The following is a 56,455-nucleotide window of genomic DNA, read 5'->3' on the forward strand; positions in this document are numbered from 1 at the left end:
GAGCATCCCGTTACCGAGCTCATTACGGGCATTGACCTGATCAAGGAAATGATCTCTATTGCGGAGGGCCGCCCGCTCAGCTTCACCCAAGAAGAAGTCCGCTTCGACGGCTGGAGCATCGAGTGCAGGATCAACGCAGAGGACCCGGACCGCAACTTCATGCCTTCTCCGGGCCGCATCGGCTTCTACCTGCCGCCGGGAGGTCCCGGCGTGCGCGTGGACAGCGGAGCCTATCCGGGTTACATGATCTCCCCTCATTACGATTCGATGATCGCGAAGCTGATCGTATGGGGGCCGACCCGCGAGGAAGCGATCGCGCGGGCGAGACGCGCGCTCGGCGAGTTCATGATCGAGGGCGTCAAGACGACGATTCCGTTCCACCTGAAGCTGCTGAATCATCCCTTGTTCAACAAAGGCACGTTCGATATCAAGTTCCTCGAGGAGCATGACGTAAACGCGCCGTACGGCGAAGAAGCATAGGATGCCGGCGGAGGGTCGGCCGCGCCGGAGACGGCATTCGGCGCGACCCTTAGTCGGCCTTCCGGAGGTTTGTCATAATTCTTGGCCTTTGCTATAGTATTAATATTGAAGGCCTGACCGACGACATGACGTGAGGAGGTGTACCAGCGAATGGAAGCATTGGTGGCTGACTACGAGAGAACCGACATGGGGACCATTCAGATCGCTCCGGAAGTCATTGAGATTATCGCGGGGTTGGCAACGGTCGAAGTAGAGGGAGTCGCGGGCATGAGCGGCGGCATCTCATCGGGCATCGCAGAACTGCTGGGGCGCAAGAACCTGTCCAAGGGCGTCAAGGTTGAAGTGGGTCAAAAAGAAGCGGCGATCGACGTGTCGATCATCGTCGAGTACGGCAGGAGGATCACGGAGATCGCTTCCGAGGTTCAACAAGGCGTGAAGCGTTCGATCGAGGTGATGACGGGCCTTAACGTCGTCGAAGTCAACGTTCATGTCCACGACGTGTTGTTCAAGCCGGCGGACAAGATCGAAGAAGAAGATGCGCAACTGCGCGTGAGATGACGCCGGCGCTGCCGGACATGGCAGTCGTCTCTCTTGGAATTGCGGGTGACGGCGCCTTGATGGCCTGACCTTACGAGGGAGGGTCCATCGGGCGCTTTTTCGGCCATCCAGGCCGCTTGACGTTCAGATCGGTCACGACAGGAGGAGTCGGTTACGTGTTCAAAGTATGGGACAGGCTGCTGCTTTTCATTTATGCCCTGGCGATCGTCGTCGCCTCTGCCTTTGCCGTCGCGGTCGCGCTCGGCGCTTTTTCGATGGAATGGCTGACCGAAGTCGTCGACCAGGCGACCGGCGATTACCGGCCGCTGCAGATCGCGGTCATCGCGGTGGCGGCCGTCATCATCCTCATCAGCCTCCGGTTTCTCGTGCTGTCGGTCGGACGTCTGAACAGCGCCGCTCCGACGATCAATCAGCGGACCGAGCACGGAGATATCCAGATTTCCATCGAGACCGTCGAGAACTTGGCGCTCAAGGCCGCGTCCCGTTCGAAGGGCGTAAAGGATCTGCGCGCCCGCGTGCGCGTTGCCGAGGCGGGTCTGCATATCACGATCCGTGCCTTCGTGGACGGCGAGGGCTCGATCCCGACGTTGTCCGAGGATATGCAGCGCACGGTGTCCCAACAGATCGAAGAGACGACGGGCATTCCCGTATCCGACGTGACCGTGTATATCGCGAACGTGACGCAGGCGCCGACGACGTTCAAAAGCCGCGTGGAATAGGAGGCATCGCCATCCATGTGGAGACTATGGTGGGACAATTACGGGGGCCGGACGCTGGGCGTGGCCGCCGGCTTGCTTTTCGGCCTTATTTATCTAATCGTCGGATTCTGGGACATGCTGTTTTTCGCGCTGCTCGTCGGCATCGGCTTTGCCGTGGGCAAGCATCGCGACGAGCGGCGGGGTCCGCTTTTTCATTGGGGAAGAATGACGGAATGGCTCTCCGAGCGTTGGCCCGGAGGACGTAGTTAAGACTTAATTCGCGGAGGATTCATGAAGCGCAGATTGGCGAGAGAGATTGCGGTACAGAGTCTGTACCAGATGGAAATGAACGGCGTGTCGGCACAGGAAGCGGTCGACGCCGTCATGGAGGAAGCAAAGGGCGACAACGAGATGGAAACGGAAGTCGCTGAACTGGCGGCGGTCGACGGCTTCACGCGGGAGCTCGTGCTGGGCGTGAAGGCGAATCAGGATGCGCTGGACGCGCAGCTGGCGGGTTATTTGACCGGCTGGCAGGTGGATCGTCTCTCCAGAGTGGACAGGCAGATTCTGCGCCTGGCCGCATACGAGATGAACCACCGCAAGGACGTGCCTGCCAAGGTCGCGGTGAACGAGGCGATCGAGCTGGCCAAGCACTTCGGCACGGACGAATCCGGCAAATTCGTCAACGGCGTGCTGGGGCGGCTTATTCGCGAGAGCGGCACTACGAAAATCGGCGACGGCGCGGAATCCGAGGCCGGACCGGCATCCGCATCGGAAGGAGAGAAAGACGAATGAGCGCGCAAATCATCGACGGCAAGCGGATCGCGAGCGAGATTCGCGAAGAGATCAAGCGTGACGCGGAGTCGCTCGCGGCGAAGGGCGTTAAGCCCGGCCTCGCCGTCGTGCTGGTCGGAGAAGATCCGGCTTCGCAAGTGTACGTCCGCAACAAGGCGAAGGCGTGCGAGGAGCTCGGATTTTACTCCGAGGTTCATCGCCTGTCCGCCGAGACGACGCAGGATGAGCTGCTGTCGCTGATCGCCAGGCTGAACGCCCAGGCGGACATCAACGGCATTCTCGTGCAGCTGCCGCTGCCGGGGCATATCGCGGAGAAGGCCGTCATCGACGCCATTTCCGTGGAAAAGGACGTGGACGGCTTCCATCCGGTCAGCGTGGGCAACCTGCTCATCGGGGACGACGCTCTACAGCCCTGCACGCCTTCCGGCGTCATCGAGCTGCTGAAGCGCACGGACAACGATCCGGCAGGCAAGCACGCCGTCGTCATCGGCCGCAGCAATATCGTCGGCAAGCCGGTGTCCATCCTGCTTCTGCGGGAGCATGCGACCGTAACGATCTGCCACTCGCGCACGCCGGATCTGCCCTCGGTCGTCCGCGGCGCGGACATCGTCGTCGCGGCCGTCGGCGTGCCGAAGCTCGTCAAGGCCGACTGGGTGAAGCCGGGCGCCGTCGTCATCGACGTCGGCGTCAACCGGCTGCCGGACGGCAAGCTGTGCGGGGACGTCGACTATGAAGACGTAGCGCCGGTGGCCGGTTGGATCACGCCGGTGCCGGGCGGCGTCGGCCCGATGACGATCACGATGCTGATGCTGAACACGCTGAAGTCCGCCAAGCGCGCGCACGGCATCCACTAGGACGGGGGCGAGGCGATGATCGATCAGCCGGCCCGCGTCCTCACGATCAGGGACGTCAACCGTTATATAAAGATGAAGCTAGAAGGCGACCCCAAGCTTCAGGATATTTGGCTGCGGGGGGAGATTTCGAATTTTACCCATCATTCCAGCGGTCATATGTACTTTACCTTGAAGGACGAGAGCGGACGCCTCAAGAGCATCATGTTCGCTTCCCATAATCAACGCCTCCCGTTCCGTCCCAAGGACGGCATGAAGGTGATCGCGCGGGGCGGCGTGTCCGTCTACGAGCGCGACGGGCAATATCAGTTCTACGTGACGGCCATGCAGCCCGACGGCATCGGCAGCCTGTTCCTGGCCTACGAGCAGCTCAAAAAGAAGCTGCACGGGGAAGGCTTGTTCGACGAGTCGGTCAAGCGGCCCATTCCTAAATATCCGAAGTCCATCGGCATCATCACGTCACCGACGGGAGCGGCCGTGCGGGATATCATCATCACGCTGCAGCGCAGGCATCCCGCGGTATCCATCGTGCTGTATCCGGTATCGGTCCAGGGGACGGGGGCCGCACCTTCGATCGTGAAGGCGATCCAGGCGATGAATCGCCTGGCCGAGACGGACGTGCTGATCGTGGGCCGAGGCGGCGGTTCGCTCGAGGAACTATGGGCGTTCAACGAAGAAGCGGTCGCGCGCGCGATCCGCGCGTCCTTGATTCCCGTCATCTCGGCCGTCGGCCACGAGACGGACTTCACGATCGCCGACTTCGCGGCCGACCTGCGAGCGGCCACGCCTACGGCTGCGGCCGAGCTGGCGGTTCCGCATGTCGCAGAGCTCCAGGAGCGGCTCGGACATCTCGAGCAGCGGATGGCCCGCTCGCTCGGAAGCCAGCTCGGCCGCGCGCGGGAGCGTTACCGCCATGCGGCGAGATCGCCTTATTTTACGCAGCCGCGGCGTTCGCTGCTCGCTTCGGCCGAGCGACTGGACAGGCTGCGGGACAGGCTGGGCTACCGCACTTCGGCGCTCGCCGACCGCAGCCGCGAACGGCTGTCCAGATTGAGCGGCAGGCTGGCCGGGGCGAGTCCGACCGAGCAAGCGGTGTACGCGAGAAAGCGCAAGGAAGCCGCCGAAAAGTCGTTGACCGCGGCGATGCGGGGCATCTTGCGGGACGGGCGAGGCGCCTTCGGCTCGGCGATCCGGCAGCTAGACGCGCTGAGCCCGCTCAAGGTCATGGCGCGGGGGTACAGCCTGGCATACGACGAAGACGAGAAAAAGCTGCTGCGCTCCGCAAGCGAGGCACAGGCCGGCGACCATATCGTCGTGAGGCTGGCCGACGGTAAGTTGGATTGCCGCGTGGCGGCAGTGCATGGGGAGGCGAATACGGATGACGAATGAAAGTGAAACGGCGCTGTCCTTCGAGCAGGCGATGGAACGTCTCGAGGGCATCGTATCCAAGCTGGAGAGCGGCGACGTGCCGCTGGAGGCCGCGATCGAGCTGTACCAGGAAGGCATGGCGCTGTCCAGGCTGTGCGGGCAGAAGCTGGAGCAGGTGGAGCGCCGGATCGAGATGCTGATGGAGGACGGCGAGGGCTTGCAGCGCAAGCCGTTCGCGCCGCAGCAGAACGAGTCAGGCGGCAAAGGGGAGTAAACTTAGACGTGCTGACGGAAGACTTATCTGTCTATCTCGATTCCCGGAGGACGCTGGTGGAGCAAGCGCTCATGAACGCGATCCCCGCGGACTGGAACGTGAACGCGAGGCTAAGGGAGTCCGCGATGTATTCGCTGGCTGCCGGCGGCAAGCGGCTTCGTCCGATCTTCGTGTTGACCGCGGCGGAGGCCGTTCGCGGCGAAGAGGAAGACGCCCGGTCGGCGATGCCGTTCGCCGTAGCCGTCGAGATGGTGCATACGTACTCGCTCATCCATGACGATCTGCCGGCGATGGACGACGACGATTACAGGCGCGGCATTCCGACCAATCACAAGGTTTACGGCGAAGCGACGGCCATATTAGCGGGCGACGGCCTGCTGACGCACGCATTTTACGTCGCGTCCCAAGCGCCTTCGCTCGGCGTGTCCGCGGAGCGTACGCTCGCGGTCGTCGGCGATCTGGCACGGCTGGCGGGCTTGCCGGGTATGGTCGGCGGGCAAGCGGACGACATGGAGGGTGAGCAGGGCATCACGTCGATCGGGCAGCTCGAGCATATCCACCTGCACAAGACGAGCGATTTGATCGCGTTTTCCCTGCGTGCCGGCGGGCATGCGGGCGGCGCCTCGGACAGGCAGCTCGACGCGCTCGGCCGGTACGGCACGAACGTCGGCCTGGCTTTTCAGATCCAGGACGACATCCTGGATATTACCGGCGATCAGGACATACTCGGCAAGCCCGTCGGCAGCGACGAGAGGCAGGGCAAGGTGACCTATCCTTACCTGATCGGTCTCGAGGCGAGCCGCAGGCGCGTAGCCGACTTGACCGAGGAAGCGATCGGAGCGATCCGGTCGGCGGATCTCGCAGATTGCAGCCGGTTGGAGCAGATCGCGCGTTACCTGACCTCGCGTGATAAATAAGACAGCGTAAATCCGCAATCGTCCTCGCCATCGCAGCGAGAGGCGCTTGCGGAATTTTTTATTTTCGCTGTTTTGATCGGGTCGATATGGGGTAAGGAATTCCGTTTGCTGTGCGCTCAGCGTTCGCCTTTAATACATAAGTGATCAGTGTTTGCCTGCGCGATGAGACCAAACGGCTTGCCGATTCGTAAGCAAATGGGAGGGATTGGGCGGCACGGAGGAGTTTTTAGGCGGCCATTATGCTATAATACGTTTAGACGAAAATCGACGAATCGTGAAGCGTTGACTACTTTCAACATAGCACCGTTCCGGAAAGCGGGGAATTCCTATTGCTGCTCGACAGCATCCATAGTCCAACCGACCTGAAGCGGCTATCCATGTCCGAGCTTCCTCAGTTGGCCCAAGAGATCAGACAATTCCTAATCGAGAAGCTGTCCGTTACAGGCGGGCATCTGGCGCCTAACCTGGGCGTCGTCGAGCTCACTCTCGCGATGCATTACCTGTACGACAGTCCGACCGACAAATTCATATTCGACGTTGGCCATCAGGCTTATGTGCACAAAGTCCTAACCGGACGCATGAACCGGTTCGACACCCTCAGGCAGAAGGACGGCCTGTGCGGATTCGTCAAGCGCGCGGAGAGCGAGCACGACGTCTGGGAGGCCGGCCACAGCAGCACCTCGCTGTCCGGCGCGATCGGCATGGCGCTCGCCCGGGACCTGCAGGAACGCTCCAACAAGGTCATCGCCGTCATCGGCGACGGCGCGCTCACCGGAGGCATGGCGCTCGAGGCGCTCAACCACATCGGCCACGAGAAGCGCAAGCTTACCGTCGTCCTGAACGATAACGAGATGTCGATCGCCCCCAACGTGGGCGCGCTCCACAATTACCTGGGCAAAGTGCGCAGCGACAAGACTTACCGCAAGGCCAAGGACGAATTCGAGTGGCTGCTGCGCAAAGTGCCGGCCATAGGCGGCAAGCTCGCGCGTACGGCCGAACGGCTGAAGGACAGCCTGAAGTACCTGGTCGTTCCGGGCATGCTGTTCGAGGAGTTCGGGCTTAAGTACCTCGGGCCTGTCGATGGCCACGATACCGAGAAGCTGATCGAGGCTTTCCGTCAAGCCGACAACTGCGAGGGACCTGTCCTCGTGCACATCCTTACCGTTAAGGGCAAAGGCTACTCTCCAGCGGAGGCCGATTCCCACAAGTGGCACGGCATCACCGGTTCCTACAAGATCGAGTCCGGCCAGGTGCTGAAGCCGGTCGGTCCGCCGATGTACACCGAGGTGTTCGGCAACGCGCTGATCGAGCTGGCGGAGAAGGACGAACGTATCGTCGCGATCACGCCGGCGATGCCGGGCGGATCCGGCCTGCTGGGCTTCGCGCAACGATTCCCGGGACGCATGTTCGACGTCGGCATCGCGGAGCAGCACGCCGCCACGATGTCCGCCGCCCTCGCGATGGAAGGCATGAAGCCGGTGTACGCGGTGTACTCTACGTTCCTGCAGCGCGCGTACGACCAGGTCGTGCACGATATTTGCCGCCACAACGCGAACGTGATCTTCGCCATCGACCGCGCCGGCTTCGTGGGCGGCGACGGCGAGACGCATCACGGGGTGTACGATATCGCTTATTTGCGTCATATTCCGAACCTTGTGCTGATGATGCCCAAGGACGAGAACGAGCTGCGCCGCATGATGGCGACGGCGGTCGCCTACGACGACGGCCCGATCGCGATCCGCTATCCGCGCGAGCAGGGCAGAGGCGTGGCGCTCGATGCCGAGCCCGCGCCCATCCCGATCGGATCTTGGGAGGTTGTACGGGAAGGCGATTACGCGGCGATCCTGGCGATCGGTCCGATGGTCCATGTCGCCGAGGAAGCCGCGGAGCTGCTTAAGCGCGAAGGACTGAGCGTGCGCGTCGTCAATGCGCGATTCGTAAAGCCTCTGGACGGCGCAATGCTCGCGCAGCTTGCCAAAGAGCGCATTCCGATGCTGGTGCTTGAAGAGACGGCGGTGAGCGGCGGACTCGGCAGCGCGATTCTGGAGCATTACGCGCTGCACGATATGCGGCCGAACATCCGTCTCTCGGGCATCCCGGACCGATTCATCGAGCATGCGACGATCAAGGAGCAGCGCGCCGAGGTCGGTCTGACCGCCGAGGACGCGGCTCAGCAGCTGCGCTCGTTCGCGCTGCTGAAGCGTCAGCGGCAGACGGCGAACTGAGACGATGACGACCATAATTAAGGAACGTCTCGACGTGCTGCTCGTCGAGCAAGGCTTCTTCGAAAGCCGGGAAAAAGCGAAGGCGGCTATCATGGCGGGGCTCGTCCTGGTGGGCACCGAGCAGGTCGACAAGGCAGGTACCAAGATTCCGCGCGATGCCGCTCTCACGGTCAAGGGAGCCGTCCATCCGTATGTGAGCCGCGGCGGCCTTAAGCTGGAAAAAGCGATCCGCGAATTCGGCATCGACCTGCAGGGCGCGGCGATGCTGGATATCGGGGCGTCTACGGGCGGATTCACGGATTGCGCGCTCCAGCACGGCGCTTCATTCGTATACGCGATCGACGTCGGATACAATCAGCTGGACTGGCGTCTGCGGCAGGAGCCGCGGGTCCGCGTGATGGAGCGATGCAATTTCAGGCACATGACGCCCGATCAATTGACGGGGCCAACCCCCGTTTTCGCTTCGATCGACGTATCCTTTATCTCGCTCAAGCTGATCCTGCCGGCGCTCCGGCCGCTGCTGGCACCGGGCGCCGGTACCGTCGCGCTGATCAAGCCGCAGTTCGAAGCGGGCCGCGAGCAGGTCGGCAAGTCGGGGGTCGTGCGGGATTCCGCCGTCCATCTGAACGTGCTGCGAGAGGTGTTGTCCGCCGCTGCCGAACAAGGCTTCTCGCTTCGGGGGCTGACGTATTCCCCGATCACGGGGGGAGAAGGCAATATCGAGTTTCTCGCTTACTGGGGCGTGTCCGACGAAACGCAGGCCGGCACCGAGGTCCGTACTATCGTCGAAGGCGACGAAGCGCTCTTGCGGCGCGTGGTCGAGGAGGCCGCGGGCAAGTTCAGTTAACGCGCCCGAATCGCCCGCAGCTCCCGCAGATTCTATAAAGTGCGGACGCGACCCGCGCAGGCACAACCGACGACCCGTTACGATACCCGCATCCGCCGAAGCACGGCCGGCCGGGAGGCGCGCGCGTGCCTTCCGCACCGGTTTTTTTGCATGTTTCGATAGAGGAAACCGCGCCCCGCGCCGCGAATCAATCAGGATGCGGGGAGGCGGGGGAAATGGATCGTTTCGGAGACGGGCTTATATTTGCGGCCGCAGTCGCGGCCATCTTATGGTGGCTGTGGCGCAGGTTCAGGCATTGGTTGCACGAGCCGCCCAGCTCCCGTCTGCGGAGGCTGGCCAGAGACGGGATTCCCGATGCCGACGACGAGGCAGCCGCGCTCTTGCGAGAGCAAGGCTACGAAGTATTGTCCGGCAAACACCGGATCCCGCTCGGCGTATCGGTCGACGACGGCCCCTTCCAGGCGACCCGGCTTTATTTCGACTATGTCGCGTCCAAGGAAGAGCGATATTATCTGGTCAAGCTGGAACGGCCGAGACAGCCGACCGATTGGACGGCCAGCGGGCTTCGGGAGCGATTGCTGGTGTACGCGCTATTGTATCCCGAATGCGACGGCGTCGTGATGGCGGATATGCGGGACCGTACGCTCAAGACGGTTCGATTCAGAATAGAGGGGGGCAAAGAATGAAGGGCCAGCGGCAAAGAAAAATTCGCGAGCTGATCGGCGCTAGCGAGATCGAAACGCAGGAAGAGCTCGTGGAAGCCCTCCGCTACCAAAGCTTCAACGTGACGCAAGCGACGGTGTCGAGGGATATCAAGGAGCTGCAGCTTATCAAGGTCCCGCTGGGCGACGGCAGATACAAATACGCGATGCCGCAGGACCAGCGATTCAATCCGTCCATGAAGCTGAAGCGGGCGATGCTGGACCACTTTATTCACGCGGAGGCTGCGGAGAATCTGGTGGTGGTCAAGTGTCTGCCGGGCACGGCGGGTACGATCGCCGCCCTGCTCGACGGGATGGACTGGCCGGAGATCGTCGGCACGATCGGCGGAGACGACACGACGCTGCTGATCTGCCGCACCAAAGCGCAGGGGCAAGAGATCGTTTCCCGCATTTTGGACATTATTCGTTAAGCGCGGGCCATGGGCCCTGCCGGGAAGGATGAGCGCCATATGCTGCAAGAGCTGTCCATACGCCACTTGGCGGTAATCGAACATATTCGGGTATCGTTTCGGCGAGGCTTCGAAGTATTGACGGGCGAGACGGGCGCGGGCAAGTCGATTATCATCGACGCGCTCGGTCTGATCGCGGGGAACCGCGGCTCCGCCGAGATGATCCGGCACGGCTGCGACAAGGCCGAGATCGAAGCGGTCTTTGACCTCGACCCGGTCCACCCCGTATGGGAAGTGCTGGAACGGCACGGCGTTCATGCGGATTCGCACGAAGCGCTGCTCGTCCGCCGGGAGCTGCAGGCCCATGGCAAGTCGTCTGCCCGCGTCAACGGACAGCACGTGACGCTCACGATGCTCCGCGAGATCGGCGAATGCCTGGTTAATATACACGGACAGCATGAGCCTCAGTCGCTGCTGAGAACCGAACGGCACCTGGAATGGCTGGATTCGTTCGCAGGCGATGCGATCGCTCCGCTCAAGGCCGAGTATCAGAACCTTTATCGCGAGTTTGCCACCGTAAGCCGCGAGCGCAGGGAGCTGGACGAGCTGACGCGGCAGCAGATGCAGATGCTCGACCTGTACCGCTACCAGCTCGAGGAGATTGCCGAGGCTCAGTTGAAGCCCGGGGAGGACGAGTCGCTCGCCGAAGAGCGCCGCAAACTCGCCCATGCGGAGAAGCTGGCCGAATCGGCCACCGAGGCTTATGATCTCTTGTACGGCAACAAGGGCCTCAGCGTATTGTCCAAGGCGATCGCCAAGCTGGAAGACATCGTCAAGGTCGATCCGGCTACGCTCGGGCCGCTCGTAGAGCAGCTGCAGTCGGCTTATTATGCGGCCGAGGACGTGGCTTACCAGCTGCGCGACTACAAAGAGGGCATCGAATTCAACCCGGAGCGGCTGTCCGAGATCGAATCGCGGATGGACCTGCTGTTCGGACTCAGGCGCAAGTACGGCGAGAGCGTCGAGGATATCCTCCAGTATTATGCCCGAATCCAGGAAGATACCCAGCGTCTCGAGAACCGGGACGAGCTGCTTAAGGAATTGAACGAGCGGGAAGTTCGGCTGGAGGCGGAGCTGCGAGCGGTCGCCGGCCGTCTCGGCGCGATCCGCCGGAACACGGCGGCGCTCCTCGCTGCCGAGATCGAACAGGAGCTGAAGGGTCTGCAGATGGAACGGGCGGTTTTCGAGGTGCGTCTGATCGGCACGGACGCTTTAAGTCCCACCGGCATGGATACCGCCGAGTTTATGCTGTCCACCAATCCGGGGGAACCGCCCAAGCCGCTCGCTCGTATCGCATCCGGCGGCGAGATGTCGCGCGTGATGCTGGCGCTTAAGGCCATCTTCGCCCGGATCGACCAGATTCCCGTACTCGTTTTCGACGAGGTCGATACCGGCGTCAGCGGCCGCGCCGCACAGTCCGTCGCCGACAAGCTGTCCCGGCTCGCCGCGCATTGCCAAGTGTTCTGCATCACGCACTTGCCGCAGGTGGCTTGCATGGCCGACGATCAATACGAGATCCGCAAACGCGTCACGGACGACGGCCGGACGTCCACCGGCGTTAAGATGCTGAATGCGGAGGAACGCGTCGAAGAACTCGCCAGAATGCTGGGCGGCGTGGAAGTGACCGATCGCACGCGCCATCACGCGCAAGAAATGTTAACGCTGGCCGAAGCCCAAAAAGCGCGGCAGGACGCGTAATTTCGTGATTCAAGGAAGGTTTTCGGCAACATAAAAGAAGGGGGCCGCGGTTACCTTATAGTTACGTCGCCGGGCGGGATGGCAGTTCGGCCGGTGTAGTCTGTAGGGGAGTGGTGAGAACTTGAACGGGAAGTCCTCTTGGCGTCGCGTCCTTGGTCTATTCCTAGCGCTCATTCTAGGCTTTGCCGTCTGTTCCGCACCTATGCGCCATTATGCCGCATTCCCGAATCAGCTTCGGTTGTTCGAGGGACAAGACAAGCACCTTCACTTCGCTATGCCCGTGCATGCGCAGGGTTCGCTCGACTCGAAGGTAGCCGAAGTCAATGGCTCGACCAGCTCGAACGTACGGATCAATCTTAATCAACCGGTGTCCATTCATTCCAAGCGAAGCGGCCAGACGGAACTCAAGCTTCGGCTGTTCGGCCGCATTCCCTTCAAGACCGTCAGACTCCAGGTCGTACCGGACCTGAAGGTCATTCCCGGCGGTCAGACGATCGGCGTCAAGGTCAAATCGGCGGGGATCATGGTGGTCGGCCATCATCTGATTCAGAACGGCTCTGAATCGCGCGTATCGCCCGGAGAGCAGGCCAAGCTGAAGCTAGGCGATCTCATCGTCTCGATCAACGGCGAACCGGTGAACGACGTGAAGCGAGTAGCGCCGCTCGCCAAGCAGGCGGGAACCTCCGGCGAGCCGCTCAAGCTCGTCGTGCAGCGAGGAAAGACGCAGTTCAGAACGGTGCTGGCGCCGGTATACGACAAAGAGGACAAAGCCTGGCGCATCGGCCTCTATATTCGGGATTCCGCGGCCGGCGTCGGCACGCTGACGTTTTACGCGCCTAATCAAGGCGTATACGGCGCGCTTGGCCATGTCATCACGGACATGGATACGCAGACCCCGATTACCGTGGGCAGCGGACAGATCCTTCAATCGAATGTGACCTCCATCTCCAAGAGCGAAAACGGCGACCCCGGCGAGAAGCGCGCCGAATTCGTGCCTGGGAGCAAGATGCTGGGTAACGTAGAACGCAATACGGCGTTCGGCATCTTCGGTCAGATGAGCGAACTGCCCGGCCACGCGTACCATCCGGAGCCGGTGCCGGTCGCCTTTGCAGAGGAAGTAAAGGAAGGCCCGGCGGAGATCTGGACGGTCGTGGGCGGACAAAAGGTCGAGCGCTTCAAGATCGAGATCGTGCACGTGTCGCGGCAATCCTCACCGGCAACCAAAGGGATGGTCATCCGTGTCACCGACCCCGACCTGATTAAGCGCACGGGCGGAATCGTGCAGGGCATGAGCGGGAGTCCGATATTGCAAAACGGCAAGCTCGTCGGCGCAGTGACTCATGTTTTCGTCAACGATCCGACTTCCGGTTACGGTTGTTACATCGAGTGGATGCTGCAGGATGCCGGAATCATGCTGAAGCCGGTGCAAGCGAGGTCCAAGGCGGTTTAATGCCTTGGGCTTTTTATTTGCGACATCGATTTGTCGAAAAACACCGAAATTAATCGTCAAATGACGTAAATTCTTTATTATATGTCAAACACATAAAAAAATAAAGAAAAACTTTACGACAAGAAGGAATTGCAAACGCTTTGTCGAATTCGGATAAACAGGGAAACGGTGAGCGTTTCTAATCTTATCTTAAGCTTGTGAGGGAGGATACAACATTGCCGCGGATTGAAGTATTTCTTGCAGACGATAACCGAGAATTCACGAACCTGCTGTCCGAGTACATCGAAGAGCAGGAGGACATGACCGTCATCGGCGTGGCGTACAACGGAGAAGAGGTCATCCGCCAACTGGAAGAAACCCGGAATATTCCGGATGTGATGATTTTGGATATTATCATGCCGCATCTGGACGGCCTGGGCGTACTGGAGAAATTGCGGGACTTGAATTTATCCCCGATGCCCAAGATCATTATGCTCACCGCGTTCGGCCAAGAGAACATCACCCAACGCGCGGTACAGCTCGGCGCCTCCTATTATATCCTGAAGCCGTTCGACATGGACGTGCTCGCGAACCGGATTCGGCAGCTGGCGGGCACGCCGTCCCAGAGTCCGGTGTCCATATCCTCGTCCGCTTCGTCCAACTTCAGCGGCATGCGGTCGAATATCGTGCCGATCGGCAAGCCGAAAAACCTGGACGCGAATATCACCAGCATCATTCACGAGATCGGCGTTCCGGCGCACATTAAAGGTTACCAGTACCTGCGCGAAGCGATCACGATGGTGTACAACAATATCGAGATTCTGGGCGCGATTACGAAAACGCTCTATCCGGCTATCGCGGAGAAGTTCAAGACGACGCCAAGCCGCGTAGAACGCGCCATCCGCCACGCGATCGAGGTCGCCTGGACGCGCGGCAACATCGACAGCATCAGCCATCTGTTCGGCTACACGATCAACATCGCCAAGTCGAAGCCGACGAACAGCGAATTCATCGCGATGGTAGCGGACAAGCTGCGCATCGAGCACAAAGTCAGCTAGGAACGGGGCGAAATAGCGCAACTCACGGTAGGCCGCTTCACAAAAACGCCGCTTCGACATCGGTGCTCGCTGCCGATCAAGAAGGCGGCGTTTTTTGTTATCGACACTGCTGGAATACGATGGTAAGATAGGCCTGTTGTGTCAAAAAAGTGAACGAAACGCACGCGCGCAAGAGAAAAGGGGGAGAACGATGATGAACAATGCCATTCAAAGACGCATCGCGGACCTGGCTCAGTATCGTCCCGCGCTGACGGCGCAGCCGGACCTGGATGCGTTCTGGACTCGCACGCTGGAAGATGCCAAGGACAAGCCCTTGAACGGGACGCGCATCGAAGCGCGGACGCCTCTCGCCGCGATGGAGGCGTACAGAGTCGAGTATGAAGGCTACGACCGTACCCGCATTCATGGCTGGTTTATTTTGCCCAAGGACATGCCTGAGGACGCCAAGCTGCCGTGCGTCGTGCTTTATCATGGTTATACGGGCAGCAAAGGTTATCCTGAGGACTATGCGCAATATGCGATGATGGGAATGGCGGCATTTGCCATAGACGTCCGCGGACAGGGCGGCGACACGGGCAACTTGCTCGAGCAGCGGCACGGGATGACGCGCGGATGGCTGACGCAAGGCATTCTGGACAGGGAGCAGTTCTATTATAAGGCGATCGCCGTGGATGCGTTGAAAGCGCTTGAATGGGCGGCGGATCAACCGGAGGTCGACGCGTCCCGCGTCTGCGCGATGGGCGGCAGCCAGGGAGGCGGGCTCGCGCTGCTCGCCGCCGCGCTCTCCGATGTGCCTGCGATCGCCGTCGCGCACATTCCGAACATGTGCCATATGGATTTCGGCATTTTGAACTCGACCAGCTCGCTGGCCGAAGCGGCCGAATTCCTTAATCGCTTTCCGGACAGGCTCGACGAGGTGCTGCGCACGCTCAGTTACTTCGACATGATGAATCTGGCCCACAGGATTCGGATCCCGCTGCTCGTCTCGGTGGGCTTGAAGGACATGGTCACGATGCCCGAGACGATATTCGCGGCTTACAACCGCATCGAATCGGACAAGCGGATCGAGGTTTATCCGTTCCAGGGTCACGCGGTCGGCAGCGACCAGAACCGCAAATCGCTCGAATTTATGCGTTCGCGCCTTAATTTTTAACTGGGCTTAAGGTAACTTGTCCATAATTTGATATAGTGAATGAATGATCCGTCAACCATCAAGGAGGAATAATAAGAATGAGCGATTTGGAAAAGGACCCGAACTTCCCTGCAAGAAAAGAGGGGGATTCCGTTGATGATAACGCGGTAGACCGCGTAGAGGCGGAGTCGGCCGACGGAACGTATGCGAACCGTTCGCTGAACGACGATATCGTGCCTGAGGCTGACGACGAGAGTGAACCATCCCGGGTCTTGGCGACGCCGCCGGCCGCCAGCGGTCCCAAGGCATCGGTGATCGTGCCCTGGATCGTCGCGGCCATCGCCGTGATCGCGCTGGCAGTCGTGCTGATTCGCCAGAACGACGGGGACGGAAACCTCAAGGGGGCCGTAGGTACGCTGAACGGCAAGGATATCACGAAGTCCGAATTTTACTCGGTGATGTACGATCAAGTCGGCAAAGACCAAGCCGGCTCGATGCTCGACAACTACATGACGCTGAAGTTGATCGGGAGCGAGGCGGAAAAGGCAGGACTTTCCGAATCCGCGGCCGAAGAAGCGGTCAATCAGGAAGTGACCAAGATCAAGGCGCAGTACAACTTCGCGACGGATGCCGACTTCGAGAACGCGCTCTCCTCCAGCGGCTCGACGCTCGAGGCTTACAAGAAAAATCAGATTCTGCCGCAAGTGGAGCTTCGCGCGATTTTCGACAAGAAGCTGGCGCCCAAGGAAGAGGATCTGAAGGCATACTACGATAAGAACAAAGCTAACTTCGATACGCCGGAACAGGTACGCGCCTCGCATATTCTGCTCGCGACGAAGGAAGAGGCCGAGGCCGTTCTCAAGGATCTGAAGGGCGGCGCCGATTTCGCTGCGGTCGCGAAGGAAAAATCGACCGACACCGGCTCCCAGGCCAACGGCGGCGATCTTGGCTTCTTCGGCAAAGGCATGATGAACGAGCAGTTCGAGACGGCTGCCTTTAAGCTTAAGAAGAACGAGATGAGCGGCGTCGTCGAATCGCCGAACGGCTTCCACATCATTCTCCTGACCGACCGCAAGGACGCGGTGCAGTCCACCTACGACAGCGCCAAGGACAAAGTAAAATCGGCCTACCTCGACGAGAAAGTCAACGAAGGCGCGTCCGAATGGATCGAAACGGCGAAGAAGGATGCAGGCTACGAAAACCTTCTGCTGAAGAAGGAAGATCCGGCCGCTTCGTCTTCGGCTTCTCCCGGCGCCTCCCCTTCGGCATCGGCCGCGGCGTCGCCGTCCGCGTCGGCCAGCGCATCTGAATAAAGCGGTCCCCTCGATCGAACCGCCGTCTATTCCTTAGGGATTAGGCGGCGGTTTTTACGTCCGAATAACGCAATATGATAAAAACGATTGAAAACAGTAATGAGATTCATTATCATTGAATAGACGTAACCCGGGAACTGCGGACGGAAGCGCCGCGGAGCGATGAGGAGCGGACGGAGGAGATAGCCAACATGAACGAGCGGCAGCTGAAGGAAGCATGCCATACCCAATTCGGAGTCGTCTCGGAGCGCGCTGCGGGCGCGCTGTTTACGATACCCGGCCGCGAGCTGGCAGACAACAGCGGAATGAAGCGTCTGCTGGCCGCCTACGGGCCTTTGATTAAGGCGCTCGACGCGCAGGTACCCGCGTCTTACTTCTGCGGAAGTCTGACCATGCTCGGCATGAGCCTGCATACCGCGCTGTCCGAGGCCAACCGCACGATCGATCTGGATCTTGACAATCTGGTCGTAGAGATCCGCATGCATGAAGGCGGCTATCCGGCGATCGTCTACCGGCTTAAGTCCTGGCGCAGCGAAGAAGGACCGGCCTCGCCCGCATCGCGCGACGCCTGGCTGATGCAAGCATATACCCGGCTGTATGGGGACGTCATGCGGCCCATCGTCGAATCCGCGGCGTCCGTCTCCGGCGCTCCGGTAGGGAGCTTATGGGGGCAGCTGCCCTCCAAATACCAATATTATATGCGGGTAAGGAAGGACGGATTGCCGGAAGGAAGCCGAATGCGCGAGCGGATCGAGGAAGATTACGAGCGGTTCGTTCGTCAGCTGCCGGCAACCGTATTCGGCAGGGCCAGGCACCCGTTCGACCTCAAGATCAAGTCGGTTCCGTCGCTCACGGATCCGCATGGCACAGCCGTCATGAAGAGCGCCTGCTGTCTGTACCACCGCACCGACGGCGGCGCTTATTGTTATACATGCCCCAAGCTCAAAGAGGAAGACAGGGCGGAGAGACGCGCCGCATACCTGTCGCAGCAGGCGGTCCGGACCTAAGCAAGCAACGCTAAGCCTGGCACCAGCGTCGGCTAAAGACCGCATAGGAGCGGCGAGGCCAACGATCGAGCCCTGCCGCCGCATAGGAGGTACAAACAGTTGATTCGCCGATTTATGTCCTATTATAGGCCTTACAGAGGGCTGTTTTATCTGGATTTTTGCTGCGCGATCCTCGCGGCGCTGCTGGAGCTCGGCTTCCCGCTCGCGCTGAACCAGGTCGTCGACAAACTGCTGCCGAGTAAGGATTGGGAGCCGATCCTGTGGGCGTGCGGCGGTCTGCTCGCCGTCTACGTGCTGAATGCGTTCATGCAGTTCGTCGTGACCTATTGGGGGCATATGCTCGGCATCAACATCGAGACCGACATGAGGCGCAACTTGTTCGCGCACCTGCAGAAGCTATCGTTCAAGTTTTACGACAATACCAAGACCGGCCATCTCATGTCCCGCATGTCCACCGATCTGATGGACATCGGCGAAGTCGCCCATCACGGACCCGAGGACGTGTTCATCGCCGTCATGACGCTCGCCGGCGCGTTCGGACTGATGATGTACATTCATCCGGGGATGGCGATCATCACGTTCGCCACCGTGCCCGTGCTGATCGTGCTCTCCATTTATTTCAACGGCAAGATGACCGGCGCCATGAACAAGATGTTCGGCAGCATGGGGGATTATAACGCCAGGGTCGAGGACAACATCGGAGGTATCCGCGTCGTGCAGGCGTTCGGCAACGAAGAGCACGAAATGTCTTTGTTCCGCGTCAACAATCAGCTGTTCCGCAAGGCGAAGCTGCTCGGGTACAAGATTCTGGCGCGCAGCTCGACCGCGAGTTACATGCTGATGCGGCTCGTATCGTTGGTCGTCATGGTGGCCGGCGCCTGGTACGTGATTCGCAGCGAGCTGCAGTACGGCGAATTCCTCGCCTTTATTTTGCTGACGAACGTGCTGTTCCGGCCCATCGAGAAAATCAACGCGGTCATCGAGCTGTATCCCAAAGGAATCGCCGGATTCAAGCGTTACATCGAACTCATGGATACCGAGCCCGACGTGGCGGACGTCGAAGACGCGATCGAGGTCGGCAAGCTCGCCGGAGAGATCCGCTACCAGAACGTATCGTTCGGATACGAAGCGCACTCCCAGGCGCTGCGCGGCATCGACCTGTCCATCCGGGCAGGCGAGACCATCGCGTTCGTCGGGCCGTCCGGCGCGGGCAAAACGACGCTGTGCAGCTTGCTGCCGCGCTTCTACGAGGTATCGGGCGGCTCGATCACGATCGACGGCATCGATATCCGGCGGATGAAGCTCGCTTCGCTGCGGCGGCAGATCGGCGTCGTGCAGCAGGACGTGTTTCTATTCTCCGGCACGGTGCGCGAGAATATCGCTTACGGCAAGCTCGGCGCGTCGGAGGAGGAGATCTGGACGGCCGCCCGCAGGGCGAGGCTCGAGGACTTCATCCGAGCGCAGCCGCAGGGACTCGATACGATCATCGGAGAGCGGGGCGTCAAGCTGTCCGGCGGGCAGAAGCAGCGGCTTGCCATCGCCCGCATGTTCCTCAAGAATCCTCCGATCCTTATCTTGGACGAGGCGACCTCCGCGCTCGATACCGAGACCGAAGCCGCGATCCAGCAATCGCTGGCCGAGCTGTCGGAAGGCCGTACGACGCTCGTCATCGCGCACCGGCTCGCCACGATCAAGGATGCGGACCGCATCGTCGTGGTCACGGAGGACGGCATCGCGGAGCAAGGCCGACACGAGGAGCTCGTGCGAACCGGCGGTCTGTACAGCAGGCTGCATCAAGCGCAATTCAGCGCCGCGCGCTAATTATTTCATAAAGTCGAGGCAGGTAAAACGTATATGGCATTGCATCCGAATATGGAGGCGGCGGAGGGGTCGGATGAACCCGTCCGGCAGCAGCGTTCCCGTCCTCTGGCCGCGTCCGTCATCTTGATCGGCGGCGCGGCGCTGCTCGCTTTTTGCATGGGCCTGTCCATCTCGGTGGGCGCCAAGGACATTGGCCTGTCCGTCGTCTGGGAGTCCTTTCTACGCTTCGACAAGGATCTGACCGACCATCAGATCATCCGCGCGCTCCGCATGCCGCGGACGCTCGCCTGCGCGTTGACGGGCGCGGCATTCGCGGTAGCGGGCTCCGTCATGCAAGGGATGACGCGCAACCCGCTGGCCGATCCCGGCTTGCTAGGCATCAACGCCGGCGCCGGCTTCATGCTGGCGATCAGCTTCGCCTTTATCCCGCATCTCGCGTTCAGCCAGCTGATCTGGCTGTCGTTCGCGGGCGCGGCGGGAGCGACCGCGCTGATTTACGGCATCGGCAGCCTGTCGCGCGGCGGTCTCACGCCCGTCCGGCTGGCGCTGGCCGGGTCCGCCATATCCGCGCTGCTGCTGGCGCTCAGCGAAGGCATCGCGCTCAAGTACCGCATTGGCCAGAGCCTGGACTTCTGGCTGTTCGGCGGCGCGGCGGGCGTGCGCTGGGAACAGGTCGACGTGATCCTGCCATGGATCGGCGGCGGCCTCGTCGTCGCGCTGCTGCTGTCGCGGTACATCACGCTGCTCAGCCTCGGCGAAGAGACGGCGGCGGGCATCGGCGTACGCGTAGGTCTGATCAAGCTGATCGGGGCGACCGTCGTGCTGGTCCTCGCCGGCGCATCCGTGTCCGTCGTCGGTTTCGTCAGCTTCATCGGTCTTATGATTCCGCACATTACCCGCTATCTCGTCGGCGTCAGCTACCGCTGGATCGTTCCCTGCTCCGCGATATTGGGCGCGCTGCTATTCGTGCTCGCGGACCTCGGCGCCCGTATGGTAAGGCCGGGGCTAGAGACGCCGGTCGGCGCGCTGATCGCGATATTGGGCGTGCCGTTCCTGCTGTATCTCGCCCGTCGCGAAGGGAGGTCGCTCTGATGGCCGCCAAGTCCGTCTATGCCGCCTCGGATACGCGAAGAAGGGCCAAGGCGTGGTCCACCGTCGTCGCGATGGCGCTCGTCGTCGTGGCCGTCTTCGTCATCAGCATGAATACGGGCTTCATCCGGCTCAGTCCGCTCGACGTCGCCAAGACGCTGCTCGGCTTCGGCACGGACAAGCAGTCGCTCATCCTGTTCGAGTTCCGGCTGCCGCGCATCGTCATCTCGGTGCTCGTCGGCGCCGGCTTCGCGCTGGCCGGCTGCATCCTGCAGGGCATCACGCGCAATCCGCTTGCCGATCCAGGCTTGATCGGGGTGAATTCCGGCGCCGGTCTGATGGTCATTCTGTTCGTCTCGCTGCGCCCGTCCATCAGCGCTTCACCGCCTTACACGCTGCCTTTCCTCGCGTTTTTCGGCGCCGCGGCAGCCGGCGCGCTGGTGTACTTCCTGGCCTATAAAAGATCGGACGGCGTGTCCGTCATGCGGCTCGTGCTCGTTGGCATCGCGGTGCAGGCGGGGATCAGCGCGATCACCATCGTGCTGTCGCAGCGTCTGAACCCGGAGCAGTACCAATTCGCGGCGACCTGGCTGGCCGGCAGCCTATGGGGCGCGAACTGGAAGTTCGTACTCACGCTGCTGCCCTGGCTCGCGATCCTGATTCCCTATGTCATGTCGAAGGCCAGGACGCTTAACGTCCTCAGCCTGGGCGATCATCTGTCCGTCGGACTCGGCGCGCGCCTGCAGCGCGAGCGGCTGCTGCTCCTGCTGGCGGCGGTCGCGCTCGCCGGAAGCTGCGTCGCGGTAGGTGGCGCGATCAGCTTCATCGGCCTGATCGGACCACATCTGGCCAGGCGCCTCGTCGGCTCCCGGCATGAGATTCTACTGACCGCTTCGGCCTTGTCCGGCAGCATGCTCCTGATCGCGGCAGATACGATCAGCCGCATTTCCGATACGCCGACCGGCATCATCGTGGCGATCATCGGCGCGCCTTACTTCATCTACCTGCTGGCACGCGCCAGGTAGACTTATCCCAAATGAAAGGACCCGAATGCGAGCGATGAAGCCTCGCGTTCGGGTCCTTTATTTTAGTTCGCTGCGCTTAGAGCTCGATCACGATGCGGCGCTCGCCGGCGGAAGGGCTCACCTTCACGCCGAGCGCGTCGCCGGCAGCGCTGCCGCCGGTCACCGCGCGCACGGCCTCGATGCCGCGCAGCTGCACGGACCAGTCCGCGCTGCCTGCGGCTTCGCCCGCGGCCGTCACCGTGACGGCGCTGCCGCTGCGTGCGGCCGTGACGGTGAGCCGGACCGCGCCGTCCTCGCCGACGATATCTGCGGATGCCGACGCGCCGTCGCCCAGCTCGAACAGCTGCAGCGTCACGCCTTGCGCATAGTCGTAGTCCGGACGGTCGTCTACCGCTCCGACCGCGATGAGGGAGCCTTCGCGCGCGTACAGCGGCAGACTCATATAGTCGTAGGTCTCGCGATGCCAGGAGCCGCCCTCGACGACTTCGCCCGTCAGGAAGTGCGTCCATCTGCCCTTCGGCAGATAGTAGGCCGATTCGCCTTCGCTATTGAAGATCGGAGACACGAGGAGAGAGTCGCCGAGCATGTACTGCCGGTCCAGATAATCGCAGGCCGGATCTTCGCCGAACTCCAGCAGCATCGCCCGCATCATCGGCAGGCCCGCGCGGCTGGACACGGCGGCTTGGGCGAACAGATAGGGCATCAGGCTCGCCTTGAGCTTGGTGAAGCGGCGGAGTACGTCGACCGCCTCTTCGTCGAACAGCCACGGTACGCGATAGGAGGTGCTGCCGTGCAGCCGGCTGTGGCTCGATAGCAATCCGAACGCGACCCAGCGCTTGTACAAGTCAGGCGTGGCGCTCTGCTCGAAGCCGCCGATGTCGTGGCTCCAGAAGCCGAAGCCCGACAGGCCGAGCGACAGGCCGCCGCGCAGGCTCTCGGCCATCGATTCGAACGTCGCTTCGCAATCGCCGCCCCAATGCACCGGGAACTGCTGTCCGCCGGCCGTTGCCGATCGGGCGAACAGCGCCGCCTCGCCCCGGCCCTTTTTCTCCTCGAGTACGTCGAATACGACCTTGTTGTACAGCTGCGTGTAGTAGTTGTGCATCTGATGCGGGTCGGAGCCGTCGAAGTAGACGACGTCGGTCGGGATGCGCTCGCCGAAGTCGGTCTTGAAGCTGTCGACGCCCATGTCCACGAGCGCCCGCAGCTTGTCCCCGAACCAGCGGCACGCGTCGGGGTTCGTGAAGTCTACGATCCCCATGCCGTATTGCCACATATCGGTCTGCCAGACGCTGCCGTCCGGACGCTTCAGCAGGTAGCCGCGTTCCATGCCTTCGTCGAACAGCTTGGAGCGCTGGGCGATATACGAGTTGATCCAGACGCAGATCTTGAGACCCTTCGCCTTGAGCCGTTCCAGCATGCCCTTCGGATCCGGGAAGACGCGCTCGTCCCATTCGAAGTCGCACCATTGGTACTCCTTCATCCAAAAGCAGTCGAAGTGGAAGACGGATAAAGGCAGGTCGCGCTGCGCCATGCCGTCCACGAAGCTGTTGACGGTGTCCTCGTCGTAGTTCGTCGTGAACGAGGTCGTGAGCCAGAGACCGAAGGTCCACGACGGCGGAAGCGCCGGTTTGCCGGTGAGCGAGGTATAGCTGCCCAGCACGTCCTTCAGCGTATCGCCGCCGATGATCATGTACTCGAGCTGCTCGCCTTGCACGCTGAACTGCGTTTTGGACACCTTTTCCGAAGCGACCTCGAACGAGACCAGCTCCGGGTGATTAACGAACACGCCGTAGCCGCGGTTGGTCACGTAGAACGGCACGTTTTTATAAGCCTGCTCAGAAGCGGTGCCGCCGTCCTGGTTCCAGATATCCACGCTCTGCCCGTTCTTGGCGAATGCGGAGAAGCGCTCGCCGAGACCGTACACGGCTTCGCCGACCGCGAGGTCAAGCTGCTCCCGGAAATAGTGGACGCCGTCGCCGCCCTTCACGAATCCGGTCTGGCGGAACCCGCTGCCGGTCAGCTTGCGTCCCTTATGGTAATAAGTAATGCGAAGCGGATGCTTCTTGGTGATCGTGACGCTCGTCTCGCCGCTGGTCAGGGTCACCTGCGTCTCCGTATCCTGAACCTGCGCGAGCTTGCCGTCGCCCGCGTTCATGAGCGGGAAGGATCCCGGCGACAGGCGCGCGCGCCCCTTGTGATGGTACAGCTTGACGCGAATGACGTCCGGCATCGGCGAATCGAATTCGATCGTCGTCAGCGCCTCGTTGAGCGTATTGCCCCGGTTGTCGAGATGGCGGTGCGGCGCGTATACCGTGAGCTTGCCCGGAGCGACATCGACGCTGTGCACCTCGTATGGCGTCAGCACCTCGTAACCTTCGCGTGTCATCCAATAGCCGTTGCTGAATTTCATGGATTCGGGCCTCCTGTTCGAGCGTTTTGGAACCGCTCTCTATAAGTAACATAATACCGATTGATTTATCGCGATTCTTGCAATATTATGCTTATTAATAACACGATTATGAGGCGGATGGTCTTAGATGGACAAGAGATTGTTAAAAGAAGACCGTCAGCACGGCACGCCGGGATTCCCAGTCGGCTATTACCAGCAGAGGCGGACCGCCCAGGCGGGCATCCTCGATTTTCATTGGCACGAGGAGTTCGAGTTCCTGCGGGTAACGGAGGGTCGCGCCGTCTTTCAGATCGGATTGGCCGCCTACGAAGTGTCCGCAGGGGAGGCGCTGTTCATACCCGGCGGCTTGCTGCACGGCGGATATCCGCTTCACGGCTCGGATTGCGCGTACGAGGCGCTTGTCCTGGACCTGGGCTGGCTGGACGGGGGGGCGGCCGACAACATCTCGGCGCGCTATCTGCGTCCGCTGCAGCGCGGGCATGCGGGCATCGCCGCGCACTGGACACCCGGGACGCCCTGGGGCGAGGCGGCGGTCTCTGCGCTGGCGGCGATCCAGCGGCTCGAGCTGGCCCCGGATCCCGCTCGGGAGCTGCGCGTGAAGGCGGGCCTGCTCGCGCTATTCGCGGATCTGATCGACGCGGGGCAGTGGCAAGCGCGGTCGCCTACTGGCGAGGGGGAGAATCTGGCGGCGGAAGGCTTGAAGCAGGCGCTGTCGTACATGGAAACGAACTTCGCGCGCAAGCTCAGCCTACGGGAGCTGGCCGGCGTCGCCGGCATGAGCGAGGGTCACTTCAGCCGCATGTTCAAGGCCTATATGCGCAAGACGCCGATCGAGTATCTTAACCGTTATCGGATCCGTTATGCGGCCGGCAGGCTGGCGTCGACGGACCTTACGGTATCGGAGGCGGCGCTGGAGGCGGGGTTCGACAACTTCAGTTATTTTATCAAGCTGTTCCGCGGCGTATACGGCTGTACGCCCAAGGCGTACCGCAAGCAGGCGGCCGCAGCTGCGTTGGGATAGCGCGCTGCTTCATACGTGGGCGAGCGCGGTCGGGAGAAAATAAAAAGGAATGGCGCCCGGCCGGGCGCCATTCCTTTTTCATCCATTTTACGCCATTCGATTCATGGGGTTCCGCCTGTCTGGCTGCCGTCCCGCGGCGGGCGCGGGGGACGCTTCGCCCGGAAGCGGGGCGATACGTAATTGTGCTTGCGATCCCGGAAAAAAATCCACCCGGCGATGAAGCCGACGCCGACGATAAACAGAACGAATCCCAGCAAAAAGTGCAAAAAGTCAAAGTCAGGATTGGGCAGGTTCACGTCCCCGAATTGGGCGAAATAATCGAACAAAGCATCCTTCATAAGGAGGAAGCCGTACGCGGCGGCGATGCCCGGCACGACGAGCAAGAGAATGGCGATCAAGCGCGAGATGACGAGCTTCAACGGTTTGTCCACCTTCCTGTTCTATGTTTATATGATAGCGATTTATCGAGAATATGTCCATCTCAAATGAGAACGGAAAGGAAGCTAAGAAGCTGAATCGTTCGCTTTTTCACAAAAATGGATGCCGTTGGCGAAAACTTTGCGGTGAGGGCGAAGCATCGCGCTTGTCCTGCGGTTTTCTTATTTCTGGCGTTGACGCTATAATGAGAGAGATTGGCGCGAATGAACGCGAGGCGCCCGAAAATATGCCGACGCCGTTCGCCTTTATACATACGCTATTAAAATTCGAACACCGGAGGTACCTATATATGCCGATTGAAGTCGATGTCGCCATATTGGGCGGCGGACCGGGCGGCTATACGGCCGCCGTTCGCGCCGCGCAGGCGGGACGCAGCGTCGTCATAATCGAGAAGGACAAGCTGGGCGGCACCTGTCTGCACAGAGGCTGCATCCCCAGCAAGGCGCTGCTGCGCAGCGCGGAGGTCTATGCGACCGTGCGGGGAGCGGCAGCTTATGGCGTTCGCTTGTCCGAATCCGGCGAAGCGACCGTGGATTGGCCGTCCGTGCTGCAGCGCAAGGACGACGTCGTCGCCCAGTTGCACAAAGGCGTGGAGGCGCTGATGAAGCAGAACCGGATCCAGGTCGTGCGGGGAACCGGCAGGCTGATGGGGCCTTCGATCTTCTCGCCGCGCGCCGGCGCGGTCGCCGTGGAGATCGAGGACGGCGAGTCGGAGACGATCGTGCCGCGCCACCTGATCGTCGCGACGGGGTCGCGGCCGCGCAGGCTCGAAGGATTGCCGTACGACGGCCTCCATGTCGTGACGAGCGACGAGGCGCTCGGATGGCCGTCCCGTCCGCTCAGCGCCATCATCGTCGGCGGCGGCGTCATCGGCGTCGAGTGGGCGTCGATGCTGGCCGACTTCGGCACGGACGTGACGCTCGTCGAGACGGCCGACAGGCTGCTGCCCGGCGAGGACAAAGACATCTCGACGGAGCTCGCCCGGCAGCTGGAGAAGCGCGGCGTCGCGCTCAGGCTCGGCGCGAAGCTGGACGCAGCATCCTGCGATGCCGCAGACGGCGGCGTGTCCGTGCGGATCGATACGGCGGGGGGCGAGTCCGAGTCGCTGCGTGCGGAACGGATGCTGGTATCCGTCGGACGCGTAGGCAACGTGGAGAACCTCGGCTTCGAAAATACGGACGTGAAGACGAGCGGGGGCTTCGTCTCGGTCAATCCGGCGACGCTGCAGACCGGCGAACCGCATATTTACGCCATTGGCGACGTGGTTGGCGGCGTGCAGCTGGCGCATGCCGCCATGCACGAGGCGGAGGTGGCAGTCGCCCACCTGCTTGGTCAGCCGGTCCCGCGGACGGCCGACCGTGACGTGCCTCGCGCGATCTACAGCAGGCCCGAGGCCGCCGCGATCGGCTGGACGGAAGCCGCGGCCAAGGCTGCAGGCTACGACGTGCGCGCGGTCAAGCTGCCGATGCGCATCTTCGGCAAGGCGCTCGTGCACGGCGAGTCCGAAGGCTTCGCAAAGGCCGTCGCAGACCGCAAGACGGGCGATCTTCTCGGCGTACATATCGTCGGTCCGCATGCGACCGATCTGATCGCCGAGGCGTCGCTCGCCAAGCTGCTGGACGCGGTGCCTTGGGAGATCGGCCGCGCGATTCATCCGCATCCGACCCTGTCGGAGGCGATGCAGGAAGTGATGCTGGCCGTCTCCGGCTCGGCGTCGCACGGCTCATAGTCTGGAGCGCCCGCGCTAGCCGCGGCGTTTCGCAGCAGCGGTTTCGCCCGGTTTTTAAGGCGAGACCGCTGTTGCGTTGTGGCAGCGGGCGAGCGGTGTTACTAGGCGGGAATTACCTCGAAAAGCAGCGTAACTGGGCACGGACGGCACTCTAGCGGCGGGAGTTACCTCGAAAAGCAGCGTAACTCGGCACCGATGGCACCCTACTGGCGGAGTTACCTCGAAAAGCAGCGTAACTCGGCTCGGACGGCACCCTAGCGGCGGGAGTTACCTCGAAAAGCAGCGTAACTCAGCTCGGACGGCGCCTTACTGGCGGAGTTACCTCGAAAAGCAGCGTAACGCAACTCCTGCGCACCCGGCCCTCGCTCGCGGTTTCTTTTTGCCGAAGACCGCTGTATAATAGGTTCTAGGTTCAAGTATTAAGACCAGGTTATAAAACACATACAAACTAAAAAATCCAAGAAGCCGGGAGGGACGCGCCATGAGTCAAAAAGGCAGCGTTGATCAGCAGGCGAGACATGCGGCACTAGGGTTGACGGACGAGCAGGCCGTCGCCATGTACGAGACGATGATGCTCGCGCGCAGATTCGACGAACGCGGCCAGGTGCTGCAGCGGTCGGGCAAGGTCAACTTTCATATCTCGGGCATCACGCAGGAACCGTCGCAGGTGGCGATGGGCTTTGCTATGAATCGGGAGAAGGATTGGTTTCTGCCGTATTATCGGGACTACGGGCTCGTGCTAACGATCGGCATGACCGTCAAGGAGCTGATGCTGGCGCTATTCGGCAAAGGCGAGGACCCGAACAGCGCCGGCCGCCAGATGTCCGCGCACTTCGGCTGCCGCCGTCTGCGCATCGCGACGAGCTCGAGCCCGGTCACGACGCAGGTGCCGCACGCCGTCGGCTTCGCGCTCGCGTCGAAGCTGCGGGGCGAAGACGGCGTAGCCATCGTCTCGTTCGGCGAGGGTTCGAGCAACCAGGGCGACTTCCATGAAGGCTGCAACTTCGCCGGCGTGCAGAAGCTGCCAGTCATCTTCGTGTGCGAGAACAACGGCTATGCCATCTCGGTGCCGCTGTCCAAGCAGACCGCCGGCCGCATCAGCGACCGGGCGCTCGGCTACGGGTTCCCCGGCATCCGGGTCGACGGCCATGATCCGTTCGAGGTATACCGCGTATTCCGCGAGGCGCACGAGCGCGCGCTGGCAGGCGAGGGTCCGACGCTGATCGAGATCATGACGTACCGCGTCACGCCGCACTCTACGTCGGACAACGATATGGCGTATCGCACGAAGGAAGAAGTGGACGAGAACCGCGGGAAGGACGCGCTGCCCGTTTTCCGCGCTTATCTGGAGAACCTCGGACTATGGTCGGAAGAGCGCGAGCAGGCGCTGCAGCAGCGAATCCGCAAGGAACTGGACGAGGCGACGGCTTATGCCGAACAGGCGCCTTACCAGGCGGCCGAGGACGCCTTCCGCTACGTGTACGCCGAAGACAATGGGGAGGTGCGCTGAGCATGCCGGTCATCGAATATATCGACGCGATCCGCTTGGCCATGAAGGAAGAGATGGAGAGAGACGACAGCGTGTTCGTCCTCGGCGAGGACGTGGGCCTGAAGGGCGGCGTGTTCGGCACGACAAAAGGACTGCAGCAGCAGTTCGGCGAAGACCGCGCGATCGATACGCCGCTCGCGGAATCCGCGATCGCAGGCGTGGCGATCGGCGCGGCGATGGCGGGCATGAGGCCGATCGCGGAGATGCAGTACTCCGACTTCATGTTCCCGGCCGCCAACCAGATCATCAGCGAAGCCGCGAAGATCCGTTACCGCTCGAACAACGATTGGAGCTGTCCGGTCGTCATCCGCGCGCCGATCGGCGGCGGCGTATTCGGCGGGTTGTACCATTCGCAGTGCACGGAATCGGTATTCTTCGGCACCCCGGGGCTTAAGATCGTCGCGCCCGCGACCGCTTACGACGCCAAGGGATTGCTCATCTCCGCCATTCGCGATCCGGATCCCGTCATCTTTTTTGAAAATAAAAAGTGTTACCGCCTCGTCAGCGACGAAGTGCCCGAAGGCGAATATACGGTGCCGATCGGCAAAGCCAACGTGCTGCGCGAAGGCACCGACATCACGGTCATCAGCTACAGCATGCCGCTGCACTTCGCGATGCAAGCCGCCGAAGAGCTGTCCCGCGAGGAAGGCATCGAGGCGCATATCCTCGATCTGCGCACGATTCAGCCGCTCGACCGCGAGGGCATCCTCGAAGCCGCGGCGCGGACGGGCAAGGTGCTGATCGTCCACGAGGACAACAAGACCGGCGGCATCGGCGGCGAAGTCGCGGCGATCATCGCCGAAGAGCTGCTGTACGATCTGGACGCGCCGATCCGACGTCTGTGCGGACCGGACGTGCCGGCCATGCCTTACAATCCGGTCGGAGAGAAGATGTTCATGCTGAACAAGGAAAAGCTGAAGGCGGCCATGCTCGAGTTGGCACGCTACTAAGAACGTCCCGGGAGGAGCTGAACGGACTTGACCAAAAAGATTACCGAAATCATCATGCCGAAGCTGGCCGAGTCGCTGGAGACGGCGACGGTGGACCGCTGGTTGAAAAAGCCCGGCGAATACGTCGAGATGTACGAGCCCCTGTGCGAGTTGATCACCGACAAAGTGAGCGCGGAGCTGCCTTCGACGGCGCGCGGCGTGCTCGTCAAGCTGCTGGCCGGAGAAGGCGAGACGGTGAACGTCGGCAGCGCGATCTGTCTGATCGAGACGGAGGAAGCCGACGCCTATGCGGAGATTCCGGGCGGCGCCCTCGCGGCAGGCCTGCAGCCGACCGATGAGGCCGTACGCGCGGCCGAACGCGATGCGCAGTCGGCGCCGCAGGCGCCGGCACCGGCCGCAGCAGCCGCCGGAGAGATGCGTCAGCGCTACTCGCCGGCCGTGCTGAAGCTGGCGGCCGAGCACGGCATCGACCTCGCCCGACTCTCGGGCACGGGCATGGGCGGACGCATCACGCGCGCCGACGTGCTGGCCGCGGCATCGGCCGGCGGCGCTGCGCCCGAGGCGCAGCGCCCTGCCAACGCTTCGCCAGCGGTGCCTGCGCCGCAGGCACCGGCCGCGTCGCCCGCAGCGGCGGTCACGGCCGCTCCGTTCGAGCAGATGGACGCTCGCGTCCAGGTTCGAACCGGGGGGCTCCATCTATCCGAGTCGCCGCGCATCCCTACGATCGAGATCGAGGGACACGAGCTGCCTGGCCGCGGCGAGTACTTTATCGACGTGACGCCGATCCGCAACGTGATCGCGACCCGCATGCGCCAGAGCGTGACCGAGATTCCGCACGCCTGGACGATGATCGAGGTCGACGTGACCAATCTCGTCGTCCTCCGCAGCAAGCTCAAGGATGAATTCAAGCGGGCCGAGGGCATCAACCTGACGTACATGCCGTTCCTGGTCAAGGCAGCCGTCAATGCCATTAAGGATTACCCGATCATGAATTCGGTATGGGCGACGGACAAGATCATCGTCAAGCGCGACATCAACATGGCGCTGGCCGTCGGTACCGAGGATTCGGTCATCACGCCGGTCATTAAGAACGCCGATCAGAAAAACATCGCCGGCATCGCGCACGAAATCGACGATCTGGCGAACAGGGCGCGGCACGGCAAGCTGAAGCTGGATCATCTGCAGGGCGGCACGTTCACGGTCAACAACACCGGCTCGTTCGGTTCGATCCTGTCTCAGCCGATCATCAACTACCCGCAGGCTGCGATTCTGACGTTCGAATCGATCGTGAAGCGTCCGGTCGTCATCAACGACATGATCGGCGTCCGGTCGATGGTCAATCTGTGCCTCTCCCTCGACCACCGCATCCTGGACGGCGTCATCTGCGGACGCTTCCTGCAGCGGGTCAAGGAAAACCTCGAGAGCTATGGCCCCGAGACCAAGATCTATTGATTTGATCGAACGCGGCGAAGGCCGCCGGCGCTGCGTATCGCAGTCGCGGGCGGCCTTCGCCTTGTGCGCATGGACGACGCGGGATAAAGCACGTCACGCGGTTTGCGAGCGCTCCGGGCTTGCGCTACAATATGGAGGTTAATGGAGGCGAGTCTGACATGCGCATATTGGACACGGCCCGACTCGGGCGCATCGAATACGGAGAAGCCTGGGATCTGCAAAAAGCGCTGATCCGGGAGATCGGCGCGGGAGAGCGCGAAGATACGCTGCTGCTGCTCGAGCATCCGCCGACCTATACGATCGGCACGGACCGTCATCCGGAGCATCTCCTGATGTCTCCCGACGAACTCGCGCGGCGCGGCATCTCGGTGTTCGAGATCGACCGCGGCGGCGATATCACGTATCACGGGCCGGGACAGCTAGTCGGCTATCCGCTGCTCTACCTCGACGCCGAGGGACTCGATCTGCACAAGTACCTGCGGGACCTCGAGGAAGCGCTCATCCGACTGCTAGCGGAGTTCGGGCTGCAGGGCGGGCGGAAGCCGGAATATACCGGCGTCTGGATCGGCGACCGCAAGGTGGCCGCGATCGGCGTCAAGTTCAACCGCGCCCGCGGCCGGCGGGGCTTCGTCACGAGCCATGGCTTCGCGTTTAACGTGAAGCGCGGCGTGGAGCAGGAGGGATTCCAGGGGATCGTCCCCTGCGGCATCCAGGAGTTCGGCGTCACCTCGCTGGAAGCCGAGACGGGGTTGACCCTAACGGTCGAGGAGATTGCCGACAGAGCGCTGCCGCATTTTCGCGACATTTTCGGCTACGACGGCGAGCGGCCCCTTACTGAAGCAGCGATCCGATCGACAGCAGCACGGTAGAGGCGATCATGGCGATCAGCATGACGTAGACGACGATTTTGAACCAGCGCGAGTTGTTCATTGAAGGAACCATCCTTTGCGGCATGATATCTTAACAATAGCTTATCTCTTATTTTAACCGATTTGACGAACGCTTACGAGGAGGTTTCCCATGGTCCAGAGAGAACGGTTGATAGAGGAATTCATGGAATTGGTGCGCGTCGACAGCGAGACGAAGCACGAGCAGGAGATTCGTAAAGTACTCATCGCCAAGTTCGAGGCGCTCGGCCTGGCGATCGAGGAGGACGACGTCGCCGCGCAAATCGGGCACGGCTCCGGTAACCTGTTCGCTTGGCTGCCTGCTACGCCGGGAGCGGAGGGCGCGCCCGTGCTGCTGTTCACGTCCCATATGGACACGGTGGCGCCGGGGCGCGGCATCCAGCCCAGATTGGACGGCGACGGGTATATCCGCAGCGACGGCACGACGATCCTCGGCGCCGACGACAAGGCGGGCCTCGCCGCGATCTTCGAAGCGCTGCGCGTGCTGAAGGAGAGCGGGGCGCCGCACGGCGCCGTACAGTTCGTCATCACGGTCGGCGAAGAATCGGGTTTGCTCGGCTCGCGCGCGATGGACGGCTCCCGGCTCAGGGCGAAGTTCGGCTACGCGCTCGACTCGAACGGCAAGGTCGGCGAGATCGCCGCCGCAGCCATCACCAATTCGCGGCAATATATTACGATTCAAGGAAAAGCCGCGCACGCGGGTGTAAATCCGGAGGACGGCATCAGCGCGATCCAGGTCGCGTCCAAGGCGGTCTCCAAGATGAAGCTCGGCCGGATCGACGATGAGACGACCGCGAACATCGGCCGCTTCGAGGGCGGAGGCGAAGTAAACGTCGTCGTCGACAAGATCAAGATCTACGCCGAGGTGCGAAGCCGCTCGAACGAGAAGCTTGAAGCCCAGGCGGAACTCATGCGGGCGGCCGTCGCCAGTGCTTGCGAAGAGACGGGGGCATCGTTCGAATTCGTCAGCGAGGTCATCTATCCGGCCTATAGCTACACCGAGGAGGACGAGGTCATCCGGATCGCGAGCGCCGCGATCCGCAGCGTCGGGCTGACGCCGAGCTTATTCGCCTCCGGCGGCGGCTCGGACGCCAATATGTTCAACGGCAACGGCGTGCCGACCGTCAATCTGGCCGTCGGATACGAAGACATCCACACGACCAAGGAGCGGATCAAGGCCGACGATATCGTCAAGGTAACCGAGCTTGTCCTCGCCATCGTGGAACAAGCTAGAAATCGTTCGTGAACCGTAAATAAAAGACAAAACCGTCATTCAGCGTAATTCACTGGATGACGGTTTTTTGCTTGTATCTGATAACTTGACCTAAGAACTGGTGGCCGGATCAAGCATCTGCAATCATCGGCCCGATCAATTCGGCGAATAGATGAGGCTGCTTGCGCTTGCGGCTGTCCTGGGTGACGACCGCGACGAGCTTCGCGTCCGGGACGACGTAGACGAATTGGCCGCCGAACCCCTGAGCGTAGTAGTAACGGATGGTATTCGCGCGTTTGCCTTCCGGCGCGCCAGCGAGCTTGGCCTCGGAGGCGGGATATGCGGCGCACCACCAATGCCACGCATAGTTGCCTTCATAAGGCGGGCTTGCGCTGGCGACGGGGCGGACGGCTCTGTCTGCCAATTCGGGCGGGAAGAGCCGCGCGCCGCGCCATTGGCCCCGATGCAGCATGAGCTCGCCTAACTTGAGCAGATCCGCCGGGAGAAGCCGCAGTCCGAAGCCGCCGGTGTGAATCCCCTGCGGATCGGTCTCCCACGCGTATCGCTCAATTCCTAGATCGGCGAACAGCGTCTGCTCGGCGAACCCGGCGACGGACATGCCCGTCGCCTGCGTCAGGATGGCGGAGAGCATCTGAGAGACGCCGGAGTTATAGGTCATCCGCGTCCCCGGAGGCTCGGACAGCGGCTGCTCCAGCACATGCGCGATCCAATCCGCCGTGCGAATCATACGGGGAAAAGAATGTATGCCTCCGAATTCCTGCCAGCGGAAACCCGCCGTCATCGTCAGCAGGTGGAGCAGCGTCATATCTCGCTTGCGGGGGTCGCGATCTGACGCAAGCTGCGGAAAAAACGCCGACGCGGGCGTCGTATCCGGATCTGGCAGCAGCCCTCGGCCAAGGGCGCAGCAGACCAGCGCGGACAAGACGCTTTTCGTGCATGAGTTGATAACCGCAGGTTCCTCTTGCATGAGAGGTTCCCGGTAATGCTCGAAAAGCAGGCGGCCTTCATGGCTGACAAGCAAGCTGCGCGGGTTATAGGATGCGATCGCACCGGACAGATGGTCCGTATTCATATTAAGCGGAGACCGCCTCTGTCTGCGCTGCGGTCGATTCGTCCGGCTTGCGGTACCGTGCGCCTCCGACCGTCAGCGCGACGAGCGCGCCGGCGATCATGACGAAGAGCGCCAGGACGAAGCCGTGCGAGATCGCGCCGCCGATCTCGCCGCGCATGAAGGCCAGGAGGTCGGCCGGCATGCCGGCTGCGCCTCTGACGACCGTCTCCGGATTGGCCAGGCTGCCGGCTTGGTCGGCTGGAATGCTGAACTTGGAGACGGCCTCGCGCGAGCTGTCCTTGAGGCTGGCGTTGACGAGCACGGCCATGACGGAAGCGCCGATGACGCCGCCGATATTGCGCCAGAAGCCGACGACCGAGGAGGAGATGCCGATATACCGCGGCTGTACGGACAGCGCGACCGCGGTCTGGCCGAGACTCATCAGCGGACCGATGACGCCGAGGCCGAGCAGGATCATGATGGCGATCACCTGCCAGTAGGGCATATCCGACCGCAGGTTCATCAGCAGGATGGCTGCGACGATGCCCAGCGCCATGTTGACGAAAAGGATCGTGCGGAAGCGAATGCGGGCGACGAAAAACCCGGAGACGATCGCGCCCCCGATCAGGGAAGCCATCATCGGCGTCAGCACGCCGTTTGCGTTCGTTTTTCCGAGAACGGCCGTCGCGTACAGCGGCAGGTAGGCGATCGCGGAAAACATGATGACCCCCTGACAGAAGCAGAGCAGGCTAATGCCGAGCACGAGACGGTTTTTGAAAATGGACAGCGGAAGCATCGGCTCCTGCGCCTTGCGCTCCACGCCGATGAAGAAGGCGCCGGCCAGCGCGCCGAGTGCGAATAAACCGACGATCTGCCAGGAGCCCCATGCATAATCCTTGCCGCCGAGCTCCAGCGCCATCAGCACGGATACGGTCGACGCTACGAGCAGAATCGCGCCCCAGTAGTCGATGCGGGGCTTTTTCTCCGCCTTCGATTCGCGGAGCGAGAAGACGAGCACGAGCATCGAGGCGAAGCCGATCGGCAGGTTCACGTAGAAGCACCAGCGCCAGCTCATCTGCTCGGAGATCAGCGTGCCGAGCTGGGGACCGGCTACGGAAGACAAGCCGAATACGGCGCCCATCACGCCCGATAGCTTCGCCGCCTGCTTGGGATCCGCGAACAGCGTGAAGATGATGGAGAACGAGATCGGGAACACCGAGCCCGAGCCGATCCCCTGGATGACGCGGTACCAGATGAGCTGGTCGATCGTCTGCGCCGTTCCGCACAGCGCGGAGCCGAGGAGGAACAGTCCGATGCCGATCAGATAAAACCGTTTGCGGCCGAACATGTCGGACAGCTTGCCGAAGATCAGCATGGTGCTGGTGGAGGCGAGCATATAGGCGGTGAACACCCAGGACACTTTTTCAAAGCCGCCGATGTTCTCGATCACCTTGTTCATGCTTGCGGACACGATCGTGTTGTCAAGCGAGGCCATCAGCAGGCCTAGCGCCATGGATAACACGATGAGTCCCGTTTTTTTGGACGCGGTTGACATATTTAAAGTAAACCTCCTATTCGATGATTAAATCGATCGCAGCACGCCTTCATCAGTCGTCGGCGCCGGTGAGCCGTTTCAACGCCTCGCGCAACGTCTGTGCTTTGGATTCGTTCAGCTCGATGCCGATATCCAGGCACAGCGTCTTAGACGCCGGCATGTCCTTCCCCCATTCCGTCTTCATCCGCTCAAGCTGCACCGCCTCCGCGTCCGTCTTGCGGATCTCGTCGCGAATCCAGTCGGCAAGCGTTTCCTGGTCCGTATACTCCCCGAAAAACATCCGCACGAGAAAATCGGAGCGGTAACTGTCGTTCTCGACGGGGGAATGCAAGTATTGCTCGAACTGCGCCCTGCCTTCCGAGGTGAGCGAATAAACGTTTTTATTCGGACGTCCTTCCTGCACGACGCTCTCCTTGACGATATAACCGAGCGCCTCCATCTTCGCGAGCGTCGGATAGATCGTTCCGAAGCTGGCATCGAAAAAAAACGACAGCGGCATCTCCAGCTTTTGCTTGATCTCGTAACCGGACAGCGGCGCGCGGTGCAGCAAACCTAGTATGACATCCTGGCTGTTCAAGCGAAGTCCCCCTCGGTTTCATGCGGATTTTCTCTCATCGATCCCGGCTTTATTATATCGATACGATATATATCGAGTCAATATATAATTTGGCAAAAAGCAGGAAAAAAATCGAAGTAAAACCGGAAAGTAAATTTTACAAAAAAAATAGTTTGTTTTAAGATAGGAATTAAAATCGTCCGGAAGGGAAGAACAACAATGATCGGCTTAAAGGAGATCGCCGAGATCGCGAACGTATCGATATCCACCGTGTCGAACGTGCTGAACGGCCGCAAAAACGTCGGCGCGGAGACCAGAGAGCGCGTACTGCGGATCTGCGAGGCGCATGGCTACGCGGTCAACGGGGGGAAGAAGGCGAGAGCCGAACAAAACCGTACGGTGCTGTTCATCTTTAGCGACTTCGATCGCGATTTTTACTTAAAGATCATCCAGGGAATCAGCGACTGCCTTACGGAAAACGGCTTTAATCTCGTCATCTGCACGAACAAGTCGAGCGGAGAATTCATGCGGGCCAGCTTCGCCAGCGGCGCCATCTGCCTCGACGCAAGCATGTCCGACGAATTCCTCGCCGGCGTCGCGGCCCAGGAAATGCCCGTCGTCCTGATGGACCGAATCATGGAGAGCGGGAATGCCAACGCCGCGAGCGTCATCGTGGACAATTACCCGGTCATGTGCCAGTTGGTCCAGGCGCTGGCGGACCGCGGGATGAAGCGGTTCGGCTACGTAGGCGGCCTCGGCTTCACGCTGGACAATCAAGAGCGGTTCGCCGGCTTCTCGGACACGCTGGCGCGCAACGGCATCGTTTTCGACCAGCGATATTACTACCACGGCAACTACCGCGAAGACAGCGGCTATCAAGCGGCCAAGCTGATGCTGCTGAGCAACGATCTGCCGGAGGTCGTCGTCTGCGCGAACGACAACATGGCGCTCGGCGCGATCAGAGCGTTCGAAGAACACGGCGTCAGCGTGCCCGAGGATGTGTCCGTCACCGGGTTCGACGATTCGGCGATGGCGGCGATGGCGGGGCTGACCACGGTCGCGATCCCCAGGTACGAAAGCGGTTATCTGGCAGCCAAGAAATTGCTGGAGCTCATGGGCGGCGAGGACGCTTCCGCCGATCCGTTCAAGCTGAGCGCGACGATTCGCTGGCGGAAAACAGTTAAATAGGATTAGGATAAGGCGTTCTATGCTAAGATGTCACATTTTACTTGATTTTACTTAAAAATTTACCCCTAAAATGTATTTTGGCTGTATAAACCACATTGACAGCGATTTCAATTGCTTTTATAGTGGGTATATAAGTATTGTGTTTATTAAATTTTACTCGTTTCCAAATGAGAAGGGGGATTATTCAGTGAAATTAGTAAAAAGAACCTCGGTTTTACTTACGGCAACGGCTCTGGTCAGCCTGCTGGCTGCTTGCGGCGGCAACTCGAACGATAATCAACAAGCCGGCGGCGAGAAGCTGAAAAAAATTTCCCTTTTCCAATCCAAGGTCGAGATCGCCGAGCCGCTCGAAGCGCTGGCCGAGACGTATAAAAAAGAAACTGGCAACGAAGTGGAAGTATGGGGCTCCGCGGGGGACGCCTACATGACGCAGCTGCAAGCCAAGCTTGCGGCCGGCGAAGGACCGACGATCTTCAGCGTGGGAACCGGCGCGGAGGCGATTAAATTCAAGTCTTATTACGCGGATCTCTCGAACGAGGCTTTCGCCAAAAATATCGCGCCGGACATGGCCCTCAAGGACGGAGACAAGATCGTAGGCGTGCCCTACGGCGTAGAGGGCTTCGGACTCGTCTACAACAAAAGCCTGGTGGATCCGAAGGATGTATCGGATCTCGCGTCGTTCACGAAGACGCTCGAGAAATTCAAGGCCGAAGGCAAAAACGGGCTGAGCCTTTCCCAGGAAGCGTACTTCCTGATCGGACATATCATTAATACGCCGTTCGCGCTTCAGTCCGATCCCCAAGGCTACATTGAAAAGCTGAACAAGGGCGAGGTCAAGATGGCCGATACCAAGGAGTTCCAAGAGTTCGCCAAGTTTATGGAGGCGATCAAGACCAATACGGTGAATCCGATGGAAGTAAAATACGATACGCAGATGGGCGACTTCGCGACTGGCAAGACGGCGATGGTTCACCAAGGCAACTGGAGCTACGGGATGCTGAGCGACTATGGCGACCTGGGCTTCGAAGTCGGCATGATGCCGCTGCCGCTCGCCGGCAACGATAAGATCGCGGTTGGCGTGGCCAGCAACTGGGTCGTCAACAACAAGGCGGACGCCGATCAGATTAAGGCTGCATCGGCGTTCCTCAACTGGATGTTCACAAGCGAGGCCGGCAAAAAAGCGATCGTGGACGAGTTCAAATTCATCCCGGCGATGACGAATATCGACGCCGCCAACCTGGATCCGCTGTCTCAAACCGTATTCGAAGCGACGAAGGCGGGCAATACGATCCCTTGGGCGAACAACTACTTCCCGCAGGGCGTGATCATCAACGACCTCGCCCCGGCGACGCAGGAGTTCTTCCTCTCCAAGGACATGACGGGCGAGCAGTACCTGAAAAATCTGGATGCCGCATGGGCAAAGGGCGCCAAGTAAGACGCCCCGCTCGGATGGCCAAGCGAAAGCCTAACCCGAATATGGCGTTAGGCTTTCGCTTTACGGGCGGGGGTTGCCCCGCTCATCAATCGAATCGAGGTGATTTCCCTTGTCCAAGAGCAACAAAGGCTGGTTTGCTTTATTTACCGTACCGCTGCTGCTCGTCTTCACGACGGTGGTCATCATCCCGTTTATTATCGGGATCGGTTATTCCTTCGTGTCGTGGGACGGCATTCCCGCCAATCCTAAGGTATTCGTCGGCTTCGACAATTACGCGACGCTGCTTCGGGACGACCGCTTTCTGACATCGGCCTGGCATACGATCGAATTTACCGTGCTCGCGCTTATTCTCGTCAACGTGCTCGGGCTCGCTTTTTCGCTGCTCGTGACGATGAAGCTTCGCGTCAGCAACGCGGCGCGCACGATGTTTTTCATGCCGAACCTGATCGGCGGCCTGATCCTGGGCTACATCTGGCAGTTCATTTTCACCGACGTGTTCAAATATTTGGGCGACAAAACGGGATTCGACTCCGTGTTTTTCAATTGGCTCATACACCCGCAATTCGCTTTGTACGCGATGGTCATCGTCTTTACGTGGCAGATGGCGGGCTACACGATGATCATCTACATTGCCGGCATTCAGGGCATTCCCGACGAGCTCGGCGAAGCGGCAAGAGTGGACGGCGCGAATCTGTGGCAGCGCCTGACGCGGATCATATTCCCGCTGCTGATGCCTTCGTTCACGATCTGTCTTTTCCTTACGCTGTCCGGCGCGTTCAAGATTTTCGACGTCAACCTGTCGCTCACCAAAGGCGGGCCGAACAATGCGACCGAGCTGTTCGCCATGAATATATTCAATGAAATATTCGGTTACGGCCATTACGGTCTTGGGCAAGCCAAGGCGATTATCTTTTTCGTGCTCGTGGCCGCCGTCACCATGACGCAGGTCATCATCACGAAAAAAAGGGAGGTCCAGTATTGATGAACAAAGCGAGCCGAACGTCTATCAGCGCATTGCTCGCATTGCTCGCGCTGGCCTTCCTGTCGCCGATCTACTTGATGCTCGTCAATTCGTTCAAGGACCGCGCCGAGCTCTACAAAAACGCGCTAGCGCTGCCGGATTCCTTCAGCTTCCAGTATTACGCCAAGGCGATGGACAAGATGAACTTCATGTCCGCCTTCGGAAATTCGCTCTTCATCACAATCGTATCCGTCGCCTTCGTCGTCGTCCTCGCCTCCATGACGGCCTGGATGCTCGTGCGGACGGACAATCGGCTTAGCCGTATCATCTTTCTCGTGTTCGTCTCGACGATGCTCATTCCGTTCCAGACGCTGATGATGCCGCTCATGCAAGTTATGGATTGGATTCGAGGCAATCTCCATATCCCCATGCTGAACACGCGCGGCGGCCTTATTTACATGAACATCGGCTTTCACGCGAGCATGGCCGTGTTTTTGTTCCACGGATTCATCAAGTCGGTGCCGATCGCGCTCGAGGAAGCCGCCACGCTCGACGGCTGTACCAAGTTCGGCGTGTTCTGGCGCATCGTCTTTCCGATGCTGAAAACGATCACGATCACGGTGGCCATTCTGGACGTGATCGCCATGTGGAACGATTACCTGCTGCCGTCTCTCACGCTGTCCGACAAAGGGCTGCGCACGATTCCGCTATCGACGTTCTACTTCTTCGGCGAATTCACGATTCAATGGAACCTCGCGATGGCGGGTCTCACGCTGACGATCATCCCGGTCGTCGTATTCTATATGTTCGCGCAGAAGTACATCATCAAGGGCATCGCGGCGGGCGCCGTTAAGTAATGAACCTTCATGATTAAATGAACTGAATCGCAGGGACAACAAGACGATCGCATGGGGGTAACGGCAGTGACGGAGATCAAACGGACATGGTGGAAAGAAGCAGTCGTCTATCAAATCTATTGGAGGAGCTTCTACGACTCGGACGGGGACGGCTGCGGCGACCTCGAGGGTCTCATTCAGAAGCTGGATCATATCGCGGGGCTCGGCGTTGACGTCATCTGGCTGAATCCCGTATACGAGTCGCCCGATCTGGACAACGGTTACGACATCTCCGATTACGAAGCGGTCATGCCGAAGGCGGGCACGATGGAGACGTTGGACCGGCTGCTGGCCGAGGTGCACCGCCGGGGAATGAAGCTTATCATGGATCTGGTCGTCAATCACACGTCCGATCGGCACCCTTGGTTCGTCGAGTCCCGCTCCTCGCGGGACAATCCGAAGCGGGACTGGTATATATGGCTCGACGCCAAAGCCGGAGGTCCGCCGAACAACTGGCGCTCGTACTTCGCGCCGTCGGCTTGGGAGCTGGACGCTGCGACGGACCAATATTACTTTCATTCGTTTGCCGTGGAGCAGCCGGACCTGAACTGGCGCAATCCCGAGGTGCGCGAGGCGGTCTACGGGATGATGAAGCGTTGGCTCGACCGGGGCATCGACGGCTTCCGTCTGGACGCGATCGCGCTGCTGGCCAAGCCTGACGGCTATCCGGACGCCGAGAAGCCCGAGGATATCCGTTATCTGACCAACAATCCGGGCCTGCACGATTACCTTCGCGAGATGAACGAGCGCGTATTCTCCGGTTACGACGTCGTCACGGTCGGAGAGGCAGCGTACGTGACGCCGGAGGAGGGGCTCAAGTTCGTCGGCGAAGACCGCGGAGAGCTCGACATGCTGTTTCACTTCGAGATTTGCGACGAGATGCCGGCGTGGGACATGCTGAGGTTCAAACGCATTCAGCGGGCCTGGTACGAAGGTTTGTGGGGCAAAGGCTCGAACTCTCAATTTCTGAACAACCACGACCATACCCGCCAGGTAACGCGTTACGGCAACGACGGTCCATACCGCGTTCAATCGGCAAAGCTGCTCGCGACGATGCTGCATACGCTGCCGGGCATTCCCTATATTTATCAAGGCGAAGAGATCGGTATGACGGGCGTGCGGTTTCCGTCGATCGAGGATTACGACGATATCGCGATGAAGAACCGGTATGCGGAGGAGATCGCCAAGGGACGGGACCCTGCCGAGACGCTCTCCGGGCTGCAGGCGCTCAGCCGCGACAACTCGCGCACGCCGATGCAGTGGGACGACTCATCCGAAGCGGGGTTCACGACGGGGAAGCCCTGGATCAAGGTCAATCCGAACTACCGGGAGATCAACGTCGCGAAGGATCTCGCGGACCTGGATTCCGTTTATGCGTATTATCAAAGGCTGATCGCCCTGCGCAAGGAAAACGAGGTAATGGTGTACGGCGACTTCGAGGAATGGCCGGAGTGGGAGGAGGATGCGCGCTTGTACGTCTACACCCGCAAGCTGGGCGGCGTCTGTTGGCTCATCGTGCTCAATCATAGCGACGAGGCGACGGATATGGCGCTGCCGGCACGGCTGAGCGGACGTACGATGCGAATGCTGCTCGGAAATGAATCGAATGTGGGCGTTGGAGAGACGGAGGGATATCTGAGGCTGAAGCCGCATGAAGCGCGTATATTTGAAGTGAAATAAAGACAGGGACGAGGCGGCCGGAGGGGTTGGCGCGATTCGTCCCTGTTTTTTTGTGCCGGGGAGGGCTTATCCCGTTCGCTCAATGAGCGGGTGGGAGCCCAGCCTTGGTTCTGCCGTGAACGAAGGGGATAAGCCCCATCCGGTGGAAAGTCCATCGTGTGAGCGAAGGGGATAAGCCCCCTCCGGTCCTCGCACGCGCATATATGACTGGCCGGCCCGACTCACGAACGGGACCGAATCTCCTGCCGCATAAAGGCGACGTAAGCCGCTGCGAAGGAAAGGGTCGTCTCCGCGACGATCGCCACGACCTGCGGCCATACGAGCAGCAGACTCTGCCCGAAGGAAAGCGGCGCGTTGACGGCCAGATAAGCCTGATCCTGCGTAATGAACGGATTGAGCGTGCGCGTGTCCGGCAGCATCAACGTCGAAGCCGCTTCCTGGAATAAATAAGCGGGCGACAGCCTCGAGAGCAGCATCATCAAATCCTGATGGCGAATGACTGCGCTGGCCGCGGCCGTATCGGCCGGCGATGTCGCGTTGCCGACGAGGCTCACGATCATGCCATAAAATACGAGGAAGAAAATCCACAAGGCGATTCCGCTGAGCGCGGATGTGGCCGCCTGGCGGAACCTGACGGAAAACAGCAGCGAGAGGTTGAGCCATAAGCCGACGTAGACGACCGTGATCAGCAGCATGAAGACGACGCGCCAGAACTCCTCCGGCGTGGGCGGAAAACCGATCGTCAGCAGTCCCATGCCCATGACGAGAAACCCGAGCGAAAAGACGACGACCGCGATGAGCAAAAGACCCGCGACGAACTTGGCGTTCAAAAAGTCGTCCCGATAAAGCGGCTGAGACAGAAGTCGGCTCAGCGTACCTTTATTCCGCTCCGTGTTCACGGAGTCGAAGCCAAGCGCGATCCCGATCAGCGGGGCGAGAAAAGACAAAAAGGTCAGAAACCCGGGCAGAGAGCCGTCCGTCTCCGTGAACATCCGCAGAAACAAAAAGCTGCTGCCGCCCTCACCCGACGCGGCGTTCGCCGATTGACCGTCCTTCAACGCGGATATAGACGCATACAAGGAACCTGCGCACGCCAGCACGACGATGGCGAGCAGAATGACGAAACGCCAGCTGCGGATATGATCGCCGAATTCCTTGCGGACCATGACCCAGAAGGGGGACGGACTGCGTTCCGAAAATGCCCGGTCTCCCCTCGCGCCGCCTGCGGGGATATAGGCCGGATACAGCTTTTTAATGAAGTTGGCCAAGATTGCCTCCTCCTTCGAAATAACGGTGATAGATCTCGTCGAGACCGTAACGCAGGGGCCGCAGGCCGAGCAGGGAGGCGCCGCTGCCGACGACGGAGGCCGCCAGCTCGGCCGAGACGTCGTCCGTCCCCGAGACGCGGACGGTAACGATGTCCGGGCGGGCCGCCGCGTCCAGGGCGTCGGGCTCCGTCAGGACGACGGAGGTCACGCGGGCAAGGCCGCGCAGCGTCTCGTGGAGCGCGTCGGACCATCCGGCGACGTCGGCCTCCACGGCGTAGGCGGCTTCGCCGTCCAGCAACTGCGAGAGCGCCGCCAGGTCGCCGGAGGCGATCAGCTTGCCGCCGACGAAGAGGCCGACGCGATCGCAGATCTGCTGCACTTGGTGCAAATGATGCGAGGATAGCAGCACGGTGAGCCCTTCGTCGCGGCTGAGCTCGCGGATGAGCGTCAGCAGCTCGCGCACGCCCTCGGGATCGATGCCGAGCGTCGGCTCGTCCAGGATGACCACCTCGGGCCGCTTGATCAGCACGTCAGCCAGTCCGAGCCGCTGCCGCATGCCTCTCGAGTAGGCGCCCGTCTTTTTGTCCGCGGCAGCGCTTAAGCCCACTTTGTCCAGCAGATGCACCGCGCGCCGGCGGGCCTCCGCCTCGGGTACCCGGTTAAGCATGGCCGTGTAAATGAGATTGTCGAGTCCGGTGCGATCCTCGTAGAAGCCGATATCGTCCGGCATGTAACCGACGCGGCGCTTCACCTCGATCGGATTGCGCGTGGCGTCGATGCCGCATACGGTCGCCCGTCCGCTCGAAGGCTCGGCCAGCCCGAGCATCATGAGGATGGTCGTCGTCTTGCCCGCGCCGTTCGGCCCGAGGAGGCCGAAGATCTCTCCGCGCCGGATGGTCAGATCCAGTCCGGACACGGCGGTGAATTCGCCGTAGCGCTTGGTCAGCCCGCTGAGTTCGATTACCGGTGACTCCATGGCTCAGCGCCTCCCGTATTTGCGGAACAGCCAGTAGACGCCGGCCAGGACGACAAGGATAATCAGCACGCCGATCCATCCCCAGAGCACCGAGGTCTTGACCGTCATGCGAATGGCGGCGTCGGCCGACTTTTCGGCCGATTGCGCGGTTAGGCCGACCACGTAGTCGCCGGACAGCGACTTGTCGGAGCTTCGGATCGTCGCCGTCACCGGCACGGACTCGCCCGCTTTGATCGAAGGGATCGTCTTCGGCTCGAACGTCACTTCCCAATCGGTGGGCGCAGTGTTCGTGAGATTTACGTTCGTCAGCTCGGCCGTGCCTGAGTTTTTAACCTGCAGCTCGAGCGTCCGCGTGCCGCCTGCCGTCACGTTTGCGCTCAGCACCTGATTGCTCGTCGAAAAGTCGATCCCGTAGGTGCCGGTAATGACGGCCTCCATCGTGACGCTGGCAGAGGTGCTGCTGTTGGCGGCGTGTACCGGAATCTTGTATGTCTCGGCAGCGGCCTGCTCGGAGGGCGTCAGCGTCAGCGTGATCGACGAAGTCGCGTTCGGCTCGATGTCGACGGCGGTTACGTTGTTGCCGCCCGAGCTGAACCGGGCATCCCATCCGGCGGGCGGTTCGGCGGTCAGGGCGTATTGCTGCTTGCTGGCCGTCCGGTTCGCGAGCGTCAGGTTGTACGTGAACGTCGAATCGCTGTGGCCCTCCATGTTGGGCTGTTCGGCGCTGAGTTCGGTCTTGTACGTGCCCTGTTCAGTGACGTTGATTTTCAGCGACAGGCTGCCAAAAGCGCCTGCGTTGAGCTGCAGCGCATAGCTGCCCTTGGCCACCTCGAATGGGACGAGCACGCTTAGTGAGACGGTCTGCGTCTCCTTTGGCTTGACCGCGATCTCGGAGACGGGGTGTCCGCCTGCCGTCAGGTCGGTCTTCCAGCCTTGCCCTGGCGCCTGATAACTGAGCCCCGCGGTCTGGATGGCGTCTGCGTCGTTGATCAGATCGACGTCGTACGAGATGGATTCGCCGGGCGCGGCCGACAGGCTTACGTAAGGCGTATAGAGCTTGGCGGTTCCCGCCGCCGAGGCCGGCGCGGGCGCGTACAGCGCCGTCAGCCCGAGCGCGGTCAACAGCGTCATTACGAGGCTTAACCCTTTTTTAAATCCCGTTTTGTTCATGACTTTCAAGACCTCCCAGGCGATATTTTTTTCACCTCAAGTACGCGGGAGGCGTTACGGCGGATTTATTTTCGGGCCGGATTTTTACATAAAAAATGGCTTAAAGCAAGCTTAAAATCAGATAAAAATCGCTCCGGGACGGTACGCAACGAGGCCGCGATCTGCTATGAATAAAATAAAACAGGTTGCGAGCGAAGGGGACGTGCGACATGAACGGGACTTCGGCGGAGTCGGTCCTGGAGATGGCCGAGTGGCTGAAAAAGATGGAGGAGGGAGACCCGCGGGCATTCGAAAAATTGTATGCGCAAGCGGTGCCCCTGCTCCTGCCCCTTGCCTGTCAATGGCTCGGGGACCGGATGGAGGCGGAGGATGTCTGCCACGACGTGCTGCTCGCCGTGATTCGCGATCCCGGCCGGTACGACGCGTCGCGCGGCTCCGTCCAGGCATGGCTCGCCGTGCAGGTGAAAAGCCGGTGTCTCGACCGATTGCGTAAGCGCAGCCGGACGGTGCTGCGGGGCGAGGCCGAGGAGCATGAGGCGGAGATTCGGGCCAGCGCGCAACCGGAGGCTGTCGTGCTGGCGCGGATGGAGCGCGAAGCGGTGCGCAGCGCGCTCGGGCAGCTGCCGGGGCTGCAGCGCGAGACGCTCGCTGCGGCGTACTTCGCGGCGCGCAGCCAAAAGGAGCTGGCAGAGGCATGGGAGGTGCCGCTAGGCACCGTCAAGTCACGCGTCCGATACGGTCTCGGCCACCTGCGCAAGGCGCTCGACCGCATGGGTTGGGGCGCGCAGGAAGGAGGCGGGGGCCATGGCTGAAGGACGCTGCGGCGTACCGGAGGAGCGCTGGTTCGATCTGCTTGGCGGCCGCATTGGCGCACGAGAGGCAGATGCGTTGCTCGCGCACAAGGAAGGCTGCGACGCGTGTCGCACTGCCTATGCGCAGTGGGAGGCGATGGTCGGCGTCTCGCCCGCGTTGAGACCGACCAGCCAGCCGGCTGCAAAGCCGCTGCCCGGCACGCATACATCCATGCCGTCGATCGGCACGCATACATCCATGCCGTCGCCCGTACCACATACCGCAATGCACTCTTTCGGCCCGCATACAGCGGTGCCGTCTTCTGGCCAGCCGACCGAGCTATCTCCTGTGCGCAGGCGCATCCTACTTCGGACGGCCGGCATGTACGCCTTCGCGCGCCGGGCGCGGAGGATGACTAACTCGGCGGTCGCGTCCTGGAGGCGACCGGCCATCGCCGCCGTCTCGGGGCTAAGCATCGCCGTCGTCGTCCTGCTTGCGCTGCTCCAGCCGTTCGCCCAGGGCGGTACGCCCGCGGACAGCGTCCTAAGTCCCGCCGCATACGCGCGGATTCATGCGCCGGACGGCGTGTCCGTGCTCGGCGAGCCGGACACGGTCGTGTACGAATCGGGCGAGCCGCAGGCCGTCCGCGCGGGCGCCGGCTTCGGCGCCGGATCGGCGGGCGGCGCCCGTGAGACGCTGTGGATCAACATGCGGACGCACGAGCTGTTTTTGCTCATGGAGGGCCTGCTGCCCTCAAGCCGCACCGACGTGCAGGCATGGGCGCGTTACGGCTCCAAGAGCGCGAATCTCGGGCTGCTTCGCTTCCACGACAGCCGCGCGCATCTATACGCATCGGACGTAAGTCCGGAGGAATGGGAGTCCGTGCTGCTCACCATCGAGCCCAAGGGCGGGAGCAGGACGCCGACGAGTCCGGAGACGGTGTCGATTCCGCTGCGTGCCGCAGCGGAGGATTAACCCTTTGCTCAAGACTCGGAGCTTGATGCCGGACGCGTGACGGATCCGTTATGACGGTCCGAAGACTTCGTTCTCCCGCCCAGGACGCCCCCCAGGAGGAAAGTCGCGAGCGACAGCGCGAGACAGACCGAGGCGAAGACGCCGATCGGCGCATAACCCCCGAGCTGGACGTACAGCAAGCCCGCGATCCATGCGCCAAGGGTGTTGGCGCCGTTCATCGTGGCGTTGGCAAGGCTCGAGATCGTGCCGCGCAGCGTGGCGTTCAGCGACGTGAGCGCGCCCATTATAATCGGGAATAGAATGCCGAGGATGGTAAAAATGACAAAATAGCAGGCAGTCGCCACGGCAAGATGGGGAAGGCGGGGCAGAATCGTGTACAAGACGACGAGCAGTGCCATCCCCGCGCAGACCGCGCGCGATGGGCCGAGGCGGCGGGAGGCATAGGCGCTGACCATGCTGCCGAGCAGGTTGCCGAGGCCCAGGAACAGCATGGCGGTACCGATCTGTCCGACCGGAAGTCCGAAGCGGTCGGACATCCATTTGCCCGCGAAGGCAAAGGCCGTTCCTCCGCCGAGGTGGAGGAGCAGGTAGGCGAGGAATCCGGCGCGTGCCCTGACGCTGCGGATCAGGGGGACATACCGACGGAAAATCAAGCCGAGCGTTCTCGCATCCGCAGCAGGCGGCATGCCGGGCAGGTGCCGGTAAACGAATACGGCCAACAGCAGCGAGGCCGCGCCGATCGTCCAGAACGGTACGGACCAGCCTCCAGCAGCGAGCCAGCTGCCGATCGGCACGCCGAGCGCCTGCGAGGCCGCGAGCCCCGCGTAGGCGACGCCCATCGTCTTGGCAATCCGATGTGCGGGCATGACGGCCGGGATCGCCGCCCATACTTGCGGCGCGGTAAACGCCGCGCTGACTCCCGCCGCGAAGCGCAGCAGGCACATCGTCCAGAAGCTGTCCGCGAAGCCGCAGAGCGCCGTCGACAGGGAAAAGGCGACCAGGCCGCACAACATGACGGTCCGGCGGTTCCAGCCGTCGGAGAGCGGCCCCGCTATCAAGGCGAAGACAGCGGAGCCGAGCGTATAGGCTGCCAGCATCCAGCCCGCATCATCCGTCCGGACGCCGAACTCCGCTTGCAGCGTCGGGAGCAGCGGCGAGATGAGAAACGTATCGGTCCCGATCATGAACATGACGAGAAAAAACAGCGAAGTAAATTTGAACATCGTCGATCACTCCTGAGCTAGGGTTGCTTGCGGTTCCCATTGTATTTCATAATGGTGACAACAACTGTCATGAACCCGGCAAGCATTCACAGATATTAGGAGTGTTGACTTGATGCCTAAATCCAAGCGGCTCATGGAGCTGATGATGACCGTTAACCGCAAGCGGCGGTTCAAGGTGCAGGAGCTTGCGGATGAATTCGGCGTGTCGAAGCGCACGATTCTGCGCGACCTTCAGGAGCTGAGCGAGCTCGGCGTGCCGCTGTATTCGGAGGTCGGGCCCCACGGCGGCTATCAGGTCGTGCGGGAACGGGTATTGCCCCCGATCGCTTTCACCGAGGGAGAGGCCGTATCGATGTTTTTTGCGGTGCATGCGCTGCGGCATTACGCGTCATTGCCCTTCGAGGCCGAATCGGCAGCGGCGCTCGGCAAGTTCTATCTCCATATGCCGGGCGACGTGCGGGACCGCATCGACGCGATGAAGCACCGGGTGGACTTCGTGACGCCGACGAGACGGGGCGATGCCCCTTGCCTCGCCGCGCTGCTCGAGGCGGCAGTGCGTCAGCGGATTCTCTCCGTTGTCTATGCGTCCAGGGAAGAGGGGGAGCGACGTCGGCTGATTCAACCGGTCTGCATTTACGCGAACAACGGGCTTTGGTATTGCACGGCCTACTGCTTTCTTCGGTCGGGCTTCCGCGTATTCCGATGCGACCGTATACGGGAGGCTGAGCCCGACGCCTCGGGACAGCAGCCCCTGGACCTCGGGGAAGTGAAGCTGAGCCGCCGCGAAGCGGCCGAGCCGGTCGATCCCGTGCGGCTGCGCGCGGAGCTGAGTCCTGTCGGCGTGCAGCGCTGCGAGGCCGAGCTGTGGCTGGCGCCGATGCTTGACGTCCGGGCGGACGGGAGCGGCGCGATCGACCGCGACGTGCCGGGCGGCGATATTCCGTTTTTCGCCGATTTTTTTATCGGTCTCGGACAGGAGGCTACGGTAGCGGGGCCGACCGAGCTGAGGATCGCGATCCGGGACAAGCTCGCCGAGCAGCTCAAGCGATATTCATAAGCGGGAGGACCGCAGCCGCTGCCAGCTGCAGCGCGTTATTTCCGCTTGGCGCCGCCCGTTTCGACGACGGCACGCGAGTGAGCGCCAGGCAACAACTCCTTCAGGCGGGCGCTCCTGCCTTTTTCGCGCGTCAAGACCTGCAGCGCGCGTCCGATCTCCCAGGCTTTGCCCGACCAGCGGATGCGGTCGGTTTCAGCGTATCTTTTCAGCATGCCGAATTCCCCCTTCGAATGCCGCTGCAGGGCGCGCGTCTCCGTTCGACGCGCGTCTTGCAATCGGCCGGACAAGTCTATATGTTTGTTTTATGCGCCGGCTCGCCGGCAGATGACAGCCACTTGAACGAATCGGGGGATGGACGATATGAACGACAACGAGTGGAACGAAAATGGCGGACGGCACCCTTTTTATGAGGAGACCGTCTCTACGGACAAGCGGTTCGAGGGCCGGATGATCTCGCTGCAGGTCGATACGGTGCGTCTGCCCAACGGCGATACGGCGACGCGCGAGATCGTGAAGCATCCCGGCGCCGTGGCCGTGATCGCCGTGCTGGACGGCAAGATGCTCGTCGTCGAGCAGTTCCGCAAGCCGCTGGAGCGCGTGCAGGTGGAGATTCCGGCCGGCAAGCTGGACGCCGGAGAAGAGCCAGAGACGGCCGCGATGCGGGAGCTGGAGGAAGAGACGGGGTACAGAGCCAAGCGCATCCGGCATGTGCGGACGTTCTCGACTTCGCCGGGCTTCGCGGACGAGCTGATTTATTTGTATTTCACCGACGAGCTGGAGCCGGGGCAGGCGCATCTGGACGACGAGGAGTTCCTGACCTGCGAAGGACTGACGCCCGAGCAGGCGGACGAATACGTCCGGGACGGCCGCATCTTCGACGCGAAGACGCTGCTGGCCGTGCTGATCTGGCGCAATTGGCGGGAGACGGGAGCGTTCGGAGCGTGAGCGGGCTGCGCCCGTGCTTCGCCGATATGCACGTGCATATCGGCAGCAGCGGGGACGGCAAGCCGGTGAAGATCAGCGCGAGCCGCCAATTGACCTTCCAGGCCATCGCGGAGGAGGCATCCTCCCGCAAAGGCATCGCGCTGCTCGGGGTCATCGATTGCCATGCGCCTGCGGTGCAGGCGGATATCGACCGGCTGCTGGATGCCGGCGAGATGACGGAGGTATCCGGCGGTGGGATCCGGTACCGGGAGACCGTTATCTTGCCGGGCGTGGAGATGGAGGTGCGGGAGGCAGGCTTCGGCGGCGGCCCGTACCACCTGCTCGCGTATCTGCCTTCGCTGGACGCAATGAAGGAATGGACGGCCTGGATGTCACCGCGGATGAAAAACGTCTCGCTCAGCTCGCAGCGAATCCGCGCCACAGGCAGGGAGCTTCAAAAAGAGCTGCTGGATCGCGGCGGCTTGCTCGTGCCCGCGCACGTATTCACGCCGCATCGCGGGCTGCTCGGCTGCTCCGCGGACCGGCTGTCCGACCGTCTGGATCCGGACGGGATCGCCGCCGTGGAGCTGGGCTTAAGCGCGGACAGCGCGATGGCGGGGCGTCTGTCCCAGCTCGACAGGTATGCGGTATTGACCAATTCGGACGCCCACTCGACGGGGGTGATCGGGCGGGAATGCAATGAGCTGCTCATCGGCGATCCGTCCTTCGCCGAGTTCGCCGCAGCGCTTCGGGGCCGGGACGGCAGGCGGATCGCCGCCAACCTGGGCCTGCATCCGAAGCTCGGCAAGTACCACGCCAGCTTCTGCCCCTCGTGCCGCTCGCCGCTCGCCGAGGGGGCGCCGGACGCCGTCTGCCCTTCCTGCGGCAGTCCGCGGCTGGTCACGGGCGTGGACGTCCGGATCGGACGACTCGCGGACCGGGTGACGCCCGAGTGGCCCGCCGGCAGGCCGCCGTACCGGCATCAGGTCCCGCTTGGCTTTTTCCCGGGCGTAGGTCCCAAGCTGAGGGAGAGACTGTTCCGCGAGGTCGGCACGGAGATGGATATTCTTCACCGTATCGGCCGAGACGAGATCGCCGCGGTCGCCGGCGAGCGGATCGCGGACGCCATCCTGGACGCGCGGGAGGGAAGGCTGGGCTTTACCGCCGGCGCCGGCGGAACGTACGGCCGCGTCGGCGACTAAGCCGGCGCCTGCGTTCCGGGCGTGCATAACCTCGCGTCGTCCGGCATACGTATAGGCGTTGGAACAAGCCTATGCGGCGGGAGGCGGACGACCGGTGAAGCGCGGAGCACATGAAATGCCGTTGCGCGGCAAGCTGAATCTGTATTTGTTCGTCGGCGTGCTGATCGCCGTCGGCGCCGTTTTCGGCGCGCTTGTCGTCAATGCGCTGTCGCTCGAGCAGCAGCAGACGCTGTCGGACGAGCTGGGCGCCTATCTTGGCGGGACGGCGTCCGGCGCGATGGCGCCGATCGACGTGTTTCGCGAACGTCTGTTTTTTCATTTAAAATGGCTCGGGCTCCTATGGCTCCTCGGCATCTCCGTCGTCGGCAGCCCGTTCGTGCTCGCATTGGATTTCTTGAAAGGCGTGCTCATCGGCTTCGCGGTCGGACTGACCGTGCGCCATCTGGCCTGGAAAGGCGTAGCGGTGTCGTTTGCCGTCGTCGCGCCCCAGAACCTCGTCGTCGTGCCCGCGCTCGCGATCGCGAGCGTGTCGGCGATTCGCTTCGCCTATTACGTCGGCCGCGAGCGGCTGTTCCTCGGCCGGGGTAGGCTGCTGCCGCCGCTGGCCTCGCATACAGGCACGTCCGCCGCGCTCTTCGTCGTGCTCGGCATCGCCGCCATGTGGGAGGCGTTTGTCGTGCCCCACATCGTATCCGGGCTCTCGGACTGGCTCTGATCGACCGCTTCGCGCGATTCGGGGGAAACCGACGTTTGCCGCCCCGATGGTTTGACTTCCAGAAGAACCACCCCCTATAATGAGACCAAGTGTGTTTTTTGGGGGCGGAGGGGGAACGACATGGAAGCCCGTATTGACAAAGTGAAGCAGCAGCTGCAATCGCAGGGCTACAAGCTGACCCCGCAGCGGGAGGCGACAGTCCGGGTCCTTCTGGAGAACGAAGAGGACCACCTGAGCGCCGAGGACGTTTTTATGCTCGTGAAGGACAAAGCGCCGGAGATCGGCCTGGCGACGGTGTACCGTACGCTGGAATTGCTGAGCGAGATGCATATCGTGGAGAAGATGAACTTCGGAGACGGCGTCGCCCGCTACGACCTGCGCACCGACTCGAACAAGCATCACCATCACCATTTGATCTGCGTGCAGTGCGGGACGATGACCGAGATCATGGAGGACTGGCTGACGCCGCTTGAGGAGCGTCTTGAGCGCGAGTACGGCTTCTCCGTGTTGGATCACCGGCTCGACTTCCAGGGCATCTGCGCCAAGTGCCAGGCCAAGAACGAAGCCGCCTCCAAGGGTACCGAGGAAGCGGCGGCCTCCGGCATTTCTTAAATAGAATCGGTTGTATCGCAGCAAGCCCCGGCATCCCAGTGCCGGGGCTTGCTTGATGACATTTTCCGTTTCTCCTGCGCGTTAGCGGGGTCAGAGTACCTCGCGGATCCGGCCTTCGATTTTTTCCGGCGTATCGGTAGGCGCGTAGCGCTTGATGACTTTTCCGTCGCGGCCGACGAGGAACTTGGTGAAGTTCCATTTGATTTTGCGCGTTCCGAGCAGGCCCGGCGCTTCGCGGGTCAGATGCTTGAACAGAGGATGCGCGCTCTCGCCCTTGACGTCGACCTTGGCGTAGAGCGGGAAATTGACGCCGTGGTTCAGCTCGCAGGCCTCCGCGATCGCCTCGCCCTCCAACGGTTCTTGATTCGCGAACTGATTGCTAGGGAATCCCAGCACGGCGAAGCCTTGGTCCTTGTATTTATCGTACAGCTTTTGAAGTCCCTTGAACTGCGGCGCGAATCCGCACTTCGTTGCCGTGTTCACGATGAGGAGCACCTGGCCCTCGTATTCGGATAGCGGATGAACGGTGCCTCTGGCATCGGCGACTTGAATATCGTAGATGGACATCTCGATTTCTCCTCCCGGGTCGAATAGATCGGAATTAATCTCGTCAAATTAAATTGTATACAATATAATTTAATTGTCAAGCGTTTGACAGCGGACTTCGCCGGCTATAATATTGGATTTAATTCGATTGCAGGCAATTTAATTGCGCGCCGCAGCGATTGGAGGGAAGGAGACCCATGTCGTCGGAAGAAGCGTTGAAGTTGGAGAATCAGACCTGTTTTGCCGTCTACGCCTGCGCCAAGGAGATCACGAGGCTGTACCAGCCCGTCCTGAAGGAGCTGGGCTTGACCTATACGCAGTATATCGCGATGCTGGCGCTGTGGGAGCGGGACGCCGTCAGCGTGAAGGAGCTCGGCGAGCGTCTCTTCCTCGACTCCGGGACGTTGACGCCGCTGCTCAAGAAGCTGGAGGCGCAGGGGCTGCTCACGCGGGGACGGGACGCCGGCGACGAGCGTCAGCTCCTGATCCGCTTGACGGCTGACGGTAGGGCGCTGCGGGAAAAGGCGCTGGAGGTGCCGGAGAAGGTATTCTGCCAATCCGGCGTGAACGTCGAGATGCTCATGAAGATTCGCAGCCAGATGGGCGAGCTGATGACGGCATTGCAGCCCGTCGCGGCCGCCGATAAGAGAGGGGAATGAACATGTCCGTTTATGAATTCAATGCGCCTTCGATCCGGGGCGAGCAAGTCGAACTGTCCGAGTACCGGGGCAAGGTGCTCGTCATCGCCAACACGGCCAGCAAGTGCGGTCTGACGCCGCAGTACGAGGGCCTGCAGGCGCTGTACGAGAAGTACGGCGAACGGGGAGTCGTCGTTCTCGGCTTCCCCTGCAATCAGTTCGCGGAGCAGGAGCCCGGCACGGAAGCCGAAGTCGAGAGCTTCTGCAAGGTGAACTACGGCGTGACCTTCCCGCTGTTCGCCAAGGCGGACGTGAACGGGGACAACGCGCTGCCGCTGTTCAAGTACCTGAAGAGCGAGACCGGCGGGGAGGACATTGCCTGGAATTTCACCAAGTTCGTCATCGACCGCGAAGGCCGCGTCGCGAAGCGCTTCGAGCCGAAGGAGTCGCCAGAGTCGATGGCCGGCGAGATCGAGTCGCTGCTTTAAGGCGGCTGTAATTCGTCTTAAGTTATTAGTCTTAAAGGTTGAGAAAATTGAAAAATCCCCTCACCGATGTTGGGCGAGGGGATTTTTTGAGCGCCTAGAATGCCCAGCGAGTTAGAAGGCGCGCTCGCTTCAGCTTAGACCGCGGCTGCGGGTTCTTCCCTTGGCCCGCCGTCCGGTCTGGGCATGCTTGGCGCGGCAGCATGACCGCGGCGGGATCGTCGCTGCCGCAGGCGAGACCTGCAGCAGGCCGGCGCCCACAGCCCGGCGGCCGCCGGGCAGCGGCTTGGCTGCGGCGACGAGCCTCCGCGAGAGGCATGCCGCGGACAGGCGCGGCGCCAGCGCGCGGAGCAGCGCCGCCCCGCCGGCGGCGTGAGGCGAGGACATCGAGGTGCCGCTCATGCGAACATAGCCGCGGCCGGGCGCCGTCGACAAGATGTTCACGCCCGGCGCGGCCAGCGCGATCCCTCTCCCGCGGCTCGAGAACGAAGCGACGCGGTCGCCCCTCGTCGTGGCGGAGATCGCCAGCACGCCGGGATATCTGGCCGGCGCGTCGATCGCCGCGTTGTCCGGGCCTTCGTTGCCGGCGGAGGCGGTCATCACGATGCCCCTGCGCCGCGCGCGGGCCACCGCTTCGCGCAGGACGCGGCTGTCCGCAGCCAGACCGAAGCTCATATTGATGACGTCCATGCTGTTTTTGATGCACCAGTCGATGCCCTCCGCGATATCGGAGACGAAGCCGATGCCGAACTCGTCTAGCGCCTTGACGGCGTAGAGCTTGACCCTGGGCGCCGCGCCGTAGATCCGCTTGCGGCCCGTGGCCGCGGCGATGCCCGCGACATGCGTACCATGGCCGTTGTCGTCGGCAAACGACTTGCCGTCGATCGTATTGACACCGCCCGCGATCGTCAGATCGGGGTTGCGCGCGATTCCGGTATCGACGACGGCAAGCCTCGCGCAGCGCCCCTTCGTTCGCTTCCATACGGGCGGCGCGGCGATGCGCGCGATATTCCAGGGAATTTTAACGGGATCGATCCGGCAGCGTTTTTTGGTCCCTGCGCCCCCGCGTGGCGATCCGTGCCTTGCTGCAGCGAGGCCAT

56 protein-coding genes (2 of these 56 only partly in view) are annotated in these 56,455 nt (G+C 61.5%); 43 read left to right on the plus strand and 13 right to left on the minus strand.

The annotated features are described in order from the left end of the window. The 22 genes from accC to PQG80_RS08380 all read left to right on the plus strand — a co-directional run. A protein-coding gene (gene accC, locus PQG80_RS08275; protein WP_271750792.1) for an acetyl-CoA carboxylase biotin carboxylase subunit crosses the window boundary here: on the plus strand, positions 1-480 show its final stretch. 888 nt of this gene lie to the left of the window's left edge; only the last 480 of its 1,368 coding nucleotides appear in the window; its start codon lies beyond the left edge, outside the window; its stop codon occupies positions 478-480. A gap of 150 nt (positions 481-630) precedes the next feature. After that, positions 631-1,038: an Asp23/Gls24 family envelope stress response protein gene (locus PQG80_RS08280; RefSeq protein WP_271750793.1), complete on the plus strand. Its 408-nt coding sequence runs from the start codon at positions 631-633 to the stop codon at positions 1,036-1,038. 155 nt (positions 1,039-1,193) lie between these two features. Continuing rightward, entirely contained in the window at positions 1,194-1,757 is a 564-nt protein-coding gene (gene amaP / locus PQG80_RS08285; protein ID WP_271750794.1) for an alkaline shock response membrane anchor protein AmaP, read from the plus strand. A 15-nt stretch (positions 1,758-1,772) separates the two neighbouring features. Further along, positions 1,773-2,006 carry a DUF2273 domain-containing protein gene (locus PQG80_RS08290; RefSeq protein ID WP_271750795.1) on the plus strand — a complete coding sequence of 78 codons (234 nt, stop codon included), beginning with the start codon at positions 1,773-1,775 and terminating at the stop codon, positions 2,004-2,006. Between the two features lie 21 nt (positions 2,007-2,027). Next, on the plus strand, positions 2,028-2,531 hold the full coding sequence (gene nusB, locus PQG80_RS08295; RefSeq protein WP_271750796.1) for a transcription antitermination factor NusB: 504 nt from the start codon (positions 2,028-2,030) through the stop codon (positions 2,529-2,531). Next, the gene (gene folD, locus PQG80_RS08300; protein ID WP_271750797.1) at positions 2,528-3,385 is read left to right on the plus strand and encodes a bifunctional methylenetetrahydrofolate dehydrogenase/methenyltetrahydrofolate cyclohydrolase FolD; all 858 of its coding nucleotides are present in this window, start codon (positions 2,528-2,530) and stop codon (positions 3,383-3,385) included. The genes nusB and folD overlap by 4 nt, the downstream gene beginning before the upstream one ends. 15 nt (positions 3,386-3,400) lie before the next feature. Beyond that, positions 3,401-4,771, plus strand: a complete 1,371-nt coding sequence (gene xseA, locus PQG80_RS08305) for an exodeoxyribonuclease VII large subunit (RefSeq protein WP_271750798.1) — start codon at positions 3,401-3,403, stop codon at positions 4,769-4,771. Next, the gene (gene xseB, locus PQG80_RS08310) at positions 4,761-5,024 is read left to right on the plus strand and encodes an exodeoxyribonuclease VII small subunit (protein ID WP_271750799.1); all 264 of its coding nucleotides are present in this window, start codon (positions 4,761-4,763) and stop codon (positions 5,022-5,024) included. Before xseA ends, xseB begins: the two co-directional genes overlap by 11 nt. An 11-nt stretch (positions 5,025-5,035) precedes the next feature. Then, positions 5,036-5,941, plus strand: coding sequence for a polyprenyl synthetase family protein (locus tag PQG80_RS08315; protein WP_432432737.1), 906 nt, complete (start codon positions 5,036-5,038; stop codon positions 5,939-5,941). 329 nt (positions 5,942-6,270) lie between these two features. After that, positions 6,271-8,166 (plus strand): 1-deoxy-D-xylulose-5-phosphate synthase, encoded by a 1,896-nt coding sequence (dxs, locus tag PQG80_RS08320; protein ID WP_271750800.1) that lies wholly within the window; start codon positions 6,271-6,273, stop codon positions 8,164-8,166. A gap of 4 nt (positions 8,167-8,170) precedes the next feature. After that, a complete protein-coding gene (locus tag PQG80_RS08325; protein WP_271750801.1) occupies positions 8,171-9,013 on the plus strand; it encodes a TlyA family RNA methyltransferase in 843 nt (280 codons plus the stop codon). Between the two features lie 215 nt (positions 9,014-9,228). Further along, entirely contained in the window at positions 9,229-9,699 is a 471-nt protein-coding gene (locus PQG80_RS08330) for a hypothetical protein (protein WP_271750802.1), read from the plus strand. Continuing rightward, positions 9,696-10,145, plus strand: coding sequence for a transcriptional regulator AhrC/ArgR (ahrC, locus tag PQG80_RS08335; RefSeq protein ID WP_271750803.1), 450 nt, complete (start codon positions 9,696-9,698; stop codon positions 10,143-10,145). Before PQG80_RS08330 ends, ahrC begins: the two co-directional genes overlap by 4 nt. A gap of 39 nt (positions 10,146-10,184) precedes the next feature. Beyond that, positions 10,185-11,882, plus strand: coding sequence for a DNA repair protein RecN (gene recN, locus PQG80_RS08340; protein WP_271750804.1), 1,698 nt, complete (start codon positions 10,185-10,187; stop codon positions 11,880-11,882). Positions 11,883-12,003: 121 nt separating this feature from the next. Further along, positions 12,004-13,332, plus strand: coding sequence for a SpoIVB peptidase (spoIVB, locus tag PQG80_RS08345; protein WP_271750805.1), 1,329 nt, complete (start codon positions 12,004-12,006; stop codon positions 13,330-13,332). A gap of 215 nt (positions 13,333-13,547) precedes the next feature. Then, on the plus strand, positions 13,548-14,369 hold the full coding sequence (spo0A, locus tag PQG80_RS08350; RefSeq protein ID WP_271750806.1) for a sporulation transcription factor Spo0A: 822 nt from the start codon (positions 13,548-13,550) through the stop codon (positions 14,367-14,369). A 190-nt stretch (positions 14,370-14,559) separates the two neighbouring features. Next, positions 14,560-15,522: an acetylxylan esterase gene (locus PQG80_RS08355; RefSeq protein ID WP_432432730.1), complete on the plus strand. Its 963-nt coding sequence runs from the start codon at positions 14,560-14,562 to the stop codon at positions 15,520-15,522. Between the two features lie 77 nt (positions 15,523-15,599). Further along, positions 15,600-16,814, plus strand: coding sequence for a peptidylprolyl isomerase (locus tag PQG80_RS08360; RefSeq protein WP_271750807.1), 1,215 nt, complete (start codon positions 15,600-15,602; stop codon positions 16,812-16,814). Between the two features lie 191 nt (positions 16,815-17,005). Further along, a complete protein-coding gene (locus tag PQG80_RS08365; protein ID WP_271750808.1) occupies positions 17,006-17,821 on the plus strand; it encodes a (2Fe-2S)-binding protein in 816 nt (271 codons plus the stop codon). A 99-nt stretch (positions 17,822-17,920) separates the two neighbouring features. Continuing rightward, positions 17,921-19,642 carry an ABC transporter ATP-binding protein gene (locus tag PQG80_RS08370; RefSeq protein WP_271750809.1) on the plus strand — a complete coding sequence of 574 codons (1,722 nt, stop codon included), beginning with the start codon at positions 17,921-17,923 and terminating at the stop codon, positions 19,640-19,642. 33 nt (positions 19,643-19,675) lie between these two features. Next, complete coding sequence (locus PQG80_RS08375) at positions 19,676-20,734, plus strand: FecCD family ABC transporter permease (protein WP_271750810.1); 1,059 nt, start codon at positions 19,676-19,678, stop codon at positions 20,732-20,734. Beyond that, positions 20,734-21,756 (plus strand): FecCD family ABC transporter permease, encoded by a 1,023-nt coding sequence (locus PQG80_RS08380; RefSeq protein ID WP_271750811.1) that lies wholly within the window; start codon positions 20,734-20,736, stop codon positions 21,754-21,756. Before PQG80_RS08375 ends, PQG80_RS08380 begins: the two co-directional genes overlap by 1 nt. Before the next feature lie 76 nt (positions 21,757-21,832). Here the strand turns inward: PQG80_RS08380 and yicI are convergent, their stop codons facing one another. After that, complete coding sequence (gene yicI / locus PQG80_RS08385) at positions 21,833-24,169, minus strand: alpha-xylosidase (RefSeq protein WP_271750812.1); 2,337 nt, start codon at positions 24,167-24,169, stop codon at positions 21,833-21,835. 127 nt (positions 24,170-24,296) lie between these two features. Between yicI and PQG80_RS08390 the strand changes: the two genes are divergently transcribed. After that, on the plus strand, positions 24,297-25,190 hold the full coding sequence (locus PQG80_RS08390) for an AraC family transcriptional regulator (protein ID WP_271750813.1): 894 nt from the start codon (positions 24,297-24,299) through the stop codon (positions 25,188-25,190). 101 nt (positions 25,191-25,291) lie between these two features. On the opposite strand, the gene PQG80_RS08395 is transcribed toward PQG80_RS08390, so the two are convergent. Next, positions 25,292-25,609 (minus strand): DUF2627 domain-containing protein, encoded by a 318-nt coding sequence (locus PQG80_RS08395; protein ID WP_271750917.1) that lies wholly within the window; start codon positions 25,607-25,609, stop codon positions 25,292-25,294. 308 nt (positions 25,610-25,917) lie between these two features. On the opposite strand from PQG80_RS08395, the gene lpdA reads away from it, so the two are divergent. The 5 genes from lpdA to lipB all read left to right on the plus strand — a co-directional run bounded on the left by lpdA (position 25,918) and on the right by lipB (position 32,177). Continuing rightward, entirely contained in the window at positions 25,918-27,357 is a 1,440-nt protein-coding gene (lpdA, locus tag PQG80_RS08400; protein WP_271750814.1) for a dihydrolipoyl dehydrogenase, read from the plus strand. Between the two features lie 481 nt (positions 27,358-27,838). Continuing rightward, positions 27,839-28,867, plus strand: coding sequence for a thiamine pyrophosphate-dependent dehydrogenase E1 component subunit alpha (locus PQG80_RS08405; protein WP_271750815.1), 1,029 nt, complete (start codon positions 27,839-27,841; stop codon positions 28,865-28,867). Positions 28,868-28,869: 2 nt separating this feature from the next. After that, on the plus strand, positions 28,870-29,856 hold the full coding sequence (locus tag PQG80_RS08410; protein ID WP_271750816.1) for an alpha-ketoacid dehydrogenase subunit beta: 987 nt from the start codon (positions 28,870-28,872) through the stop codon (positions 29,854-29,856). 54 nt (positions 29,857-29,910) lie between these two features. Beyond that, positions 29,911-31,308 carry a dihydrolipoamide acetyltransferase family protein gene (locus PQG80_RS08415; protein WP_271750918.1) on the plus strand — a complete coding sequence of 466 codons (1,398 nt, stop codon included), beginning with the start codon at positions 29,911-29,913 and terminating at the stop codon, positions 31,306-31,308. A 158-nt stretch (positions 31,309-31,466) separates the two neighbouring features. After that, on the plus strand, positions 31,467-32,177 hold the full coding sequence (lipB, locus tag PQG80_RS08420; protein ID WP_271750817.1) for a lipoyl(octanoyl) transferase LipB: 711 nt from the start codon (positions 31,467-31,469) through the stop codon (positions 32,175-32,177). On the opposite strand, the gene prli42 is transcribed toward lipB, so the two are convergent. Beyond that, a complete protein-coding gene (gene prli42, locus PQG80_RS08425; protein WP_271750818.1) occupies positions 32,140-32,238 on the minus strand; it encodes a stressosome-associated protein Prli42 in 99 nt (32 codons plus the stop codon). The genes lipB and prli42 overlap by 38 nt on opposite strands. 90 nt (positions 32,239-32,328) lie before the next feature. On the opposite strand from prli42, the gene PQG80_RS08430 reads away from it, so the two are divergent. After that, complete coding sequence (locus PQG80_RS08430; RefSeq protein ID WP_271750819.1) at positions 32,329-33,462, plus strand: M20/M25/M40 family metallo-hydrolase; 1,134 nt, start codon at positions 32,329-32,331, stop codon at positions 33,460-33,462. A gap of 97 nt (positions 33,463-33,559) precedes the next feature. On the opposite strand, the gene PQG80_RS08435 is transcribed toward PQG80_RS08430, so the two are convergent. The 3 genes from PQG80_RS08435 to PQG80_RS08445 are packed head-to-tail and all read right to left on the minus strand — an operon-like array spanning position 33,560 to position 36,633. Further along, entirely contained in the window at positions 33,560-34,522 is a 963-nt protein-coding gene (locus PQG80_RS08435) for a serine hydrolase domain-containing protein (protein ID WP_271750820.1), read from the minus strand. 1 nt (position 34,523) lies between these two features. Next, positions 34,524-36,056 carry an MFS transporter gene (locus PQG80_RS08440; RefSeq protein WP_271750821.1) on the minus strand — a complete coding sequence of 511 codons (1,533 nt, stop codon included), beginning with the start codon at positions 36,054-36,056 and terminating at the stop codon, positions 34,524-34,526. 52 nt (positions 36,057-36,108) lie between these two features. Beyond that, a complete protein-coding gene (locus PQG80_RS08445; protein ID WP_271750822.1) occupies positions 36,109-36,633 on the minus strand; it encodes a helix-turn-helix transcriptional regulator in 525 nt (174 codons plus the stop codon). A 198-nt stretch (positions 36,634-36,831) separates the two neighbouring features. Between PQG80_RS08445 and PQG80_RS08450 the strand changes: the two genes are divergently transcribed. The 5 genes from PQG80_RS08450 (at position 36,832) to PQG80_RS08470 (ending at position 42,772) form a co-directional block, all read left to right on the plus strand. Beyond that, positions 36,832-37,800: a LacI family DNA-binding transcriptional regulator gene (locus PQG80_RS08450; RefSeq protein ID WP_271750823.1), complete on the plus strand. Its 969-nt coding sequence runs from the start codon at positions 36,832-36,834 to the stop codon at positions 37,798-37,800. 187 nt (positions 37,801-37,987) lie between these two features. Then, positions 37,988-39,235, plus strand: a complete 1,248-nt coding sequence (locus tag PQG80_RS08455) for a sugar ABC transporter substrate-binding protein (RefSeq protein ID WP_271750824.1) — start codon at positions 37,988-37,990, stop codon at positions 39,233-39,235. 109 nt (positions 39,236-39,344) lie between these two features. Further along, positions 39,345-40,217, plus strand: coding sequence for a carbohydrate ABC transporter permease (locus PQG80_RS08460; RefSeq protein ID WP_271750825.1), 873 nt, complete (start codon positions 39,345-39,347; stop codon positions 40,215-40,217). Continuing rightward, complete coding sequence (locus PQG80_RS08465) at positions 40,217-41,053, plus strand: carbohydrate ABC transporter permease (protein WP_271750826.1); 837 nt, start codon at positions 40,217-40,219, stop codon at positions 41,051-41,053. Before PQG80_RS08460 ends, PQG80_RS08465 begins: the two co-directional genes overlap by 1 nt. 75 nt (positions 41,054-41,128) lie before the next feature. Next, positions 41,129-42,772, plus strand: a complete 1,644-nt coding sequence (locus PQG80_RS08470; protein ID WP_271750919.1) for a glycoside hydrolase family 13 protein — start codon at positions 41,129-41,131, stop codon at positions 42,770-42,772. Between the two features lie 221 nt (positions 42,773-42,993). Here PQG80_RS08470 and PQG80_RS08475 read toward each other — a convergent pair whose 3' ends face one another. From PQG80_RS08475 to PQG80_RS08485, 3 genes are read right to left on the minus strand one after another with little or no spacing between them, the layout of a single operon-like run. Further along, on the minus strand, positions 42,994-44,040 hold the full coding sequence (locus PQG80_RS08475) for an ABC transporter permease (RefSeq protein ID WP_271750827.1): 1,047 nt from the start codon (positions 44,038-44,040) through the stop codon (positions 42,994-42,996). Then, on the minus strand, positions 44,024-45,016 hold the full coding sequence (locus PQG80_RS08480) for an ABC transporter ATP-binding protein (protein ID WP_271750828.1): 993 nt from the start codon (positions 45,014-45,016) through the stop codon (positions 44,024-44,026). The genes PQG80_RS08475 and PQG80_RS08480 overlap by 17 nt, the downstream gene beginning before the upstream one ends. Positions 45,017-45,019: 3 nt before the next feature. Next, entirely contained in the window at positions 45,020-46,186 is a 1,167-nt protein-coding gene (locus PQG80_RS08485; protein ID WP_271750829.1) for a COG1470 family protein, read from the minus strand. Positions 46,187-46,395: 209 nt separating this feature from the next. On the opposite strand from PQG80_RS08485, the gene PQG80_RS08490 reads away from it, so the two are divergent. Together PQG80_RS08490 and PQG80_RS08495 are read left to right on the plus strand one after the other, a co-directional pair. Further along, complete coding sequence (locus PQG80_RS08490; RefSeq protein WP_271750830.1) at positions 46,396-46,998, plus strand: RNA polymerase sigma factor; 603 nt, start codon at positions 46,396-46,398, stop codon at positions 46,996-46,998. After that, positions 46,991-47,953 carry an anti-sigma factor gene (locus PQG80_RS08495; RefSeq protein WP_271750831.1) on the plus strand — a complete coding sequence of 321 codons (963 nt, stop codon included), beginning with the start codon at positions 46,991-46,993 and terminating at the stop codon, positions 47,951-47,953. The genes PQG80_RS08490 and PQG80_RS08495 overlap by 8 nt, the downstream gene beginning before the upstream one ends. A gap of 8 nt (positions 47,954-47,961) precedes the next feature. Here PQG80_RS08495 and PQG80_RS08500 read toward each other — a convergent pair whose 3' ends face one another. Then, the gene (locus tag PQG80_RS08500) at positions 47,962-49,176 is read right to left on the minus strand and encodes an MFS transporter (RefSeq protein WP_271750832.1); all 1,215 of its coding nucleotides are present in this window, start codon (positions 49,174-49,176) and stop codon (positions 47,962-47,964) included. Positions 49,177-49,288: 112 nt separating this feature from the next. On the opposite strand from PQG80_RS08500, the gene PQG80_RS08505 reads away from it, so the two are divergent. Continuing rightward, entirely contained in the window at positions 49,289-50,233 is a 945-nt protein-coding gene (locus PQG80_RS08505) for a helix-turn-helix transcriptional regulator (protein ID WP_271750833.1), read from the plus strand. Between the two features lie 35 nt (positions 50,234-50,268). Here the strand turns inward: PQG80_RS08505 and PQG80_RS08510 are convergent, their stop codons facing one another. After that, on the minus strand, positions 50,269-50,445 hold the full coding sequence (locus tag PQG80_RS08510) for a hypothetical protein (RefSeq protein ID WP_271750834.1): 177 nt from the start codon (positions 50,443-50,445) through the stop codon (positions 50,269-50,271). Positions 50,446-50,593: 148 nt separating this feature from the next. Between PQG80_RS08510 and PQG80_RS08515 the strand changes: the two genes are divergently transcribed. The 4 genes from PQG80_RS08515 (at position 50,594) to fur (ending at position 53,686) form a co-directional block, all read left to right on the plus strand. Next, on the plus strand, positions 50,594-51,178 hold the full coding sequence (locus PQG80_RS08515) for an NUDIX domain-containing protein (protein ID WP_271750835.1): 585 nt from the start codon (positions 50,594-50,596) through the stop codon (positions 51,176-51,178). A 26-nt stretch (positions 51,179-51,204) separates the two neighbouring features. Beyond that, the gene (locus PQG80_RS08520) at positions 51,205-52,359 is read left to right on the plus strand and encodes an endonuclease Q family protein (protein WP_271750920.1); all 1,155 of its coding nucleotides are present in this window, start codon (positions 51,205-51,207) and stop codon (positions 52,357-52,359) included. Between the two features lie 94 nt (positions 52,360-52,453). After that, a complete protein-coding gene (spoIIM, locus tag PQG80_RS08525) occupies positions 52,454-53,074 on the plus strand; it encodes a stage II sporulation protein M (RefSeq protein ID WP_271750836.1) in 621 nt (206 codons plus the stop codon). 120 nt (positions 53,075-53,194) lie between these two features. Beyond that, positions 53,195-53,686 carry a ferric iron uptake transcriptional regulator gene (gene fur, locus PQG80_RS08530; protein WP_271750837.1) on the plus strand — a complete coding sequence of 164 codons (492 nt, stop codon included), beginning with the start codon at positions 53,195-53,197 and terminating at the stop codon, positions 53,684-53,686. A 90-nt stretch (positions 53,687-53,776) separates the two neighbouring features. On the opposite strand, the gene PQG80_RS08535 is transcribed toward fur, so the two are convergent. Continuing rightward, the gene (locus PQG80_RS08535) at positions 53,777-54,253 is read right to left on the minus strand and encodes a glutathione peroxidase (RefSeq protein WP_271750838.1); all 477 of its coding nucleotides are present in this window, start codon (positions 54,251-54,253) and stop codon (positions 53,777-53,779) included. Positions 54,254-54,429: 176 nt separating this feature from the next. On the opposite strand from PQG80_RS08535, the gene PQG80_RS08540 reads away from it, so the two are divergent. Both PQG80_RS08540 and PQG80_RS08545 read left to right on the plus strand, forming a co-directional pair. Then, positions 54,430-54,891 carry a MarR family winged helix-turn-helix transcriptional regulator gene (locus PQG80_RS08540; RefSeq protein WP_271750839.1) on the plus strand — a complete coding sequence of 154 codons (462 nt, stop codon included), beginning with the start codon at positions 54,430-54,432 and terminating at the stop codon, positions 54,889-54,891. Between the two features lie 2 nt (positions 54,892-54,893). Further along, positions 54,894-55,358 carry a glutathione peroxidase gene (locus tag PQG80_RS08545; RefSeq protein ID WP_271750840.1) on the plus strand — a complete coding sequence of 155 codons (465 nt, stop codon included), beginning with the start codon at positions 54,894-54,896 and terminating at the stop codon, positions 55,356-55,358. A 129-nt stretch (positions 55,359-55,487) separates the two neighbouring features. On the opposite strand, the gene PQG80_RS08550 is transcribed toward PQG80_RS08545, so the two are convergent. After that, positions 55,488-56,455, minus strand: partial view of a S8 family peptidase gene (locus tag PQG80_RS08550; RefSeq protein WP_271750841.1) — the 3' portion only. Its footprint extends 268 nt past the window's final position; the window shows 968 of its 1,236 coding nt (coding positions 269-1,236); its start codon lies off the right edge, out of view — the gene reads right to left on this strand; the stop codon is at positions 55,488-55,490.

Origin of the sequence: Cohnella rhizoplanae, assembly GCF_948329515.1 — a bacterium.
GTDB classification, from domain to species: Bacteria; Bacillota; Bacilli; order Paenibacillales; family Paenibacillaceae; genus Cohnella; species Cohnella rhizoplanae.

Bases quoted from the DNA above. Each gene is read 5' to 3' on its own strand.
- xseA (WP_271750798.1), top strand. From the start codon at position 3,401: ATGATCGATCAGCCGGCCCGCGTCCTCACGATCAGGGACGTCAACCGT.
- PQG80_RS08480 (WP_271750828.1), bottom strand. From the start codon at position 45,016: ATGGAGTCACCGGTAATCGAACTCAGCGGGCTGACCAAGCGCTACGGC.
- PQG80_RS08280 (WP_271750793.1), top strand. From the start codon at position 631: ATGGAAGCATTGGTGGCTGACTACGAGAGAACCGACATGGGGACCATT.
- PQG80_RS08450 (WP_271750823.1), top strand. From the start codon at position 36,832: ATGATCGGCTTAAAGGAGATCGCCGAGATCGCGAACGTATCGATATCC.
- PQG80_RS08380 (WP_271750811.1), top strand. From the start codon at position 20,734: ATGGCCGCCAAGTCCGTCTATGCCGCCTCGGATACGCGAAGAAGGGCC.
- yicI (WP_271750812.1), bottom strand. From the start codon at position 24,169: ATGAAATTCAGCAACGGCTATTGGATGACACGCGAAGGTTACGAGGTG.
- fur (WP_271750837.1), top strand. From the start codon at position 53,195: ATGGAAGCCCGTATTGACAAAGTGAAGCAGCAGCTGCAATCGCAGGGC.
- PQG80_RS08500 (WP_271750832.1), bottom strand. From the start codon at position 49,176: ATGTTCAAATTTACTTCGCTGTTTTTTCTCGTCATGTTCATGATCGGG.
- PQG80_RS08325 (WP_271750801.1), top strand. From the start codon at position 8,171: ATGACGACCATAATTAAGGAACGTCTCGACGTGCTGCTCGTCGAGCAA.
- prli42 (WP_271750818.1), bottom strand. From the start codon at position 32,238: ATGAACAACTCGCGCTGGTTCAAAATCGTCGTCTACGTCATGCTGATC.
- PQG80_RS08405 (WP_271750815.1), top strand. From the start codon at position 27,839: ATGAGTCAAAAAGGCAGCGTTGATCAGCAGGCGAGACATGCGGCACTA.
- PQG80_RS08355 (WP_432432730.1), top strand. From the start codon at position 14,560: ATGATGAACAATGCCATTCAAAGACGCATCGCGGACCTGGCTCAGTAT.
- PQG80_RS08520 (WP_271750920.1), top strand. From the start codon at position 51,205: ATGCACGTGCATATCGGCAGCAGCGGGGACGGCAAGCCGGTGAAGATC.
- ahrC (WP_271750803.1), top strand. From the start codon at position 9,696: ATGAAGGGCCAGCGGCAAAGAAAAATTCGCGAGCTGATCGGCGCTAGC.
- PQG80_RS08540 (WP_271750839.1), top strand. From the start codon at position 54,430: ATGTCGTCGGAAGAAGCGTTGAAGTTGGAGAATCAGACCTGTTTTGCC.
- PQG80_RS08495 (WP_271750831.1), top strand. From the start codon at position 46,991: ATGGCTGAAGGACGCTGCGGCGTACCGGAGGAGCGCTGGTTCGATCTG.
- xseB (WP_271750799.1), top strand. From the start codon at position 4,761: ATGACGAATGAAAGTGAAACGGCGCTGTCCTTCGAGCAGGCGATGGAA.
- PQG80_RS08375 (WP_271750810.1), top strand. From the start codon at position 19,676: ATGGCATTGCATCCGAATATGGAGGCGGCGGAGGGGTCGGATGAACCC.
- lipB (WP_271750817.1), top strand. From the start codon at position 31,467: ATGCGCATATTGGACACGGCCCGACTCGGGCGCATCGAATACGGAGAA.
- PQG80_RS08545 (WP_271750840.1), top strand. From the start codon at position 54,894: ATGTCCGTTTATGAATTCAATGCGCCTTCGATCCGGGGCGAGCAAGTC.
- PQG80_RS08330 (WP_271750802.1), top strand. From the start codon at position 9,229: ATGGATCGTTTCGGAGACGGGCTTATATTTGCGGCCGCAGTCGCGGCC.
- nusB (WP_271750796.1), top strand. From the start codon at position 2,028: ATGAAGCGCAGATTGGCGAGAGAGATTGCGGTACAGAGTCTGTACCAG.
- PQG80_RS08290 (WP_271750795.1), top strand. From the start codon at position 1,773: ATGTGGAGACTATGGTGGGACAATTACGGGGGCCGGACGCTGGGCGTG.
- PQG80_RS08430 (WP_271750819.1), top strand. From the start codon at position 32,329: ATGGTCCAGAGAGAACGGTTGATAGAGGAATTCATGGAATTGGTGCGC.
- PQG80_RS08435 (WP_271750820.1), bottom strand. From the start codon at position 34,522: ATGAATACGGACCATCTGTCCGGTGCGATCGCATCCTATAACCCGCGC.
- PQG80_RS08360 (WP_271750807.1), top strand. From the start codon at position 15,600: ATGAGCGATTTGGAAAAGGACCCGAACTTCCCTGCAAGAAAAGAGGGG.
- PQG80_RS08505 (WP_271750833.1), top strand. From the start codon at position 49,289: ATGCCTAAATCCAAGCGGCTCATGGAGCTGATGATGACCGTTAACCGC.
- folD (WP_271750797.1), top strand. From the start codon at position 2,528: ATGAGCGCGCAAATCATCGACGGCAAGCGGATCGCGAGCGAGATTCGC.
- PQG80_RS08365 (WP_271750808.1), top strand. From the start codon at position 17,006: ATGAACGAGCGGCAGCTGAAGGAAGCATGCCATACCCAATTCGGAGTC.
- PQG80_RS08415 (WP_271750918.1), top strand. From the start codon at position 29,911: ATGCCGAAGCTGGCCGAGTCGCTGGAGACGGCGACGGTGGACCGCTGG.
- PQG80_RS08510 (WP_271750834.1), bottom strand. From the start codon at position 50,445: ATGCTGAAAAGATACGCTGAAACCGACCGCATCCGCTGGTCGGGCAAA.
- PQG80_RS08490 (WP_271750830.1), top strand. From the start codon at position 46,396: ATGAACGGGACTTCGGCGGAGTCGGTCCTGGAGATGGCCGAGTGGCTG.
- PQG80_RS08535 (WP_271750838.1), bottom strand. From the start codon at position 54,253: ATGTCCATCTACGATATTCAAGTCGCCGATGCCAGAGGCACCGTTCAT.
- PQG80_RS08485 (WP_271750829.1), bottom strand. From the start codon at position 46,186: ATGAACAAAACGGGATTTAAAAAAGGGTTAAGCCTCGTAATGACGCTG.
- PQG80_RS08465 (WP_271750826.1), top strand. From the start codon at position 40,217: ATGAACAAAGCGAGCCGAACGTCTATCAGCGCATTGCTCGCATTGCTC.
- lpdA (WP_271750814.1), top strand. From the start codon at position 25,918: ATGCCGATTGAAGTCGATGTCGCCATATTGGGCGGCGGACCGGGCGGC.
- recN (WP_271750804.1), top strand. From the start codon at position 10,185: ATGCTGCAAGAGCTGTCCATACGCCACTTGGCGGTAATCGAACATATT.
- PQG80_RS08410 (WP_271750816.1), top strand. From the start codon at position 28,870: ATGCCGGTCATCGAATATATCGACGCGATCCGCTTGGCCATGAAGGAA.
- PQG80_RS08390 (WP_271750813.1), top strand. From the start codon at position 24,297: ATGGACAAGAGATTGTTAAAAGAAGACCGTCAGCACGGCACGCCGGGA.
- PQG80_RS08440 (WP_271750821.1), bottom strand. From the start codon at position 36,056: ATGTCAACCGCGTCCAAAAAAACGGGACTCATCGTGTTATCCATGGCG.
- PQG80_RS08515 (WP_271750835.1), top strand. From the start codon at position 50,594: ATGAACGACAACGAGTGGAACGAAAATGGCGGACGGCACCCTTTTTAT.